Origin of the sequence: Microbacterium sp., from assembly GCF_031180975.1 — a bacterium.
Taxonomy (GTDB): domain Bacteria; phylum Actinomycetota; class Actinomycetes; order Actinomycetales; family Microbacteriaceae; genus Microbacterium.
The window spans coordinates 283781-339054 of record NZ_JAPSLI010000003.1; the positions used below are offsets into that span (position 1 = coordinate 283781).

58 protein-coding genes and 1 tRNA gene (2 of these 59 running past the window's edge) are annotated in these 55274 nt (G+C 69.8%); 36 read left to right on the plus strand and 23 right to left on the minus strand.

What is annotated here, in order from left to right; all coding sequences use genetic code 11:
- On the plus strand, positions 1-334 hold the 3' portion of the coding sequence (recO, locus tag RIF65_RS06145; protein WP_309066433.1) for a DNA repair protein RecO. The gene continues 395 nt to the left of window position 1, outside the view; only the last 334 of its 729 coding nucleotides appear in the window; its start codon lies beyond the left edge, outside the window; the stop codon is at positions 332-334.
- Positions 331-1128: an isoprenyl transferase gene (locus RIF65_RS06150; RefSeq protein ID WP_309066434.1), complete on the plus strand. Its 798-nt coding sequence runs from the start codon at positions 331-333 to the stop codon at positions 1126-1128. The genes recO and RIF65_RS06150 overlap by 4 nt, the downstream gene beginning before the upstream one ends.
- Here RIF65_RS06150 and RIF65_RS06155 read toward each other — a convergent pair.
- A complete protein-coding gene (locus tag RIF65_RS06155) occupies positions 1121-1684 on the minus strand; it encodes an AAA family ATPase (protein ID WP_309066435.1) in 564 nt (187 codons plus the stop codon). The two genes, RIF65_RS06150 and RIF65_RS06155, sit on opposite strands and share 8 nt — an antisense overlap.
- A gap of 53 nt (positions 1685-1737) precedes the next feature.
- Between RIF65_RS06155 and RIF65_RS06160 the strand changes: the two genes are divergently transcribed.
- Positions 1738-2421, plus strand: coding sequence for a DsbA family oxidoreductase (locus RIF65_RS06160; RefSeq protein ID WP_309066436.1), 684 nt, complete (start codon positions 1738-1740; stop codon positions 2419-2421).
- A 31-nt stretch (positions 2422-2452) separates the two neighbouring features.
- On the opposite strand, the gene RIF65_RS06165 is transcribed toward RIF65_RS06160, so the two are convergent.
- Positions 2453-2956, minus strand: coding sequence for a glutathione peroxidase (locus tag RIF65_RS06165; protein ID WP_309066437.1), 504 nt, complete (start codon positions 2954-2956; stop codon positions 2453-2455).
- A 59-nt stretch (positions 2957-3015) separates the two neighbouring features.
- On the opposite strand from RIF65_RS06165, the gene dusB reads away from it, so the two are divergent.
- The 8 genes from dusB (at position 3016) to RIF65_RS15135 (ending at position 10524) form a co-directional block, all read left to right on the plus strand.
- Positions 3016-4182, plus strand: a complete 1167-nt coding sequence (gene dusB, locus RIF65_RS06170) for a tRNA dihydrouridine synthase DusB (protein WP_309066438.1) — start codon at positions 3016-3018, stop codon at positions 4180-4182.
- Complete coding sequence (locus tag RIF65_RS06175) at positions 4172-5548, plus strand: deoxyguanosinetriphosphate triphosphohydrolase (protein ID WP_309066439.1); 1377 nt, start codon at positions 4172-4174, stop codon at positions 5546-5548. The genes dusB and RIF65_RS06175 overlap by 11 nt, the downstream gene beginning before the upstream one ends.
- Complete coding sequence (dnaG, locus tag RIF65_RS06180; RefSeq protein WP_309066440.1) at positions 5548-7413, plus strand: DNA primase; 1866 nt, start codon at positions 5548-5550, stop codon at positions 7411-7413. Before RIF65_RS06175 ends, dnaG begins: the two co-directional genes overlap by 1 nt.
- 34 nt (positions 7414-7447) lie before the next feature.
- Positions 7448-8215, plus strand: coding sequence for an ATP-binding cassette domain-containing protein (locus RIF65_RS06185; RefSeq protein WP_309066441.1), 768 nt, complete (start codon positions 7448-7450; stop codon positions 8213-8215).
- 86 nt (positions 8216-8301) lie between these two features.
- Positions 8302-8377, plus strand: a tRNA-Asn gene (locus RIF65_RS06190).
- A 334-nt stretch (positions 8378-8711) separates the two neighbouring features.
- Positions 8712-9278, plus strand: a complete 567-nt coding sequence (locus RIF65_RS06195) for a hypothetical protein (RefSeq protein WP_309066442.1) — start codon at positions 8712-8714, stop codon at positions 9276-9278.
- Positions 9279-9297: 19 nt separating this feature from the next.
- Complete coding sequence (locus tag RIF65_RS06200) at positions 9298-10065, plus strand: hypothetical protein (protein WP_309066443.1); 768 nt, start codon at positions 9298-9300, stop codon at positions 10063-10065.
- A gap of 225 nt (positions 10066-10290) precedes the next feature.
- On the plus strand, positions 10291-10524 hold the full coding sequence (locus RIF65_RS15135) for a M66 family metalloprotease (RefSeq protein WP_375142129.1): 234 nt from the start codon (positions 10291-10293) through the stop codon (positions 10522-10524).
- Positions 10525-10575: 51 nt separating this feature from the next.
- On the opposite strand, the gene def is transcribed toward RIF65_RS15135, so the two are convergent.
- Positions 10576-11142, minus strand: coding sequence for a peptide deformylase (gene def, locus RIF65_RS06205; RefSeq protein WP_309066444.1), 567 nt, complete (start codon positions 11140-11142; stop codon positions 10576-10578).
- 46 nt (positions 11143-11188) lie between these two features.
- Here def and RIF65_RS06210 point away from each other — a divergent pair, with 46 nt between their 5' ends.
- The gene (locus RIF65_RS06210; protein ID WP_375142133.1) at positions 11189-12193 is read left to right on the plus strand and encodes a DMT family transporter; all 1005 of its coding nucleotides are present in this window, start codon (positions 11189-11191) and stop codon (positions 12191-12193) included.
- Here RIF65_RS06210 and pgl read toward each other — a convergent pair.
- The 6 genes from pgl to tkt are packed head-to-tail and all read right to left on the minus strand — an operon-like array spanning position 12187 to position 20327.
- The gene (gene pgl, locus RIF65_RS06215) at positions 12187-12966 is read right to left on the minus strand and encodes a 6-phosphogluconolactonase (RefSeq protein ID WP_309066446.1); all 780 of its coding nucleotides are present in this window, start codon (positions 12964-12966) and stop codon (positions 12187-12189) included. The genes RIF65_RS06210 and pgl overlap by 7 nt on opposite strands.
- A gap of 4 nt (positions 12967-12970) precedes the next feature.
- On the minus strand, positions 12971-13906 hold the full coding sequence (locus tag RIF65_RS06220; RefSeq protein ID WP_309066447.1) for a glucose-6-phosphate dehydrogenase assembly protein OpcA: 936 nt from the start codon (positions 13904-13906) through the stop codon (positions 12971-12973).
- Positions 13903-15453, minus strand: a complete 1551-nt coding sequence (gene zwf / locus RIF65_RS06225) for a glucose-6-phosphate dehydrogenase (RefSeq protein WP_309066448.1) — start codon at positions 15451-15453, stop codon at positions 13903-13905. Before zwf ends, RIF65_RS06220 begins: the two co-directional genes overlap by 4 nt.
- 30 nt (positions 15454-15483) lie before the next feature.
- Positions 15484-17088 (minus strand): glucose-6-phosphate isomerase, encoded by a 1605-nt coding sequence (locus RIF65_RS06230; protein ID WP_309066449.1) that lies wholly within the window; start codon positions 17086-17088, stop codon positions 15484-15486.
- Positions 17085-18197 carry a transaldolase gene (gene tal / locus RIF65_RS06235; RefSeq protein WP_309066450.1) on the minus strand — a complete coding sequence of 371 codons (1113 nt, stop codon included), beginning with the start codon at positions 18195-18197 and terminating at the stop codon, positions 17085-17087. Before tal ends, RIF65_RS06230 begins: the two co-directional genes overlap by 4 nt.
- 21 nt (positions 18198-18218) lie before the next feature.
- Positions 18219-20327, minus strand: a complete 2109-nt coding sequence (tkt, locus tag RIF65_RS06240) for a transketolase (protein ID WP_375142130.1) — start codon at positions 20325-20327, stop codon at positions 18219-18221.
- 227 nt (positions 20328-20554) lie between these two features.
- On the opposite strand from tkt, the gene RIF65_RS06245 reads away from it, so the two are divergent.
- Entirely contained in the window at positions 20555-21469 is a 915-nt protein-coding gene (locus RIF65_RS06245; protein WP_375142134.1) for a heme o synthase, read from the plus strand.
- A 222-nt stretch (positions 21470-21691) separates the two neighbouring features.
- Here the strand turns inward: RIF65_RS06245 and RIF65_RS06250 are convergent, their stop codons facing one another.
- Positions 21692-22795, minus strand: a complete 1104-nt coding sequence (locus RIF65_RS06250) for a COX15/CtaA family protein (RefSeq protein ID WP_309066452.1) — start codon at positions 22793-22795, stop codon at positions 21692-21694.
- Positions 22796-23033: 238 nt separating this feature from the next.
- Here RIF65_RS06250 and sufB point away from each other — a divergent pair, with 238 nt between their 5' ends.
- The 7 genes from sufB to RIF65_RS06285 are packed head-to-tail and all read left to right on the plus strand — an operon-like array spanning position 23034 to position 29631.
- On the plus strand, positions 23034-24452 hold the full coding sequence (sufB, locus tag RIF65_RS06255; protein ID WP_309066453.1) for a Fe-S cluster assembly protein SufB: 1419 nt from the start codon (positions 23034-23036) through the stop codon (positions 24450-24452).
- Positions 24452-25654, plus strand: a complete 1203-nt coding sequence (gene sufD, locus RIF65_RS06260; protein WP_309066454.1) for a Fe-S cluster assembly protein SufD — start codon at positions 24452-24454, stop codon at positions 25652-25654. The genes sufB and sufD overlap by 1 nt, the downstream gene beginning before the upstream one ends.
- Positions 25651-25977, plus strand: a complete 327-nt coding sequence (locus RIF65_RS06265; protein ID WP_309066455.1) for a non-heme iron oxygenase ferredoxin subunit — start codon at positions 25651-25653, stop codon at positions 25975-25977. The genes sufD and RIF65_RS06265 overlap by 4 nt, the downstream gene beginning before the upstream one ends.
- Entirely contained in the window at positions 25978-26748 is a 771-nt protein-coding gene (sufC, locus tag RIF65_RS06270) for a Fe-S cluster assembly ATPase SufC (RefSeq protein ID WP_309066456.1), read from the plus strand.
- Positions 26749-26757: 9 nt separating this feature from the next.
- On the plus strand, positions 26758-27087 hold the full coding sequence (locus tag RIF65_RS06275; RefSeq protein WP_309066457.1) for a metal-sulfur cluster assembly factor: 330 nt from the start codon (positions 26758-26760) through the stop codon (positions 27085-27087).
- A 1-nt stretch (position 27088) separates the two neighbouring features.
- On the plus strand, positions 27089-28258 hold the full coding sequence (locus RIF65_RS06280) for a MalY/PatB family protein (RefSeq protein WP_309066458.1): 1170 nt from the start codon (positions 27089-27091) through the stop codon (positions 28256-28258).
- A complete protein-coding gene (locus RIF65_RS06285; protein ID WP_309066459.1) occupies positions 28255-29631 on the plus strand; it encodes an MFS transporter in 1377 nt (458 codons plus the stop codon). Before RIF65_RS06280 ends, RIF65_RS06285 begins: the two co-directional genes overlap by 4 nt.
- Here the strand turns inward: RIF65_RS06285 and RIF65_RS06290 are convergent.
- The gene (locus RIF65_RS06290) at positions 29606-30154 is read right to left on the minus strand and encodes a TetR family transcriptional regulator (RefSeq protein ID WP_309066460.1); all 549 of its coding nucleotides are present in this window, start codon (positions 30152-30154) and stop codon (positions 29606-29608) included. The genes RIF65_RS06285 and RIF65_RS06290 overlap by 26 nt on opposite strands.
- A 75-nt stretch (positions 30155-30229) precedes the next feature.
- Between RIF65_RS06290 and RIF65_RS06295 the strand changes: the two genes are divergently transcribed.
- The 3 genes from RIF65_RS06295 to RIF65_RS06305 are packed head-to-tail and all read left to right on the plus strand — an operon-like array spanning position 30230 to position 32116.
- Positions 30230-30805 (plus strand): biotin transporter BioY, encoded by a 576-nt coding sequence (locus RIF65_RS06295; RefSeq protein ID WP_309066461.1) that lies wholly within the window; start codon positions 30230-30232, stop codon positions 30803-30805.
- 25 nt (positions 30806-30830) lie between these two features.
- Positions 30831-31523, plus strand: a complete 693-nt coding sequence (locus tag RIF65_RS06300; RefSeq protein ID WP_309066462.1) for an energy-coupling factor ABC transporter ATP-binding protein — start codon at positions 30831-30833, stop codon at positions 31521-31523.
- The gene (locus RIF65_RS06305; RefSeq protein ID WP_309066463.1) at positions 31520-32116 is read left to right on the plus strand and encodes an energy-coupling factor transporter transmembrane component T; all 597 of its coding nucleotides are present in this window, start codon (positions 31520-31522) and stop codon (positions 32114-32116) included. The genes RIF65_RS06300 and RIF65_RS06305 overlap by 4 nt, the downstream gene beginning before the upstream one ends.
- Before the next feature lie 9 nt (positions 32117-32125).
- On the opposite strand, the gene RIF65_RS06310 is transcribed toward RIF65_RS06305, so the two are convergent.
- Together RIF65_RS06310 and RIF65_RS06315 are read right to left on the minus strand one after the other, a co-directional pair.
- Positions 32126-33523, minus strand: coding sequence for a DUF3100 domain-containing protein (locus RIF65_RS06310; RefSeq protein ID WP_309066464.1), 1398 nt, complete (start codon positions 33521-33523; stop codon positions 32126-32128).
- A gap of 31 nt (positions 33524-33554) precedes the next feature.
- The gene (locus tag RIF65_RS06315; protein ID WP_309066465.1) at positions 33555-34781 is read right to left on the minus strand and encodes an amidohydrolase; all 1227 of its coding nucleotides are present in this window, start codon (positions 34779-34781) and stop codon (positions 33555-33557) included.
- Positions 34782-34895: 114 nt separating this feature from the next.
- Here RIF65_RS06315 and RIF65_RS06320 point away from each other — a divergent pair, with 114 nt between their 5' ends.
- The 4 genes from RIF65_RS06320 (at position 34896) to RIF65_RS06335 (ending at position 39355) form a co-directional block, all read left to right on the plus strand.
- A complete protein-coding gene (locus RIF65_RS06320; RefSeq protein WP_309066466.1) occupies positions 34896-35918 on the plus strand; it encodes an Lrp/AsnC family transcriptional regulator in 1023 nt (340 codons plus the stop codon).
- A gap of 86 nt (positions 35919-36004) precedes the next feature.
- The gene (locus tag RIF65_RS06325) at positions 36005-37603 is read left to right on the plus strand and encodes an ABC-F family ATP-binding cassette domain-containing protein (protein ID WP_309066467.1); all 1599 of its coding nucleotides are present in this window, start codon (positions 36005-36007) and stop codon (positions 37601-37603) included.
- 144 nt (positions 37604-37747) lie between these two features.
- Entirely contained in the window at positions 37748-38284 is a 537-nt protein-coding gene (locus tag RIF65_RS06330) for a hypothetical protein (protein WP_309066468.1), read from the plus strand.
- 99 nt (positions 38285-38383) lie between these two features.
- Positions 38384-39355, plus strand: a complete 972-nt coding sequence (locus RIF65_RS06335) for a DUF222 domain-containing protein (protein WP_309066469.1) — start codon at positions 38384-38386, stop codon at positions 39353-39355.
- Positions 39356-39561: 206 nt separating this feature from the next.
- Here the strand turns inward: RIF65_RS06335 and RIF65_RS06340 are convergent, their stop codons facing one another.
- The 4 genes from RIF65_RS06340 to RIF65_RS06355 all read right to left on the minus strand — a co-directional run bounded on the left by RIF65_RS06340 (position 39562) and on the right by RIF65_RS06355 (position 41439).
- Positions 39562-40371, minus strand: a complete 810-nt coding sequence (locus RIF65_RS06340) for an SURF1 family cytochrome oxidase biogenesis protein (RefSeq protein ID WP_309066470.1) — start codon at positions 40369-40371, stop codon at positions 39562-39564.
- An 8-nt stretch (positions 40372-40379) separates the two neighbouring features.
- Positions 40380-40577 carry a hypothetical protein gene (locus RIF65_RS06345; protein WP_309066471.1) on the minus strand — a complete coding sequence of 66 codons (198 nt, stop codon included), beginning with the start codon at positions 40575-40577 and terminating at the stop codon, positions 40380-40382.
- Positions 40574-40921, minus strand: coding sequence for a DUF3099 domain-containing protein (locus RIF65_RS06350; protein WP_309066472.1), 348 nt, complete (start codon positions 40919-40921; stop codon positions 40574-40576). The genes RIF65_RS06345 and RIF65_RS06350 overlap by 4 nt, the downstream gene beginning before the upstream one ends.
- 62 nt (positions 40922-40983) lie before the next feature.
- Positions 40984-41439: a DUF4190 domain-containing protein gene (locus tag RIF65_RS06355; protein WP_309066473.1), complete on the minus strand. Its 456-nt coding sequence runs from the start codon at positions 41437-41439 to the stop codon at positions 40984-40986.
- A gap of 104 nt (positions 41440-41543) precedes the next feature.
- Here RIF65_RS06355 and fabG point away from each other — a divergent pair, with 104 nt between their 5' ends.
- Entirely contained in the window at positions 41544-42254 is a 711-nt protein-coding gene (fabG, locus tag RIF65_RS06360; protein ID WP_309066474.1) for a 3-oxoacyl-ACP reductase FabG, read from the plus strand.
- 3 nt (positions 42255-42257) lie between these two features.
- Here the strand turns inward: fabG and RIF65_RS06365 are convergent, their stop codons facing one another.
- From RIF65_RS06365 to glgC, 3 genes are read right to left on the minus strand one after another with little or no spacing between them, the layout of a single operon-like run.
- Positions 42258-42944, minus strand: coding sequence for an alpha/beta fold hydrolase (locus RIF65_RS06365; protein WP_309066475.1), 687 nt, complete (start codon positions 42942-42944; stop codon positions 42258-42260).
- 47 nt (positions 42945-42991) lie between these two features.
- Positions 42992-43627 carry a phosphoserine phosphatase SerB gene (gene serB, locus RIF65_RS06370; RefSeq protein WP_309066476.1) on the minus strand — a complete coding sequence of 212 codons (636 nt, stop codon included), beginning with the start codon at positions 43625-43627 and terminating at the stop codon, positions 42992-42994.
- A gap of 17 nt (positions 43628-43644) precedes the next feature.
- Positions 43645-44889, minus strand: a complete 1245-nt coding sequence (gene glgC / locus RIF65_RS06375) for a glucose-1-phosphate adenylyltransferase (RefSeq protein WP_309066477.1) — start codon at positions 44887-44889, stop codon at positions 43645-43647.
- Positions 44890-44935: 46 nt separating this feature from the next.
- On the opposite strand from glgC, the gene glgA reads away from it, so the two are divergent.
- The 4 genes from glgA to RIF65_RS06395 all read left to right on the plus strand — a co-directional run bounded on the left by glgA (position 44936) and on the right by RIF65_RS06395 (position 48758).
- Entirely contained in the window at positions 44936-46120 is a 1185-nt protein-coding gene (glgA, locus tag RIF65_RS06380) for a glycogen synthase (protein ID WP_309066478.1), read from the plus strand.
- A gap of 17 nt (positions 46121-46137) precedes the next feature.
- A complete protein-coding gene (locus tag RIF65_RS06385) occupies positions 46138-46923 on the plus strand; it encodes an ABC transporter ATP-binding protein (RefSeq protein WP_309066479.1) in 786 nt (261 codons plus the stop codon).
- Between the two features lie 102 nt (positions 46924-47025).
- Complete coding sequence (locus tag RIF65_RS06390; protein ID WP_309066480.1) at positions 47026-47277, plus strand: type B 50S ribosomal protein L31; 252 nt, start codon at positions 47026-47028, stop codon at positions 47275-47277.
- Positions 47278-47576: 299 nt separating this feature from the next.
- Positions 47577-48758 carry a hypothetical protein gene (locus RIF65_RS06395; RefSeq protein ID WP_309066481.1) on the plus strand — a complete coding sequence of 394 codons (1182 nt, stop codon included), beginning with the start codon at positions 47577-47579 and terminating at the stop codon, positions 48756-48758.
- Between the two features lie 14 nt (positions 48759-48772).
- Here RIF65_RS06395 and RIF65_RS06400 read toward each other — a convergent pair whose 3' ends face one another.
- On the minus strand, positions 48773-49480 hold the full coding sequence (locus tag RIF65_RS06400; RefSeq protein WP_309066482.1) for a 3'-5' exonuclease: 708 nt from the start codon (positions 49478-49480) through the stop codon (positions 48773-48775).
- A 71-nt stretch (positions 49481-49551) separates the two neighbouring features.
- Here RIF65_RS06400 and RIF65_RS06405 point away from each other — a divergent pair, with 71 nt between their 5' ends.
- A complete protein-coding gene (locus tag RIF65_RS06405) occupies positions 49552-50457 on the plus strand; it encodes an alpha/beta fold hydrolase (RefSeq protein WP_309066483.1) in 906 nt (301 codons plus the stop codon).
- Here the strand turns inward: RIF65_RS06405 and RIF65_RS06410 are convergent.
- On the minus strand, positions 50429-50902 hold the full coding sequence (locus RIF65_RS06410; protein ID WP_309066484.1) for an Lrp/AsnC family transcriptional regulator: 474 nt from the start codon (positions 50900-50902) through the stop codon (positions 50429-50431). The two genes, RIF65_RS06405 and RIF65_RS06410, sit on opposite strands and share 29 nt — an antisense overlap.
- A 165-nt stretch (positions 50903-51067) precedes the next feature.
- On the opposite strand from RIF65_RS06410, the gene pdhA reads away from it, so the two are divergent.
- Genes pdhA through RIF65_RS06425 form a run of 3 tightly spaced genes read left to right on the plus strand, consistent with a single transcriptional unit; the run spans position 51068 to position 54643 of the window.
- On the plus strand, positions 51068-52180 hold the full coding sequence (gene pdhA, locus RIF65_RS06415; RefSeq protein ID WP_309066485.1) for a pyruvate dehydrogenase (acetyl-transferring) E1 component subunit alpha: 1113 nt from the start codon (positions 51068-51070) through the stop codon (positions 52178-52180).
- 1 nt (position 52181) lies between these two features.
- Entirely contained in the window at positions 52182-53216 is a 1035-nt protein-coding gene (locus tag RIF65_RS06420; protein ID WP_309066486.1) for an alpha-ketoacid dehydrogenase subunit beta, read from the plus strand.
- On the plus strand, positions 53213-54643 hold the full coding sequence (locus RIF65_RS06425; protein WP_309066487.1) for a dihydrolipoamide acetyltransferase family protein: 1431 nt from the start codon (positions 53213-53215) through the stop codon (positions 54641-54643). Before RIF65_RS06420 ends, RIF65_RS06425 begins: the two co-directional genes overlap by 4 nt.
- 54 nt (positions 54644-54697) lie before the next feature.
- Here the strand turns inward: RIF65_RS06425 and RIF65_RS06430 are convergent, their stop codons facing one another.
- Positions 54698-55274 carry the 3' portion of a TetR/AcrR family transcriptional regulator gene (locus RIF65_RS06430; protein WP_309066488.1) on the minus strand. Its footprint extends 20 nt past the window's final position, so only the last 577 of its 597 coding nucleotides appear in the window; the start codon falls outside the window, past its right edge; it ends in the stop codon at positions 54698-54700.

Consider the following 55274-nt stretch of genomic DNA (forward strand, 5'->3'; position numbering starts at 1 on the left):
CATCCTGGACTCCTATCTGCTGCGCGTCATGGCGCTCTCCGGATGGGCGCCGGCGCTCGAGGCGTGCGCGCGCTGCGGCGCACCAGGACCGCACGCGTCGTTCGTCGCACAGATGGGCGGTCTGGTGTGCGCGCGGTGCGCGCCGGCCGGGAGCCCCCGCATCTCGGCATCCGCTCTGGCGCTGCTGCGCGCGCTGATGGGCGGCGACTGGGCGACGGTCGACGGAGCGCCGCATACCGACACGGCCGCCGCGTCAGGAACGATCGCGGCGTACGCGCAGTGGCATCTCGAGCGCGGCATCCGCTCGCTCGCCCACGTGGAAGGAACTCGGTGAGCCCGAAACCGTACACGCACAAGGACGCTGTGCCGTACCGCCCCCTGGACTGGACCGGCGTGCATCCGCCGGCGTTCCGGGCGGTGCCCAACCACGTCGCGATCGTCATGGACGGCAACGGCCGATGGGCCAATCGCCGCGGACTGAACAGGATCGAGGGCCACAAGGCCGGCGAGGAGGTGCTGCTCGACGTCGTCGCGGGTGCGATCCAGGCCGGGATCAGGCACCTCTCGGTGTACGCGTTCTCCACCGAGAACTGGGCGCGCTCTCCCGAGGAGGTGCGCTTCCTGATGGGCTACAACCGCGACGTCCTGCACCGCCGGCGTGATCAGCTCAACGAGTGGGGCGTGCGGGTGCGCTGGGCCGGACGCAAGCCGCGACTGTGGGGCTCGGTCATCAAGGAGCTGCAGTACGCGGAGCAGCTCACCCGCGGCAACGACGTGCTGACGCTGACGATGTGCGTGAACTACGGCGGACGGGTCGAGCTGGTCGACGCGATGCGCGCGATCGCCGCGGATGTCGTTGCCGGGCGCGTCAAGCCGAACGCGATCAGCGAGAAGATGATCCGGCGGCACCTGTACGTGCCGGACATGCCGGACGTCGACCTGTTCCTGCGCAGCTCGGGGGAGCAGCGCACCTCCAACTTCCTGCTCTGGCAGTCGGCGTACGCGGAGATGGTGTTCCTCGACACGCTGTGGCCGGACTTCTCCCGCGAGGAGCTCTGGCGCGCGATCGAGATCTACCTGTCGCGCGACCGCCGCTTCGGCGGGGCGGTGGACGCGCCCGTCAGGTGAGCGCGCGCAGCCACCGCTCGGTCTCGCGCGGCTGGCGCAGGCGGACCACGACGAGATGGGGGAACGTCTGCTGCGCAATGGGCATCCGCTCGGCCCAGTGATGACGGGTGCGGGTCTGCCACGCGAGGATGTTCTCGTGCGGATCGCGCGTCGTCAGCAGCCGCCAGAGCGGCTTCTCGACGTTGCCGTTGTACATCTCAGTGCGCAGGATGCTGCGTCCGAGGGTCCGCCGCAGCAGACGCGCCCGCACCACCGGCCAGGGGTAGTCCAGCCAGACGGCGAGCTGTGCGCGCGGGGCGAGGATGTCGTCTGTGCCCTTGCTGGTGTACTGCCATTCGGTCACCCAGCGTTCGGTGACGGCGAAGGCGCGCACGTCGTCGAGGAACTCCGGCCGCGGCGTCCAGTCCGGTCCGTGGTGCAGGGCGTCCATCTCGTGGCATTCGAGACCCCAGATCCCTGCCAGCCGGCGCGCCAGCGTGGTCTTGCCCGACCCGGTGACCCCGGCGATCAGCACCCGCTGGGGCCGGAACGGCAGGGGATCGTCGGCGGACAGCATCCGAAGATGCTACCAACGGAATACTTCCGGTCCGCGCGGGGTTGAGCCCAAGCGTGACTGAACCCATCTCGATCGACATCTGGTCCGACATCGCCTGCCCGTGGTGCTACATCGACAAGCGCAACCTCGAGAAGGGGCTCGCCGCGACGGCGGGTGACGAGGATGCGCCGCAGGTGACCATCACCTTCCACTCGTTCGAGCTCTCACCAGACACCCCCGCCGACTTCGACGGCGACGAGGTGGACTTCCTCGCCGGGCACAAGGGCATGCCCCGCGAACAGGTGAAGGGGATGCTGGAGCACGTGACGAACGTCGCGGCGGATGCCGGTCTGCACTACCGCTTCGACCTGCTCCAGCACACCAACACCGTCAAGGCGCACGAGCTGCTGCATTTCGCCAAGGCCAAGGGGCGCCAGCACGAGATGGAGGAACGCCTGATGTCGGCGTACTTCACCGAGGGACGGCACGTGGGTCGTGTGGACGACCTGGTCGCTCTCGCCGAGGAGGTCGGGCTGGACGCAACCGAGGCCCGCGAGGCACTGGAGTCGAATCGGTACCTGGCCGACGTGCGCGCCGACCAGGCGCAGGCACGCGCCTACGGCATCAACGGTGTGCCGTTCTTCGTCATCGACGGACAGTACGGCATCTCGGGCGCCCAGCCACCGGCGGCGTTCGAGAACGTGCTGCGCGATCTGTGGGCCAAGCGCGCAGCCGTGGTCGCCGAACCAGCTCGCTGACCGCGACCTGGCCGGCCCGACGCAGGACGGCTCAGCGAGCGCCGACGCCCAGCGCGCTCTCGACGGCGGCGACGATCTCGGGGTCGTCCGGCTTCTGCTTCGGACGGAACCGGCGCACGGAGCCGTCCGCGCCGACGAGGAACTTCTCGAAGTTCCATTCCACCCGCCCGGCCTTGCCGGCGGCATCCGGTGTCTGCGTGAGCGCCTTGTACAGCGCGTGGGCGTTGCGCCCGTTCACCTTCACCTTGTCGGCGATGGGGAAGCTGACGCCGTACGTGGTCGAGCAGAACTCGAGGATCTCGTCCATCGAACCCGGCTCCTGACCAAAGAACTGGTTGCACGGGAAGCCGACCACCGTGAAGCCGCGATCGCCGTAGGTGCGCTGCAGCTCCTCGAGCTGCGCATACTGCGGGGTGAGTCCGCACTTCGAGGCGACGTTGACGACGAGCACGACCTCGGCGCCCAGATCGTCGAGCGTCTTCTCGTGTCCTTCGGCGTCGGCGAACGGGATGGAGCGCACTGCGAGATCGGTCATATCCACAGCTTAAGTCGGTGCCACCGGGTGGGCGCCCGGTCTGGGACAATGGAGAGGACATGACCATCGCCACCGCCCCCGCCCCCGCTCTGCGCATCGGCCCGATCGATCTCGACGTGCCCGTCGTCCTGGCCCCGATGGCGGGGATCACGAACACCGCGTTCCGCCGGCTGTGCCGCGAGTACGGCGCCGGGCTGTACGTCAGCGAAATGATCACGTCGCGGGCCCTGGTGGAGCGCAACGCGATCACGATGCGTCTGATCCAGCATCATGAGAGCGAGACGCCGCGCTCGATCCAGCTTTACGGCGTCGATCCGGCGACCATCGCCGAGGCGGTGCGCATCATCGTCGCCGAGGACCGCGCCGACCACATCGATCTGAACTTCGGCTGCCCGGTTCCCAAGGTCACCCGCAAGGGCGGCGGCGCGGCGCTGCCCTGGAAGACGACGCTGTTCGCCGACATCGTCACCCGCGCCGTCAAGGCCGCCGGTGACGTCCCGCTCACTGTCAAGATGCGCAAGGGCATCGACCGCAACCACCTCACCTTCCTCGACGCCGGCCGGGCGGCGGAGGATGCCGGGGCCGCGGCCGTCGCCCTGCACGCCCGCACCGCGTCGGAGTACTACTCCGGTCACGCCGACTGGAGCGCCATCGGCGAGCTGAAGGAAGCTGTCACCAGCATCCCGGTGCTCGGCAACGGCGACATCTGGTCGGCCGACGACGCGGTACGGATGATGACGGAGACCGGCTGCGACGGCGTCGTCGTCGGCCGAGGATGCCTCGGTCGACCGTGGCTGTTCGGTGAACTCGCGGCGGCTCTCGGCCCCGAGGAGGTGGCCGCCGCCCAGCCCCAGGTGGACGCCACCCTGCGCTTCGTCGCCGCGGCGTTCCGTCGCCACGCGCAGCTGCTCGTGGAGTTCTTCGAGGACGAGGACCGCGGATGCAAGGACATCCGCAAGCACGTCGCCTGGTACTTCAAGGGATACCCGGTCGGCGGCGAACTGCGCGCCGCTCTCGCTCGGGTCTCGACCCTGCAGGAAATCGACGACCTGCTCGGCGACCTGGAGGACGCGCCGTACCCCGGCGCGGGCGCGGAGGGACAGCGCGGACGCGCCGGCTCACCCAAGCGCACCGCGTTGCCGGAAGGCTGGCTCGACTCGCGGGAGATCGGCGAAGACACCGGCAGCATGATGCGCGGGGCGGAGATCGAGAACAGTGGCGGCTGATCGTTCGTCGGCACCCGGCTACGACGCCCACGACGCGGAGCGCTTCTACGGCGAGACCCATCGCTCCGAGCGCGACGATTTCGCCCGCGACCGCGCACGGGTGCTGCACTCGGCGGCGCTGCGCCGATTGGCGGCGAAGACCCAGGTCCTGAGCCCCGCCAGCACCGCCGACTTCGCCCGCAACCGGCTCACCCACTCCCTCGAAGTGGCGCAGGTTGGCCGCGAACTCGCCACGGCGCTGGGAGTCTCGGCCGACGTGGTCGACACCGCATGTCTGAGCCACGACCTCGGGCATCCGCCGTTCGGGCACAACGGCGAGCGGGCCCTCAACGAGTGGGCGGAGCACATCGGCGGCTTCGAGGGCAACGCGCAGTCGCTGCGCATCCTCACCCGACTCGAGGCCAAAGTGCTCGACGACGCCGGCGACTCGGTCGGCCTGAACCTCACGCGAGCCAGTCTTGACGCGACCTGCAAGTATCCGTGGACGGTGGACAGCCCACTGCCCGACCCCGGTGGGCGGCTGAAGTTCGGCGTGTACCCCGAGGACGAGGCGGTGTTCCGCTGGATGCGCGCGGAGGCCCCGGGCCGGCTGCGCTGCATCGAGGCCGAGATCATGGACCTGTCCGACGACATCGGCTACTCCGTGCATGATTTCGAGGACGCCATCGTCAACGGCTACCTGCACGTCGAGCAGCTGTCGGACCCCGCCGAGCACGACGCCCTGGTCGGCCGCATCCAGCAGTGGGTGGGCTACGACTTCACCCGCGACGAGCTGGCCGACGCGCTGTACCGCCTCACCTGCCAGCCGATGTGGCTCAAGTCGTTCGACCGCTCCCGCCGCGACCTGGCCAGGCTGAAGAACCTCACCAGCGACCTGATCGGGCGTTTTGCACGCGCCGCGGTGTCGGCGACGCGTGCCGCTTACCCTGGGCCGTCGCTCGCGCGCTACAGCGGCCACGTCGTGGTGCCACGGGTGGTGGAGGCGGAGATCGCCGTGCTGAAGGGGATCATGGGCCAGGCGATCGTCACGATCGACGCGCGCAAGGGCGTCTACAAGGAGCAGCGCCGGGTGCTCAAGCGGCTCGCCGATGCGCTGTGGTCGACCGACGCGCTGTGGTCGGCGGGGGCCGACGTGCTGGAGCCCGCGTTCGCCGCCGACTTCGTCGCCTCGACGACGGATGCCGAACGCGCGCGCGTCGTCGTGGATCAGGTGGCCAGTCTCACCGACCAGACCGCGGTGGACTGGCACAACCGCCTCGTCGGCGAGATCGACCCCGCCGAGGTCGGCATCTGGAGCCCGCGGCACGCGCGCCCGGTGGTACGGAGGCGAGCCGAGAGGCAGACGGTCGCCGAAGGGGCGCTCTGATGCCCCGCATCCGCCAGGCCGACGTCGAAGAGGTCAAGACCCGCACCAACATCGCCGACATCGTCGGCGAGCGGGTGGCGCTGAAGTCCGCCGGAGTCGGGTCGCTGAAGGGCCTCTGCCCGTTCCATGACGAGAAGAGCCCGAGCTTCCACGTGCGCCCGCAGGTCGGGTACTACCACTGCTTCGGGTGCGGCGCCTCGGGCGACGTGTACTCGTTCCTGCGGGAGATCGACCACGTCAGCTTCACCGAGGCCGTTGAACGTCTCGCCGGCCGGATCGGCTACGCGCTGCACTACGAGGACGGCGGCGCCGCCCCGGAGACGAGCGGGCGCAGCCGGCTGTACGCCGCGAACAGCGCCGCGGGGGACTTCTTCCGCGCGCAACTGCTCAGCCCCGAGGCCGAAAGTGCGCGCCGCTTCCTGGGCGAGCGCGGATTCGACGCGGGGGCCGCCGCGCACTTCGGCGTCGGCTACGCGCCGCGCGGCTGGGACGGGATGCTGAAGGCGCTGACCGCGCAAGGGTTCAGCCGCGACGAGCTGAGCGCGGCAGGGCTGGTCTCCACCGGGCAGCGCGGCGTGTACGACCGGTTCCGCGGCCGGGTGGTGTGGCCGATCCGTGACGTGACGGGGCAGACCATCGGGTTCGGCGCGCGGCGGCTCTACGACGACGACCAGGGACCGAAGTACCTGAATACGCCGGAGACTCCGATCTACAAGAAGGCGCAGGTGCTGTACGGTCTCGACCTCGCCAAGCGCGACATCGCCAGGGGCGACCCCCGCCGCGTGGTGGTGGTCGAGGGGTACACCGACGTCATGGCCTGCCACCTCGCCGGTGTGACCACCGCGATCGCGACCTGCGGCACCGCGTTCGGCGCCGAGCACATCAAGGTGCTGCGTCGCGTGATGGGAGACGACTCCGCCGCCGGAGAGGTGGTCTTCACGTTCGACGGCGACGAAGCGGGGCAGAAGGCGGCGCTGCGCGCCTTCAGCGAGGACTCCCGGTTCACCGCTCAGACCTTCGTCGCGGTCGCACCGGAGGGGCTCGACCCCTGCGACCTGCGGCTGCAGCGTGGGGATGCCGCGGTGCGCGGCCTCATGGACGCCAAGGTGCCCATGTTCGAGTTCGCCATCGACCGCAAACTCGCCGGGTACGACCTGTCGACCGTGGAGGGTCAGGTCGGCGCGCTGCGCGCCGCCGCCCCGATCGTGGCGGAGATCCGCGATGAGCTGCTGCGCCCCGGGTACGAGCGCGTGCTCGCGCGGCGCCTCGGCATGGACCCGACCGCCGTGCATCAGCAGGTGCAGCGCGCTCCACGCGGGGGCGCCCCGCAGCCGCACCGGGCGCATGCGACTCCCGCGCCGTCCGCACCGGGAGCGGGTGAGCCGGAGGCTCCCACCCGGGTCCGGCTCGCCGACCTGCCGAGGACCGCCGAGGTCGCTCTCGAGCGCGATGCGCTGATGGGGATGCTGCAGTACGGCCATCGCGTGGACGCAGCGCTGCTGTCGCGGGCGTTGGCGGAGCCGTTCCGGCATCCTGCGCTCGAAGCGGTTCGCGAGTCGGTGGCATCCGTCGCCGACCGCACTCGCGTCGGGTGGGCGACCGACGCAGCGGATGCCGTCCGCGAGCCGTTCCGGTCTCTGGCGGGGGAGCTGCTCATGATGCCGTTCCCCGCGCGCGATGAGGAGGGCGCCGTGGCCTCGGCGGCCGATCTCTGCCGGCGCCTGATCCTGCGCAGCATCGAACGCGAGAAGAACGAGCTGCTCGGCGCCGTGCAGCGGGTGCCCGCCGAATCGGACGGAGGGCGGGCGCTGCGGATGCGATTGCGGGATCTCGACATCGAGCGCCTTCGATTCGTCGAGTCGTGAGACGCCGGGGTCGCTGGGCGGGCAGGATGGACTCATGCCCGTGCCCAGTGTGAACGCGATCGAATGCTCGGATCTGGTCATCGACCGGATCGGGCACGGCGGAACCACCCGCGCCGTCGACGGCGTCACGTTCAGCATCCCGCCGGGGCAGCTGCTGTGCGTCGCCGGCCCGACCGGGTCCGGCAAGTCCACGCTGGTGACCGCGCTCGCGGGCATGGGCGACGCGTCGGTGAGGATCGCCGGGGGCGGAGCCGTGGTGTGCGGGGTGAACGTGCGCAAGCCGGGCCGCAAGCGGCGCCTGCTGACCGCCCTCACCGGATACGTGGCTCAGGGAGCCGGCGCGGCGCTGCCACCGCGGCTGACCGTCGGCGAGGTGATCTCGGAACCGGTCACCATGCGCGAGAGAAAGGTCAACGCCAAGGCGCTCGCCATCCGCGTCGCGTCGTTGCTCGACGAGCTGCATCTGCCGCTCGGCGCCGCGTCGAAGTTCCCGTACGAGCTCAGCGCCGGCATGCGGCAGCGGGTCGCCATCGCGCGCGCGTTCATGCTGGAGCCCCGCGTGCTCATCGCCGACGAGCCGCTCGCGAACCTCGACCTGGAGGTGCGCCCGGTCGTCTTCGACGCCATCACGCGCCGGCGGACGGAGCAGGGGATGGCTGCGCTGCTGGTGACCAACGACGCCGCCTTCATCCGCGAGTTGGATGCCGAGGCGCTGATGCTCCGGTCCGGGCACGTCGTCGCCCGTGGCGTCGGGAAGAACCTCATCTGGGCGCCCAACGCCGAGGCGGATTCCCGCCGCTGAGACGCCACGCCCGGGTGGCTGCGTCGGTTTCTGGGAGGGCCGCGGAGTTTGCTAAGCTTGACGAGTTGCCCGCCCAGCGGGTGCATTCCCCTGTAGCTCAATTGGCAGAGCAATCGGCTGTTAACCGATAGGTTGTTGGTTCGAGTCCAACCGGGGGAGCCAGACGAAGCGCGATAGTTCGATCGGACTCCAGCAAGTCCTCTTCGAGGCTCCCTAGAACTCGTCGTCGTCCAGAAGCCGCGCTCGCGCCGTCGTTGTGGCGGTCACATCTAGTGGCGGTCACCTCTATATGAGCGCGGTGCCGACAGAGGGGAGCCGTCGTGCCGAGCCCCTGATCAATCCGTTCGGAACGAACTGAAGGCTGGCATGGTGAGGGGCTTGCCTTCTTCGCTACTCAGGTCCATACTTGCGGCAATCACTCAGTGTCGAGGATCCGGGGTGCCTGGACGTGAAACGTGCGATATCCCGCGATGGCCACGTGGCTACCCTAGTAGCAGTGTTCATCGGCGCTGCACTCGCAGGAGCCCTCCTGGGAGGAGCGTCGGCCGAGGCCACGAACTGGTCGGGCGCGACATCTTACGTCGGATGTCATCAGCTCAACAAGGCTGACAGCGCTGCGCATGGCTACTACTACTCCTCGCTCAACTCAGCGAATACGGCGGCAATGAACTGGGCCCGCGTGAACGTAATCGACCCAACCGATGTGAACACTTACAACGACGCACACAACGCGCAGACCGACGTGGTGGTCTTCGATGGCAACTTCGCGACTTACTGCGGGCTGAGCTGGTACTCGTCGACCAACACGTCGGGCATAGTCGGTCTGGCGACGTGTGTGAGTTTATCCGGGGCATCATGTGAGCAGCACCAGATATATCTGCACGAGCCTTGGACCTCGAGCAAGCCAGCCGACTTTCTACAAGCTCTCGCCTCCCATGAGTCGGGACACACGCTCGGGCTTGCTCATCGTTCATCAGGTTCGACATCCATGCAGGTTGGTTACCCGAAACCGTCTCGGTACTACGACGGCCATGACTGGTCTCACTTGAATGCTGCGTACTGAGAGTCGAGAGGGAAGTGCGATGCGAAAGACACGCGTGATCCTGGCCTCGGCCATAGCCGTCGCTGGTCTGCTCGTTGGGGCCGCGGTCGTGGATGCTGTGCGTACGAGCGATGTGCTCACGGCCCCAGCTATGGCGTCGGCGGAAGACGTCCAGCGTCTTCAGGATGCTCTGTCCGCCCAGGGCGGTGTTGGCGACGCTCAGTGGGTGGATCACACTCTCCGGGAGACGCTTCCCAACTTCAAGGTCTCCTGGGACGGCAAGCCCGGCGTGCGGATCTTCGCGGCGACGGTGGAAGGGAGAGTCCACGATGTGCGGCCTGGCTCGAGCTATCACGACAGCGTCAGCGGTGATGACACCATCAAGCGCGAAGAACTCGCTTTTGATGATCCAGACGCGAACTGGCGCGTTGTTGTTCTCACCGTTGAGGTACTGAACGACTTCGACCCTGAGGGGGAGTTGCCGTCGGAGATCGAAGTGGCACTATGGCTGGACGGAACGACGGATCCCGAGGTGATTCGCAAGGGCTTCCAGGGACAGCGCATCTTCGCGGTCCTTGAGGAGCCCGGGCGCCTCGAACCTCCGCACGCTTACCCTGTCGCCCGCAACGGCGCCCTAATCGGAGTGGTTCGTGAAGACGGATCGCTTTCGCTCCCGGGACTTGACGTTGAAGAGGAAGAGTACCTGGGTGGTCTCACGACGATCTCGGCGATCGTGGCAGCCGCCAAGGAGCCGGAGACCGTGCTGCACATCTCCACGGAGAATGGCTCATGGGTGCGGACCGACTAGGGACATGTGCGGGTTGCTCTGCGGCTTACTGCGTCAATCTGAGTCTACTGCTCACGACCGCAAAGCCTGTGGGGCACATCATCTTCCGGGTCGAGGAGTTACCGACGGGTGTCTTCAGAGAAGTCGACGTGCCAGGTTCGTGCACCGTAGTCCACGGTGCAAAGGTGGCCATGCCTACCACTGTGGACGTCTACATCGATGTGCGTTCGGATTGGTTCTCGCAGGATGACACGCGCCGCGCATATTTGGGAGAACTGCCCGGGTAGCACCTACTCGGGCAGTTGCACGTGCACCAAGAAGTATGACGTGGCATCAACCATGGTTCACGAACGGGGGCACGCGGTGGGTTTGGCACACTCGCGCCAGACGCACTCTACGGGGCATGGCGCGGCAGCGTCGACAAACGCCATGCGGTTGGCAACCTTGCTCCAGCGTTCTGCTGTGTATCCCCTCATGTGAGTGGCGGCATATTTCGCCGCCGGAGGAACCAGACCCGCAGAGGCTTTTAAATCACCCCTCGAGCTCGTCGACTCCCGGCATCCAGCTCGCGCCGGGCTTGCCCCAGCCGCGCTTGCGGGCGATCTTCTGCGCCGTCTTCCAGTCGCTGTCGGAGAGCCGGTCGACGTAGAGGATGCCGTCGAGGTGGTCGAACTCGTGCTGCATGATCCGCGCCCGCCATCCGTCGACCTCGATGCGCACCGGGTTGCCGTCGAGGTCGCTGCCGGTCACCATCACGCGCTCGGCGCGTCGCAGCGGGAACCGCTCGCCGGGGAACGACAAGCAGCCTTCCGACTCGAGATCGGGATCCGGCGAGCCGGGTTCAAGCGGGGTCATCCAGAGGACCGGGTTGAGGATCTCGCCTCGCCAGGGGCGCTCGTCGTCGTCGACGTACGAGTACACGTAGATCCGCAGCGGGGCGCCGACCTGCGGAGCGGCGAGTCCCACTCCAGGTGCCTTGTCCATAGTCTCGAACATGTCGGCGACGAGGGTTCTGATCTCGTCGGTCACCTCGCCGACCTCGTTCGCGGGGGAGTGCAGCACGGGATCGCCCATGATGCGAATCGGAAGAACAGCCACGCCACAACCCTACTCGGCGCGCCACCGGCGGTAGGGTCGTACTGTGATTCACGCGGCCGGCCTGGTGACAGACGTCAATGAGCAACTGGTCGGAGTCTTCCAGAACCCGGCACTGCTCCTCGGCATCCCGCTGGCACTCGCGGGAGCGGGCTTCATGTCGCTCGGCGCCCAGTATCAGCACCGCGGGGTGGAGAAGGTCGAGCAGCTCACCGGTTCCGAGGGCACGACCGGGCTGAGCGGGGCTCAGCTGAAGGGGCTGCTCCGCCGGCCGTCTTGGATCGTCGGCACGCTCATGCTCGCCTTCGCGATCATCTGCCAGCTCAGCGCCTTGGCCATCGCGCCGCTCATCGTGGTGCAGCCGTTGGGTGCCGTGGCGCTGGTCGTCACCACCCTGCTGAACGCCCGTATCTCGGGGCATGCGCCGACCCGACAGTCGCTCGTCGCGATCGGATTCTGCATCGGCGGCATCTTCCTGTTCGTCTTCCTCGCGGCCCTGTACGCGACGGAGCGTCCCATCGACGATATCGACCTCTTCGTGATCCTCACGGTGCTGCTGGTGGTGATCATCGTGCTCGGCGCGTGCTGGCTGCTGCTGCGGCGACGGATGCGCGCGCTGTTCTACGTCACGGCCGCCGGCATCCTGTACGGATTCGTCGCGACCCTCGCCAAGGCGGCCATCAAGCGCATCCAGGACGGCCAGTTCGACTGGCTCACCCTCGTGTGCGTCATCGCACTGATCGCGGCCGCGGCGGCAGGCGCCTACTTCGTGCAGACCGCGTACAGCTCGGGCCCGCCGGACCTGGCCATCGCTGGCCTCACTGTCATCGACCCGATAGTCGCGGTGCTCATCGGCGCCTTGGTGCTGGGCGAGGCGGCCGCGGCGCCGCTGTGGGTCGTGGTGCTGTTCGTCGTCGCCGGGGCCATGGCGGTGTGGGGCGTGATCAGCCTCGCCAAGTTCCACCCGCAGATCCTCAGTGAGAGTCAGGAGCTGGGATTCAAACGGGGCAGCGACGGCCCTTCGACAGACTCAGGGGCCGCGCCCGGTCAGTAGTCGCGGTCGATCAGATCCGGCGAGACCTCGGACGCCGCAGCCTCGTCCACGAAGAACACCGTGCGCCGCCGCCCCTTCGCTCCGGCGGCGGGCACGCTGGCGTAGCTCGCTCCGGCCAGCGCCAGGCCGAGGGCCGACGCCTTGTCGGCTCCCGTGAGCACCAGCCACACCCGCTTCGACGCGTTCAGGACCGGCCGGGTGAGGGTGACGCGCTCGGGCGGGGGCTTGGGGGAGTTGCGGACGGGCAGCACCGCGGCATCCGTCACCGTCACCTCGGGACGGTCGGGGAAGAGCGAGGCGATGTGCCCGTCGGGCCCGACGCCGAGAAAGCAGACCGCGAACGACGGCCACGGCTCGTCGCCCTTGCCGAACCGCGCCAGCTCGGCGGCGTAGCGCTCGGCGGCCTCGTCGAGGGTGACGCCGTCGGACGGTGCGGCCACCTCGTGGATGTTCTCGGCCGGCACGTCGATGCGGTCCAGCAGCGCCTGCCGTGACAGCCGCGAGTTTCGGTCGGGGTCGTCCAGTTCGACGAAGCGCTCGTCGCCCCACCAGAAGTGCACGAGAGACCAGTCGATCTCACCGGCCCGGGGGTGCTCGGCCGCGGCCGCCAGCACCGCCCCGCCCATGGACCCGCCCGTCAGGCAGACATGCGCGATGCGGCCGTTGCGCGTGCGGGCGCGCAGGCGCGACAGGAACCTATCGCCCACGCGTGCCGCCAGCGCTTCCGGCGTCGGCTCCACGACCACGGTCTTCGTCGACCCCTGGACCTTCATGCGATCAAGCTCCCTTTTCCGGCGGCCCCAGACGTTCCCAGCCTTCGGTGATGACGCGACCATACAGCACATCCGCGTCCAGGCGACGGAGCTCCTCGGCCAGGCACTCCCGCAGCGTCCGCCGCGGCAGGTGCAGCTCGTGGTCGGGCTGCCCCGGTTGCGTGAGCACGGCCACGCCCGGCGCGGGACGCTCGAGCAGGATGTCGCCGCTCGCGCGGGTGAGCCGCACCGACTTGATGCCCTCCTGCCAATGCGCCGGGTCCTCGTACGACCAGGTGACGGGCACGTCGAGAGCCATCTGCAGCCAGGCGGCGAGCAGCGCGGTCGACGGCGACGCGGCCGCGCCGCGCACCTCGACCGATGTCACCGGCTCGTACGGCGGCTGGTCGAGCACGGCCGCGAGCTGCTCCCGCCAGTGCGTCAGGCGCGTCCACGCGAGGTCGGTGTCGCCCGGCGCGTGCGTGCGCCCGAGCAGGGCCAGGCGGTCGCGCACGTCGGGGGAGGTGGCGGCGTCGGTGATGCGGCGCTGCGCGATGCGACCCAGCGGCGATGCCGCGGCATCCGTCGGTGCCATGTCGGGCCACCAGGCGACCACGGGCGCGTCGGGCAGCAGCAGGCCGGTGACCAGGCTCTCGGCGTTGCTCGCCGCAGCGCCGTACGCGCGCAGCACGACGACCTCACTGGCGCCGGCGTCGCCGCCGACGCGGATCTGCGCGTCGAGGTGCGCCTCGCCCTCTCCGGTGGTGAGCACGATGACCCGCATCGGGTGCTCGCGGGAGGCGTCGTTCGCCGCGTCGATGGCGGGCTCGGCGACGCCGTTGCGCGCGGCGATGATCAGCGTGAGCACGCGTCCGAGGGCGACGGCGCCGCCCTCCTCGCGCACCTTCACGAGCTGCTTGGCGACCTGACTGACCGTGGTGTCGGGAAGGTCGATGATCACGGGCGTCTCCAGACTCGTCCGTCGCGGGCAAGGAGGGCGTCGGCGGAGGCCGGGCCCCAGGAACCGGGAGCGTACTGCTCGAGCGGGCCGTGCAGGCTCGCCCAGTACTCCTCGACCGGGTCGAGGATCTTCCAGGACAACTCGACCTCCTCGTGGCGCGGGAACAACGGCGGGTCGCCGAGCAGGACGTCGAGGATGAGGCGCTCGTACGCCTCCGGGCTGGCCTCGGTGAACGCGTGGCCGTAGCCGAAGTCCATCGTCACGTCGCGGACATTCGCCCCGCTGCCCGGGACCTTCGAGCCGAAGCGGATCGTGACGCCCTCGTCGGGCTGCACGCGGATGACCAGCGCGTTCTGCCCGAGCTCGGACGTCTGCGCGCGACCGAACAGGTGCTCTGGGGCACACTTGAAGACGACCGCGATCTCGGTCACGCGGCGGCCCAGGCGCTTGCCGGTGCGCAGGTAGAACGGCACGCCGGCCCAGCGGCGCGTGTCGATCTCGAGCTTCACCGCCGCGTACGTCTCCGTGGCGGACTGCGGGTCCATGCCCTCCTCTTCGAGGAAGCCGTTGACCTTCTCACCGCCCTGCCAGCCGCCGGCGTACTGGCCGCGGGCGGTGGCGAGGGAGAGGTCGTCCGGCAGGCGCACCGCCTCCAGCACCTTCTCCTTCTCCGCGCGCAGGTGCTCGGCCGACATGCTGATCGGCTCCTCCATCGCGGTGAGCGCCAGCAGCTGCAGCAGGTGGTTCTGGATGACGTCGCGCGCCGCCCCGATGCCGTCGTAGTACCCGGCACGACCGCCCACGCCGATGTCCTCGGCCATGGTGATCTGCACGTGGTCGACGTAGTTGCGGTTCCACAGCGGCTCGTACAGCTCGTTGGCGAAGCGCAGCGCCAGGATGTTCTGCACCGTCTCCTTGCCGAGGTAGTGGTCGATGCGGAAGATCGAGTCGGCGGGGAACGCCACCTCGAGCGCCTGGTTGAGCGCGCGCGCCGACTCCAGGTCGTGCCCGAACGGCTTCTCGATCACGACGCGCCGCCAGTGCATGTCGTCGATGGTGTCTTCGCCGACCAGCCCCGAATCCCTGAGCTGCTTGGCGACGAGCGGGAAGTCCTTCGGCGGGATCGACAGGTAGTAGGCGTGGTTGCCCATCGTGCCGCGCTCCACGTCGAGGTGCTCGACGGTCTCGCGCAGCCGGCGGAACGACGCGGGATCGTCGAACGTGCCCTGCACGAACCGGATGCCCTGCAACAGCTGCTTCCAGGTCTCCTCACGGAACTCGGTGCGGGCGTGCTGCTTGACCGCCTCGTACACGACCTGCGCGAAGTCCTGGTCCTCCCAGTCGCGGCGGGCGAAGCCCACCAGGGCGAACCCGGGGGGCAGCAGACCGCGGTTGGCCAGGTCGTAGACGGCGGGCATGAGCTTCTTACGCGACAGGTCGCCGGTGACACCGAAGATCACCAGGGCGCTCGGCCCCGCGATCCGGTTCAGCCGACGGTCGTCGGGATCGCGGAGCGGGTTGTGTCCGCGTGAGATGGGAGCAGTCATCGGTGGGGGATATCTCCAGGGTCGGACAGGTTACTGGGCCGCTTCGAAGAGCGAGAGGACATCGTCGGCGGCATCCGTGATCGTCAGGGTGACCACGGGGCGGCCGAGGCCGGCGAGCACGGCGGCGTCACCGGCGGCCTGCGCCTCGATGAGCTGGCCGAAGGTGAAGGGACGCCCGGGGATCTCGAGGTCGACCTCGGTGCGCTCGAGGATCTGCAGGAAGACTCCCTGCGCGGGACCGCCCTTGTGGTACTGGCCGGTGGAGTGCAGGAAGCGCGGCCCCCAGCCGAACGTGGTCGGGCGCCCCGAGTCGGCGGCCACCATCTCGCGCAGGCCGGCGAGCTGCGGCATGTCCAGCCGGTTCACGTAGGCGTGGATCGCGACGTAGCCGTCGTCGCCGAGACGGGACCACAGCTCGTCGAGTACGCCGGCGAGCGTTCCCGACGCGGCCAGCGCCGGCTCGGACACGCGTACCTCGATGCCGTCCTGCGTGAAGACCGCCGGGACGGGCTGCGGGCGCTGCTCAAGCAGTCCGCGAGCGGCGGACTTCGCCGCCTCGACGTCGGGCTGGTCGAACGGGTTGATCCCGAGCAGGTGGCCCGCGATCGCGGTGGCGTACTCCCACAGCAGGAACTGCGCCCCGAGGGTGCCGCTGACGAGGATCTCGCCCGGGTGCCGCTCGCGCAGGTGGAACTCGTCCGCATCGTCGACGAGGCGCACGATCTGCAGGTCGGCGGGGCGGCTCTCCAGCTCGGGGGAGACGGGCAGAAGCGGGACGGGCAGGATGCCGGTGCCGGCCTTGCCGGTGGATTCGGCGATCAGCTGCTCGATCCAGTCCGGCAGACCCTCGATGTGGGTTCCGTCGCTGACGAGGCCGAGCTTGTCGCGCCGCGGCGGCACGCCCGCGATCGCGGCGGCGAGGCGTAGCGCAGGATTCTCGGCCGAATCGACCGCGAGCTGCAGGGACGACGCCTCGGCCTCGTCCAGCAGCTCATCGATGTCGATGCCGGCGAGGCCGGCGGGGACGAGCCCGAATGCGGTCAGCGCGGAGTACCGGCCGCCGACGTTCGGGTCGGCGTTGAAGACGCGATATCCGGCATCCCTCGCCGCGGAATCGAGCGGAGAGCCGGGGTCGGTGACGACGACGATGCGCTCGGCGGGGTCGATGCCGATGTCGCGGAAGGCCGCCTCGAACGCGCGCCGCTGCGAATCGGTCTCGACGGTCGAACCGGACTTGGACGATACCACCAGCGCGGTGCGCTGCAGGCCGTCGTCGATCGCCGCGAGCACCTGTGCCGGAGCCGTCGAGTCGAGAACGGTCAGGGGAGCCCCCGACGTGCGCGCGATGACCTCGGGAGCGAGCGAGGATCCGCCCATCCCCGCCAGAACGATCCGGTCCACGCCGCGCGCGCGGAGGTCGGACCGCAGAGCGGCGACCTCCGCGACGAGCGGACGGGACACGGAGACGGCTTCCACCCAGCCGAGTCGTACGGACGCCTCCTCCTCGGCATCCGGACCCCACAGGCTCGGGTCGCCGGCGGTGACACGTGAGGCGACGAGGCCTGCGACGAGAGCGGGGACCAACTCGTCGACGGCGGCCTTCGCCGCGCCGGACACGTGCACCGAGACGGTCATCGCGCTGCTTCCAGGCCCTCGGTGACCTGGGTGAGCAGACCGTGCCAGGAGTCGATGAACTTGGACACACCCTCCTCCTCGAGCACCTCTGTCACATCGTCGAAGTCGATGCCCACCTCGGCGAGCCCCGCGAACACCTCGCGGGCCTCGTCGTAGCCGCCGGTGACGGTGTCGCCGGTGATCACGCCGTGGTCGAAGGTGGCCTCGAGGGTCTTCTCGGGCATGGTGTTCACCACACCGGGGGCGACCAGCTCGGTCACGTACAGGGTGTCGGGCAGGTTCGGGTCCTTCACACCGGTCGATGCCCACAGCGGACGCTGCAGGTTCGCGCCGGCCTGAATGAGCGTCTGCGCCCGCTCGGTGGCGAACGTCTTCTCGAACAGTTCGTAGGCGAGGCGCGCGTTGGCAAGACCCGCCTTGCCGCGCAGCGCCGCCGCCTGCTCGCTGCCGATGGCGTCGAGACGCTTGTCGGTCTCGGTGTCGACGCGGGACACGAAGAACGAAGCCACGGAGTGGATCGTGGACAGATCGATGCCGGCGGCCTTGGCCGTCTCCAGACCGGTCAGGTACGCGTCGATGACGTCGGCGTAGCGCTGCAGGCTGAAGATCAGTGTCACGTTGACGCTCACACCGGCGCCGATCGCCTCGGCGATGGCGGGGAGCCCCGCCTTCGTGGCGGGGATCTTCACCAGCAGGTTCGGCCGGTCGATCTCCGCCCACAGGTGCTTGGCCTGCGCGACCGTGCCCGCGGTGTCGTGCGCGAGGTCGGGGGAGACCTCGATCGAGACGCGGCCGTCGACGTGATCGGTGGCCTCCCACACCGGACGGAACACGTCCAGCGCGGCGGTGACGTCCTGGGTGGTGGCGGCGAACACGGCCTCCTCCGCGGACGCTCCGGACACGGCCAGCTCGTGCACCTGGGCGTCGTACGAGGTGTCGTCGGGGTTGGTGATCGCGTTCGCGAAGATCGTCGGGTTCGTGGTGACACCGGTGACGTTGCGCGTCTCGATCAGCTGCTGCAGGTTGCCGGTGTTGATCCGCGTGCGGGACAGGTCGTCGAGCCAGATGCTGACGCCCGCCGCGGCGAGCTGCTCGGTGGGGGTGCTCATGCGTTACTCCTTCTGCCGTGCTCAGTTGGCCGCGTTGGCGGCGATGGTCTCGCGGGCCGCCTGCACGACGGCCTCCGCGGTGATGCCGAACTTCTCGAACAGCGTCTTGTAGTCGGCGGACGCGCCGAAGTGGTCGATCGCGACCGAGCGGCCGCGGTCGCCGACGATGCCGCGCCAGGTGAGCGGCGAGCCCGCCTCGACGGACACGCGTGCGGTGACGGATGCCGGCAGCACCGACTCGCGGTAGGCCTCGTCCTGCTCGGCGAACCATTCCAGAGACGGCGCCGACACGACTCGGGCGTTGACGCCCTCGGCTGCCAGCGTCTCGCGAGCGGCGACGGCCAGTTGCACCTCGGAGCCGGTCGCGATCAGGATGACGTCGGGAGTGCCGTTGGGCGCCTCGGCGAGCACGTATGCACCCTTGGAGACGTTGGCGGCGGAGGCGAAGGTGTCACCGGACGCGTCGCCGTCGCCGCGCTCGAACACCGGGATGTTCTGACGGGTCAGGGCGATGCCGGCCGGACCCTCGTGGCGGCGCAGCAGCTCCAGCCAGGCCGCGGAGGTCTCGTTGGCGTCCGCGGGGCGGACGACGGTGAAGTTCGGGATCGCACGCAGCGTCGCCAGCTGCTCGATCGGCTGGTGGGTGGGGCCGTCCTCGCCGAGCGCGACCGAGTCGTGTGTCCACACGAAGATGCTCGGCACGTTCATCAGCGCGGCCAGGCGCACGGCAGGGCGCATGTAGTCGCTGAAGATGAGGAACGTGCCGCCGAACGCGCGCGTCGGTCCGTGCAGCACGATGCCGTTCACGATGGCGGCCATGGCGTGCTCGCGGATGCCGAAGTGCAGCACCCGTCCGTACGGGTTGCCGGACCACTCGTGCGTGGACCACTCCGAGGGGATGAAGGACGGGGCGTCCTTGATGGTCGTCAGGTTCGACTCCGCCAGGTCGGCGGAGCCGCCCCACAGCTCTGGCAGGTCGGCGGCGAGGGCGTTGATGACCTGGCCGGACGCGGCGCGGGTCGAGACCTCCTTGCCGGCCTCGAACACCGGCAGCGCGTCCTCGATCCCGTCGGGCAGCTCCTGGGCCTCGAGACGGTCCAGCAGCGCCTTGCGCTCGGGGTTCGCCTCCGCCCACGCGTCGAACGACTTCTGCCACTCGGCTCGCTGCGCCGCGGCACGCTCGGCGAGCGAGCGGGTGTGCGCGAGGATGTCGTCGGCCACCACGAAGGTCTGCTCCGGGTCGAAGCCGAGCACCTTCTTCGTCGCGGCGAGCTCGTCGGCGCCCAGCGCCGAACCGTGGATCTTGCCGGTGTTCTGCTTGCCGGGAGACGGCCAGCCGATGATGGTCTTCAGGATGATCAGCGACGGCTTCGAGGTCTCGGCCTTCGCCGCCTCGATGGCGTCGTGCAGGGCCTGGATGTCCTCGACGTACTCGCCCGTCTTCTTCCAGTCGACGGTCTGCACCTGCCAGCCGTACGCCTCGTAGCGGGCGGCGACGTCCTCGGTGAATGCGACGTTGGTGTCGTCCTCGATGGAGATCTGGTTGGAGTCGTAGATCGCGATCAGGTTGCCCAGCTGCTGGTGACCGGCCAGGGAGCCGGCCTCGCTGGTGACGCCTTCCTGCAGGTCGCCGTCGCCTGCGATCACGTAGACGAAGTGGTCGAACGGGCTGGTGCCCTCCGCGGCATCCGGGTCGAACAGGCCGCGCTCGTAGCGGGCGGCGTACGCGAACCCGACGGCGGAGGCGAGACCCTGGCCGAGCGGGCCGGTGGTGATCTCCACACCCTTGGTGTGGCCGTACTCAGGGTGGCCGGGGGTCTTCGAACCCCAGGTGCGCAGCGACTTCAGGTCGTCGAGCTCGAGGCCGAAACCGCCCAGGTAGAGCTGCACGTACTGCGTGAGCGAGGAGTGGCCGGCGGAGAGAATGAAGCGGTCTCGGCCGAGCCAGTCGGTGTCGGCCGGGTCATGGCGCAGCACCCGCTGGTAGAGCAGGTACGCGACGGGCGCCAGACTCATCGCGGTTCCGGGGTGGCCGTTCCCGACCTTCTCGACGGCGTCCGCCGCGAGGACCCGCGCGGTGTCCACCGCGCGCCGGTCGATCTCGTTCCACTGAAGTTCCGTCACGGCCATGCTCCTTCTGACAGTTGCGATGGCGCCCGTATTCCTGCGCGGCTCCGCGTCGTCACGGAAGGGGGTGCACAGCGCCAGGCGCGCGAGTCGTTTCAGCATAGCGGTGCGGGATCGCGCTGCGGACGCAGATTGCGAACGTTCCGGGCACGTGCGGCGCCGTCGTCCGACACGCCCGGTGGCCTAGACTGGAGCGAGTGTCCACACGTGCGCAGGAGGAGGCGATCGCGATCTCGACGACGTCGCAGACCATCGAGGTGAAGCACCCGGTCGGTCAGAAGATCCGCGGGTATGTCGCGCTCACCAAGCCGCGAGTGCTGGAGCTGCTGCTCGTCTCCACGGTACCCGTCATGTTCCTCGCCGAAGGCGGGATGCCCGATCTGTGGCTGGTGTTGGCGACCGTGATCGGCGGGGCGATGAGCGCCGCGTCGGCGGCGTCGTTCAACATGTACCTCGACCGCGACATCGACGTGCACATGAAGCGCACCGAGAATCGTCCCCTGGTCACCGGGGAGGTGTCGCCGCGGGGTGCGCTGGTGTTCTCGTGGGTGCTCGCCATCGTCTCGACGGTGTGGCTGTGGTTCACCACCAACTGGCTCGCCGCGACCCTGTCGGCGGGGGCGATCTTCTTCTACGTCGTGATCTACACGATGATCCTCAAGCGCCGCACCGAGCAGAACATCATCTGGGGCGGGATCGCTGGCTGCTTCCCCGTGCTGATCGGCTGGACCGCGGTCACCGGGTCGCTGGACTGGCCGCCGTTCGTGCTGTTCACCCTGGTCTTCCTGTGGACCCCGCCGCACTACTGGCCGCTGTCTATGAAGTACAAGGACGACTACGACGACGTCGACGTGCCGATGCTCGGCGTCACGCGGTCCGCGTCGCAGGTCGGCCTGCAGGTCATCCTGTACGCGTGGGCCACTGTCGCCTGCTCGCTGCTGCTCGTGCCCGTGGCCGGCATGGGCCTGGTCTACACGGTCTCCGCGCTGGTGTTCGGCGGATGGTTCATCTACGAGTCGCACCGGCTCTACAACCGGGCCGTGCACGGCACCGAGCCGCGCCCGATGCGCGTGTTCCACGCCTCGATCACGTACCTGACCCTCATCTTCCTCGCCGTCGCGGTCGACCCGCTTCTGCCGTTCTGACCCGGGCGGGCCGCTCGACGGCATCCGCGGCCGGCGTCGACTCACTCGCGTCGCAGAATCAGTCGGTTCGGCGCGGGGTGAGACGCTCAGGTCGCGATGAATGCCGCTTCGCTCGCGGGAAAGCGGCGTTCTCCGCGACCCGAGTGACGCGTGCCGGGCCTGGCAACGGCCGGGCGTGGCGGCCGGGAGCTCCCGGTGCCCGGGCGGCAGGCGGCCGGCGTGTCAGCCGGCGGACACCGAGCGCTTCAGCCGGAGGACGACCACCGTGTACGCGGCGGCGCTGAGCGCGGCGAGGACCATGTGGATGCCGACCAGCAGCGGCGGGAGCCCCTCGCGGGCCTGCCACACGCCCACGCCGACCTGCACGACGATGGCCGCCAGCAGGACCGTGAGCCAGACGCGCGGCCGAAGCCTCCGGGCCCAGGCGATAACCGTCAGAGCAACGACGAGCCCGGCGAGGACGTAGCCGGGCCAGGAGTGCACGTGCGCGAGGAACGTCGCGTCGAAGCCCTTGCGGATCACCTCGGCGTCGCCGGAGTGCGGCCCGTTGCCGGTGGTGAGCACGCCGAAGAAGATCGTCGCCGCCAGCGCCAGCCCGGTGACGTGCGACAGCGCGGCGAACCACGACGGCACGGCGCGCTCCGACAGCGCCCCGCCGTCGCGCATCCGCACCAGGTACGCGGCGGTGACGCACACCAGCAGCAGCGAGGCGACGTAGTGGAACCCGACGATGAACGGGTTCAGTCCGGTGAGCACGGTGATGCCGCCGACGAACGCCTGCGACACGACGCCGATCAGGGTGATCCAGGCGAGCACCGCGAGGTCGCGCCGGTGCGCCACCGTGCGGATCGAGTGGATCGCCGCGGCGATCGTGACCGCCAGCAGCACCGCGGATGCCAGCGGGAAGGCCGCCCAGTGCAGCGCCGCGCCGATCCCGTACGCGACGCCGGCGGCGGCGATTCCGCCCGCCGCGAACCACAGCGCCGCGGTGACGCCGCGGCTCCCGCTCACCACCCGCAGCGTGAGCAGCAGCACGGCGATCGCCAGCAGCCCCACCACGCCGGTCATCGTGCGGTTGCCGAACTCGATCACCCCGTGGATGCCCTGCTCGGGCGTGGGCACGAGCGACTCCGGCGTGCACAGCGGCCACTCCGAGCAGCCCAGCCCCGACCCGGTCAGCCGGACCGCGCCGCCGGTGCCGATGATGATCACCTCGGTGAGGAACGACAACCACGCCAGGACGCGCAGGACGCTCCCGATCCGCGTTCCGGGCGCGGCGCCGCCGTGCCCCTTGGCGACGGGTGCGGGCGCGACGGTGTCAGTCATGGGACCTCCGGTCCGCGTCGCCGTGCCCGTCATGTCCGGCCCGGCACTCAGGCGGAACCTGTAGAATCGGATTGTTGTGAAGGGCGCGCAGAGCGTGACGTCCCTCACCAACAGTTTAGGCGCGACGACCGCGCCGAAGATGTGGGCCCACCAGCGGCATCCGATCCCCGCAGACTCGACGGAGGTCAGGCGTGCCGGGGCGGATGACACCGTTGAGGCCCCGTGAGGAGAGTGTGTGATGTCGGATGTGCTGATCGACCGCCCGGAGCTCGAAGGGCTGGGGGTGTACGAGTTCGGCTGGCACGATACGGATGCCGCCGGCGCGATCGCGAAACGCGGACTCTCCGAGGACGTGGTGCGCGGCATCTCCGCGCTGAAGAACGAGCCGGAGTGGATGCTGAAGACCCGTCTGAAGGGTCTGTCCCTCTTCGAGCGCAAACCGATGCCGACCTGGGGTGCCGACCTCAGCGAGATCGACTTCGACAACATCAAGTACTTCGTCCGCTCCACGGAGAAGCAGGCGCAGTCGTGGGAGGACCTCCCCGAGGAGATCCGCGAGACGTATGAGCGTCTCGGCATCCCCGAGGCCGAGCGTCAGCGCCTCGTCGCCGGTGTGGCGGCCCAGTACGAATCCGAGGTCGTCTACCACCAGATCCGCGAGGACCTGGAGGCGCAGGGCGTCATCTTCATGGACACCGACACCGCGCTGCGCGAGCACCCGGAGTTCTTCGAGGAGTACTTCGGCACCGTCATCCCCGCCGGTGACAACAAGTTCGCCGCGCTGAACACCGCCGTGTGGTCGGGCGGCTCGTTCGTGTACGTGCCGAAGGGCGTGCACGTCGAGATCCCGCTGCAGGCCTACTTCCGGATCAACACCGAGAACATGGGCCAGTTCGAGCGGACCCTGATCATCGCCGACGAAGGCAGCTACGTCCACTACATCGAGGGCTGCACCGCGCCGATCTACAAGTCGGACTCGCTGCACTCCGCGGTCGTCGAGATCATCGTGAAGAAGAACGCCCGCGTGCGCTACACGACGATTCAGAACTGGTCGAACAACGTCTACAACCTGGTCACCAAGCGTGCCGTCGCGCACGAGGGCGCCACCATGGAGTGGGTCGACGGCAACATCGGTTCCAAGGTGACGATGAAGTACCCGTCCATCTACCTGATGGGTGAGCACGCCAAGGGCGAGACCCTGTCCGTCGCGTTCGCCGGCCCCGGCCAGCACCAGGACGCCGGCGCGAAGATGATCCACATGGCGCCGTACACGCAGTCGTCGATCGTCTCGAAGTCGATCGCCCGTGGCGGCGGACGTGCCGGATACCGCGGCGAGGTGCGGGTGGACGCGAACGCGCACCACTCCGCCAACACGGTGCGCTGCGACGCCCTGCTCGTGGACACCAAGTCCCGCTCCGACACGTACCCGGCCATCGACATCCGCGTCGACGACGTGCAGCTCGGCCACGAGGCGACGGTGTCGAAGGTCAGCGAGGAGCAGCTCTTCTACCTGCAGTCGCGCGGCATGCCCGAGGACGAGGCCATGGCGATGATCGTGCGCGGCTTCATCGAGCCGATCGCACGGGAACTGCCGATGGAGTACGCGATGGAACTGAACAAGCTCATCGAGATGGGCATGGAAGGATCGGTCGGCTAGTGGCGGCCTCTACGACAGCGCCTGAGCAGGCGCAGGACACGAACGCGCACATCGACCCGGCTTCGCAGGTGGCCAACGCCGCCTTCGTGCCGGTGCAGACCCGCTCCGAGCGGCCGCACTCCTTCGACCCGGCGGACTTCGGTGCCCCCACGGGCCGCGAGGTCAACTGGAAGCACACGCCGGTCGCGCAGCTGAAGCCGCTGTTCCAGCCGGCCGGCGACACCGGCGGTGTCACCTATGCGGTCACGCCCGAGCGGTTCGTCCGCCCCGGGCTCGGCTTCGGCGACACGCCCCGCGGCGAGTTCTTCCGCCCGGAGGACGTCGCGTCGGCGGTCGCCTGGCAGGGCTCCTCGGAGGCGCTGCACATCGGCATCCCGCGGGACGAGGAGATCGACGAGCCGATCGTCGTCCACATCGTCGGGCAGGGCGCCGAGCAGCGCGCCGACGGCCACCTCGTCATCGAGGCGGGCGCCAACAGCCGCGCGACGGTGCTGCTGCGCCACGACGGCGCGGCCCAGTACGCCCAGAACGTGGAGATCCTCGTCCGCGACGGTGCCAAGCTCACCGTCGTGTCCGTGCAGCAGTGGGAGGATGACGCGGTCCACGCCTCCGCCCACCAGGCGCGCGTCGACCGCGACGCCCAGCTGACCCACATCGTGGTGAGCTTCGGCGGCGCACTCGTGCGCGTCAACCCGAACGTCGAGCTCGCCGGCGCCGGCTCCGAGGGGCGCCTGTATGGGCTCTCGTACGCCGACGCGGGGCAGCACCTGGAGAGCCAGGTGTACCTGCACCACAAGGGCCCGCACACCGTCGGCGACGTGCTCTACAAGGGCGCGCTGCAGGGCGAGAGCGCCCACAGCGTGTGGATCGGCGACGTGCTGATCGGAGCGGATGCCGTCGGCACCGACTCCTACGAGGCCAACCGCAACCTGGTGCTCACCGAGGGCGCGCGCGCCGACTCGATCCCGAACCTCGAGATCGAGACCGGCGACATCCTGGGTGCCGGCCACGCCAGCGCCACCGGTCGTTTCGACGACGAGCAGCTGTTCTACCTGCAGGCTCGCGGCATCCCCGAGGACGAGGCGCGCCGTCTCGTCGTGCTCGGCTTCCTCACCGACATCGTGCAGCGCATCGGCATCCCGTCGCTGCAGGACGAGCTTCTCGTCGCGATCGAGGCGGAGCTCGCCGAGGTGAACGCGTGAGCGCGCAGCGCGCCTGCGCGTTGAGCGACCTGGAGCAGGACACCCCGCTGCGCGTCGAACTCGACGGCGTCCCGATCGCGATCGTGCTCGACTCCGAGGGTGAGGTGCACGCCATCGGCGACACCTGCACCCACGGCGACATCTCGCTCTCCGAAGGCTTCGTCGAAGGCCAGACCCTGGAGTGCTGGGCGCACGGCTCGGCCTTCTCGCTCTGCACCGGCAAGCCGCTGAACCTCCCCGCTTACGAGCCCGTGCCCGTCTACGTCGTGCAGATCGACGGCGACGACGTGCTCATCGACCCCACTGTGACGAAGGAAGTCTGAATGTCTGTTCTCGAGATCCGCGACCTGCATGTGACGGTCGAGACGGATGCCGGAACCACCCCGATCCTCAACGGCATCGACCTCACCATCCGCACCGGTGAGACCCACGCCATCATGGGCCCGAACGGCTCCGGCAAGTCCACCCTGGCGTACACCATCGCTGGGCACCCGAAGTACACGGTCACGCAGGGCTCCATCACCTTCGACGGTGAGGACGTCCTGGAGATGAGCGTGGACGAGCGCGCTCGCGCCGGCCTGTTCCTGGCCATGCAGTACCCGGTGGAGATCCCCGGCGTCACCGTGACGAACTTCCTGCGCACCGCGAAGACCGCGCTGGACGGCGAGGCGCCCTCGATCCGCACCTGGACCAAGGACGTCAAGCAGGCCATGACCAACCTGCGCATGGACCCCAAGTTCGCGCAGCGCAACGTCAACGAGGGCTTCTCCGGCGGTGAGAAGAAGCGTCACGAGATCCTCCAGCTCGAGGTGCTCAAGCCGAAGCTCGCCGTGCTCGACGAGACCGACTCGGGTCTGGACGTCGACGCGCTGAAGATCGTCTCGGAGGGCGTGAACCGCGCCAAGGAGCAGACCAACCTCGGCGTGCTGCTCATCACGCACTACACCCGCATCCTGCGCTACATCCGCCCCGACTACGTGCACGTCGTCGTCGCGGGGAAGATCGTCGAAGAGGGCGGCCCCGAGCTCGCCGACCGGCTCGAGGACGAGGGCTACGACCGCTTCCTCGACCCCAGCGCACCGATCGAAGCGTAGGCTGGAAGCATGACGGCGACGCTCACCGAGGAGAAGTACGAAGAGGTCACCGAGGCTCTGAAGGACGTCATGGACCCGGAGCTCGGGATCAACGTCGTGGACCTCGGACTGATCTACGACCTCGCGTGGGACGACGAGAACGACGCCCTGGTGATCCACATGACGCTCACCAGCGCCGGTTGCCCGCTCACCGACGTGCTCGAGGAGCAGACCGCGCAGGCGCTGGACAACGTGGTGGAGCGGTTCCGCATCAACTGGGTGTGGATGCCGCCGTGGGGTCCGGAGCGGATCACCGACGACGGGCGCGACATGATGCGCGCCCTCGGCTTCGCCATCTGAGATGAAGGTCACCGCCCTCCCGCTCGAGCAGCTGCGCCTGCGCACCAGCGAGAAGTGGCGGGAGTATCCCGACGACGTTCTGCCGCTGTTCGTCGCAGAGACCGACTTCCCGCTGGCGCCGGCGATCACGCGTGCTCTCGAGCAGGCGCTGCGCGCCGGCGACACGGGCTACGTCGCCTCCCGCAACCCGCTGGCGGCGGCGTACGCCGGGTTCGCCCAGCGCAGGTTCGGCTGGACTCCCGATCCCGCACGAATGCGCTCCACCGCCGACGTGAGCATGGGGATCGTGGAGATCCTGCGCCGCGTGATCCGGCCGGGGGAGCGGGTGATCGTCAACCCGCCGATCTACCCGCCGTTCTTCGACCTGGTGGACGAGGCCGGAGGCACGGTCGAGCGCGTGCCGCTGCGTGACACGGGTGACGCCTGGGAGCTGGATCTGGACGCGATCGCCGCAGCGCTGGTCGACGGCGCGCGTGCCGTGCTGCTGTGCAACCCGCACAACCCGACCGGGACGGTCCACTCCGCGGAGTCGCTCGACGCGCTGGCGCGCCTCGCCGAGGAGCACGGCGCGGTGGTGATCTCCGACGAGATCCACGCGCCGCTCGCGCAGTCGGATGCCGGATTCACCCCGTTCCTCGCCTCCGGCGAGGCCGCCGGACGCATCGGGTACGCCGTCACGAGCGCGAGCAAGGCGTTCAACCTCGCCGGGCTGAAGTGCGCCGTGATGATCGCCGGCGCCGAAGACACCACAGCGGTTCTCAGAAACCTCCCCGTCGAGGTCGAGTGGCGTACCGGGCAGTTCGGCCTGATCGCCGCCGTGGCCGCGTTCTCGCCCGAAAGCGACGAATGGCTCGACGGTCTCCTCGCGACACTCGACGAGAACCGCCGGCTGCTGGCATCCCTCCTCGCCGAGCACCTGCCGGAGGCGCGCTACCGCATCCCGGATGCCGGCTACCTGGGCTGGGTCGACCTCGGCGGCCTGGCGTGGGGGCCGAACCCAGCCAGGCGCATCTTGCGCGAGGCGAAGGTCGCTCTGAGTGCCGGTCCCACGTTCGGCGCCCAGGGCGCAGAACATGTCCGGATCAACTTCGGCACCAGCCCGGAGATCCTCACCGAGGCCGTCGCGCGCATCGGCCGGATGCGCACCGATCCGCTCGCGGGTCAGGAGTGAGCGGCCCGGCGTCCGCCACGACGATCTGGGATCGCACCCGGCTCGGCATCACGATCGGGTCGGTGGTCCTGATCTTCCTCGCCGCCACCGAGGCGCTCGCGGTGACCACGGTGATGCCCGTCGTGAGCGCGGATCTGAACGGCCAGGCACTGTTCGCGGTCGCGTTCTCGGGGACCCTGGCGACGGGGGTGATCGGGATGGTGGCCGCCGGCGCATGGAGCGACCGCTCCGGGCCACGGGCGCCGCTGTACGCGGCCATCGGCCTGTTCGTGGTCGGGCTGATCGTCGCGGGTGCCGCGGGGAACATGCTCACCTTCATAGTCGGCCGTCTGATCCAGGGGCTGGGCGCGGGCGGCCAGACGGTCGCGCTCTACGTCGTCGTGGCGCGGGTGTATCCGCCGGACCTGCACGGGCGGATCTTCGCGGCGTTCGCCGCGGCCTGGGTCGTGCCGTCGATGATCGGGCCGTTCCTCGCGGGCGCCGTCGCCGAGTTCCTGCACTGGCGCTGGGCGTTCCTCGGCGTGGCGGTGCTCACGGTCCTCGCCTTCGTCCTCGTCGCGAGCCGGCTGCGCCGTGTGTCGCTGGACGCACCCGACACGCAGGGCACGACGGACGGACCGGGCGGACCTCCGATCGGAAGGCGCATGCTTCTCGCCCTGGTCGTCGCGGCAGCGGCGGTGTCCGTGGGTTTCGCCGCCGACGCCCCGCCGGTCATCGGCTGGCCGCTCGCGGTCGCGGCGATGGCCGTCCTCCTCGTCGCGATCGTGCCGTTGCTGCCGCGCGGCACGCTCCGGGCCCGGCCCGGCCTGCCCAGCGTCATCCTGATGCGGGGGCTCGCGGCGGGTGCGTTCTTCGCCGCCGAGGCGTACGTGCCGAAGCTGCTCATCGAGGACTTCGCCTTCAGCCCCACGGTGTCGGGGCTCGCGCTCACCTTCTCCGCGCTGGCCTGGTCATCGGCATCCGCCGTGCAGGGCCGGTACGGAGATCGGATGGGCAGCCGCCGCATCGCTCTGATCGGCATCGCGCTCGTCGTCGTCGCCGTGCTCGGCGTGCTCGTCGTCGCGCTCACCGTCAGCGCTCCCTGGACGGTGCTGTTCGCGTGGGCGTTCGCCGGCGCCGGGATGGGGCTGCTCTACCCGAGACTGACCGTGCTCACCCTGGCGTACTCGACGCCGGCCAACGAGGGATTCAACTCGTCGGCGCTGTCGATCTCCGACTCCACCGGCTCGGCCGTGGCGATCGCGGTGGCAGGGCTCGGGTTCGTCACGCTGCCGCTGGCGGGGTCCGGCTTCGTCACCGTGTACGTGATCACCGGGGCGCTGCTCGTGCTGTCGCTGCTGCCGGGGCTCAGGCTGGGGGACGGTCCGCGCTGACCGCCGCGAAGGCGCGGATGCCTGCGTGGAACACCCGGTCGAGATCGGCGGTCGGGTCTGCCTCGGCGTCCGCGACCGCACCCACGCTCTGGGCGTGCATGCGCTGCTGCAGCAGCGTGCTGTGACCGAGGACGAACTCGAAGACGGCATCGGCCAGGGCCGGATCGGCGTCGCCGAGCACGGCCTGCAGGGTGTCCTGTGCGCGCCGGGCGCCGAGCCGCATGGCGTAGGTGCTCATCACGACCTCTGCGCCGTCGCGGTAGGCCAGCAGCGCGTCGCGGATCGCGGACGCGACGGCGGTGAGATCCGCCCCGGCCGTCGGCTCGGGCACCGAGGCCAGGATGCGGTCGGCCACCGCGGCGAGCAGCACCTGCTTGCTCGGGAAGTGCCAATACAGCGCGCTGGGCTGCACCTCCAGCTCTGTCGCCAACCGCCGCATCGACAGGTCGGGCAGGCCGACACGGTCGAGGAGGCGGAGCGCCGTCGCCGTCACACTGTCGCGGTCGTGCCGTTGCGCGGTCATCCTCCGAGTATAGTGAACGACGTTCAGGTGAACACTGTTCAGGTATCTCACCTCCGCCCGTTCCAAGGAGCCCCCATGACCGAACCCACTCGCCCCCTCGGAGCCGACCTCGCCCGCATGGCCGTGTTCGCCGCCCTGATCGTGGTGCTCGGCATGGTGGTCGTGCCGCTGCCCGGAGGAGTGCCGATCACCGCCCAGACGCTCGGCGTGATGCTCGCCGGCCTGGTGCTCGGAGCGCGCAGGGCGCCGCTTGCCGTGCTGATCGTGCTCGCGCTGGCGGCGATCGGCCTGCCCGTGCTCGCGGGCGGCCGGGGCGGCCTCGGCGTCTTCGCCGGACCAACGGCCGGATACATGCTCGGCTGGGTCGTGGGGGTCGTCGTGATCGGGTTGATCGCCGGACGCGGCCGCCTGACCTGGTGGCGCGCCGGCCTCGCCACGCTCGTCGGCGGGATCGGCGTGGTGTATCTGTTCGGCGTGCCCGCCCAGGCGCTGGTCACCGGAGTGCCGCTGGGTCCCACCGCGCTGTCGGCACTCGTGTTCCTCCCCGGAGATCTGCTCAAGGCGGCCGTGGCCACGGTGCTGGCCGTCGCCCTGCAGCGCGCCTACCCGCGCGCCTTCGATCGCCCCGGCGTGGTCGCCCGTGCCGCGTGATTCCCGCTCGGCGACGGCGAGCGCGGTGACCGGTTCGCGCAGCACTCAAGCGCCCGTCGTCTCCGCCGAGGAGGTCTCGGTGGATGTCGACGGCCGATCGATCCTCCGCGACGTCACGCTCACCCTGTGCGCGCCGCGCTGCGCCGTGATCGGCGCCAACGGATCCGGGAAGTCGACGTTCGCGCGACTGCTGAACGGGCTGCGCACGCCCAGCGGAGGTCGCCTGCGTGTGCTCGGCCGCGACCCGCAAGGCGGCGCAAGCGGCCCGCGTGTCGGGTTCGTGTTCACGAATCCCGAGGCGCAGATCCTCATGCCCACACCGCTCGAGGACGTCGAGCTGTCGCTGCGGCACCTGCCCCGCGGGGAGCGCCGTGAGCGCGCTCGGGAGGTGCTGGCCGCGCACGGCCTGGCAGGTCTCGAGGACGTGCCCGCGTCGACGCTGTCCGGCGGACAGCGTCAGCTGCTCGCCATCGCATCCGTGCTCGCCACCGCGCCCGACCTGGTCGTCGCCGACGAGCCGACGACGCTGCTCGACCTGCGCAACGCGCGGCGGGTCGGGGACCTCCTGCTCGGGCTCGACGTCCCGCTGATACTGCTCACCCATGATCTCGAACTGGCCGCACGATGCGACGAGGCGGTGCTGTTCGAGGACGGCACGGTGCGAGCCGTCGGCGGGGCCGCGACTGTGATCGACGAGTACCGCCGGAGCTGTGCGTGATCTCGCTGTACCGGCCGGGCACCGGCATCCTGCATCGGATGCCGGCAGGAGCGAAGCTGCTCCTGCTCGCCCTCTCGGCGCTGGGGCTGTCGCTGCTGCCGCTGGACGTCAACGGGACGATCGGCGCGCTCGTCGTCGTCTCGGCGCTGTACCCGGTCGCCGGGCTGTCGTGGCGTGCCCTCGGCGAGGCGTGGTGGCGGTTGCGCTGGCTGATGCTCGTGCTCGGGGGCGCGCTGTGGCTGCTCGTCTCGCCCACCGAGGCCGTGGTGAACACTGGCCGGGTGGTGGCGCTGCTGCTGCTCGCCGAGCTCGTGACCCGCACCACGCGCACCGGCGAGCTGCTCGAGGTGCTGCGCCGGATCCTGGCGCCGTTGCGCCGGGTAGGCGTCGACCCGGACTCCATCGCGCTCGCGCTGTCGTTGACGATCACGATGATCCCGGTGATCTCCGGCTTCGCCGCCCAGGTGCGCGATGCGCAGCGTGCGCGAGGCGTGCGACTCGGGCCACGCGCGGCGCTGCCGCTGATGGTGCTGACCATGCGGCACGCCGACGACGTGGGCGACGCACTGGTGGCGCGCGGGATCGGCCGCTGAGAGGGCTGGTCAGCCCACCGCCGACAGCACGAGCTCCGCGACCAGCACGGACAGCAGGAACGACGACGCGATGGCGACCGTGCCGACCGGGATGATCTTCCAGCCGATGCTGCGGAGCATGGGCAGATCCTTGCCGAGGCTGAGGCCCGCGAACGTGAGCACGAACGTGGTGACAGACAGGAAGTCGACCGCATGCGCCATCTCGAGCACCCACCCGCCGAACGGGACGAACGGAGCGGTGGAGAGGATGCCCACGGTCATCACTGTCACGATCGCCGGGATACGTCCTCGCGAGAGCTTGGACAGCCCGATCGCCAGCAGGACGATCGCCGCAATCAGGCCGTAGCCCACCAGCACCTCGGGCCTGAGCGACTTCGTCGCGACCGAGCTCACGATCACGCCGATCCCGACGACGACGCCGAGCGACGTCCACAGCGGCATCGTGACGGGGGACGCGCCGAGCAGCTTCGCGACCTTGATCTGCGTCGTGGTGGGCTGCACATCTGCGGTGCCCACGTCGGCCCCGTCCGCCTCCGCGTCCGCGGCCAGGGCCGGCGGAATACGCCGCGCGACGGCGCCGTCCCTGTCGCGGGTGAGGGCCCGATAGAACCGCTCTGCGAGTGGGAGGGCGATCCACACCCCGACGTACAGACCCAGCACGCTGGTGATGAGGTTGGAAGTGGCGGCCAGGGCCAGGACCTCCTGATCGAGTTCGGGATGGTTTGCGACGACCGCGGCGGCGGCCGCGGCCATCATCGAACCGGAGCCGACACCGGCGCCCATGGCCAGAGAGCGCGGGTCGAAGATGCCCAGCGACGCGGTCACGGATGCGATCAGGCTCACCAGCAGGGCGCCGAACACCGTGCCGAACACGTACATCGACAGGACGCCGCGGTACTGAGGTGAATCGGCACCGTAGCGCTCGCTGACCATCGCGAAGGACGTCTCCCGATCGATGGAGAACGTCGCGCCGATGGTGGCGGGTCCCATCTTCAGGAGCACGGCGAGAGGCAGTGCCAGCGCGATGGTGCCCAGCAGGTGACCGGCCTCCTGGAGCAGCAGTGCGGGTCCCGCCTGGAGCACGAGGGGGAGTTGCGGTCCGATCTCGAACGACAGCCGGGTGGCGAGCACCAGCACACCCACCCCCATGAGGCCCGTGGCCGCGTGCTGGAGGTCCACGGGAAAGGGCTTGAGCCGCTGGCCGGAGACGATCGCTCCGGCCACGAGGCCCCAGATCATGGGCAGCAGAGTCACCGAGGCGATGCCGATCGGGATGACCAGCGGCCCGAGCAGTTGGGCAGCGGCAGCGAGTGTGACCGCGAAGGCGATGAGGATCCACAGTTGCGGCGAGGCGATCGTCAGGCGCAGCTGCGTCGCTGCGCCGGACGTGCGGACGGTTTCGGACATGAGGGGTTCTCCGGGGGTTCGGGTGGACGGATCAGAGCGTGATGGTGGCGCGCGTGCCGCCGACGGGACGCTCCGCGCGGCGACGGATCAGGTCGGCGCGCAGCGTCGGATCGAGCGCTGCGTCCAACGCCGTCCAGGCCAGCAGCAGTCCGCCGTCGATGGCGGCGTCGTCGGCCGCCGGTGTGGCCGCCGCAGCGGTGAAGTCGGGGTTGTGGGGAACGGCCTCCTGCCCGAGGAACGCGATCATCGGGTGGATGCCCGGAACGACCTGCGTCACGTTGCCCATGTCGGTCGAGCCGCCCCCGAGGCACCGCTCCGACGAAGGAGTGCGTCCGCGTGCGGGCATGTTGGCATCCCACAGCCGGGCGAGGTCGGGGTCGCTCACGACCGGTGCGTAGGGATGTTCGGTGGAACGCCACGACCACTTGCATCCGGTGGCGATGGCAGCCCCCTCGAAACAGGAGAGCACCCTGGCCTTGGTGCGACGCCACACGTCGAGGTCCTGCGCCCTGACCTCGGCCTGCACGACGGTACGATCCGGGATGATGTTGGTCGCCTCGCCACCGTGCGACACGAACGCGTTGATGTTGACGTCCGGTCCCATGTGTTGGCGGAACAGGGCGATGGCGGTCAGGGCGAGGGTGGCGGCCGCTCCGGCGTTGATGCCGCGCTCGGGGGCGGCTGCCGCGTGCGCGGTGAGCCCGCTGAACTCGACCTCGAACCGGTCGACCGCGGTGGACCGGAACGCATCGGCCGCGAAGTCGACGCCGGTGAACCCGTGCACCATCATCGAGAAGTGGCTGTCTTCCCATGCGCCCGCCTCGAGGAGGGAGACCTTCCCGCCACCGTGCTCCTCGGCCGGGGTGCCCAGCAGCTTGACGCGGAGCCCGGCGGCGTCCGCCACCGGTGCGAGGGCGAGTGCGGCGCCGACGCCGGCGGCCGCGATCACGTTGTGCCCGCACGCGTGGCCGACCCCGGGCAGCGCGTCGTACTCGGCGCACAGCGTGACGGTGAGCTCGCCCGTGCCGTAAACAGCCTCGAACGCGGTGGGGATGCCGTAGGCGCCGACCTCCACCGCGAACCCGGCGTCGGCGAGCACGTCGGCGATCCGCGCCACCGCGCGATGCTCGTCCCACGACAGCTCCGGGTCCGCGTGGATGGCGTGGCTGAGCTCGATCAGCTGAGCGCGACGCGTTTCGATCTCGGCTTCGGCCCTCGCCTTGAGCTGTGCGGTGTCGGCCGGTGTCTGGTCTGTCATGGGATTCCTTCACTGCACTGAGCCTTCGCCCCTGTGCGTCGGCTGCATCCAGTGTGAGGAAAGCAACCGTTCAGTGGGTGGTCTTGCACGGAAAATGCGAGATCATCAGACGTGATGCATGATTCAGTCCTGGACCCGGTGGACCGCAGGCTCCTGCATGCGCTGCAGGTGGAACCGCGTGCGAGCTGGAGCGCGCTCGCACCGATAGTGGGAGCCGACGCGGCGACCCTCTCGCGCCGGTGGCGACGCCTGGAGGAGGAGGGGATCGCCTGGATCACCGGCCGCCTCGGAGGGGTGATGCCGGACGGGGCCGCGCTGATCGAGGTGGAATGCGACCCGCAGCGCATCGCGGAGACCGCGGCCACACTAGCGGAGGACCGCGAGGTCTACGTGCTGGACCAGACCGCGGGATCGCGAGACCTGCTCGTCACGGTGGCGTGCGGGGGACAGGACGCGCTGGGCAGCTACGTGACAGGGCGCCTGGCGGCGCTCCCAGGTGTCCGTTCAGTGCGCACTCACGTCTGGATCGATCTGTTCTTCGAAGGGGGCGACTGGCGCCTGCGCACGCTGTCTCCCGCCGAGATGGCCGCTCTCCCTGCCGTGCCGCCCCCTCGGCCGCGCGCGGCGGCGACGGTGCCGGAGCGACTCAGACAGATCCTCGCGTACGAGCTCTCGATCGACGGGCGGGCGACGGCCGCCTCGATCAGCAAGCGCTGGGGCGTCAGCGCGCAGCGCGTCACAGACGCGATCGCGGTGCTTCGCCGATCGGGAGAGCTGCGGCTGCGCACGGACATCGCGCGACGATGGTCGGAGTGGCCCGTCTACGCCTGGTATTTCATCGAGGCGCCCGCGAGCATCATGCACGACCTGCGTGAAGGACTGAAGAAGGTGCAGCAGATCCGGCTCGCCGCGTTGACCGCCAGCCGCTACAACCTGGTGCTGGCGGTATGGGTGCGCGATCTTCCCGGCATCCACGCCTTCGAGGTGGCTTTCGAGCGTGCGGCTCCCGCCGCCCGTATCCAGGACAGATCGCTCGTTCTGAGGATCGCCAAGCACATGGGACGCATCCTCGACGACAGTGGTCAGGCCACCGGAGCGATCGTCCCGCTCGCCCCGCGGCCGGACCCGGCAGTCTGAGCGGTCGGGGGGCGTTCAGCGGGGCCGATCTATACTGAGAGGCTGGCCCCTCGGCCGGATCACCCCCTGACGAACGGATAACCGCTGTGCTCGCCGTGCATGAACTGGAGATACGCGTCGGCGCACGCGTACTCATGTCGGACGTGTCGTTCCGCGTCGCTGACGGCGACAAGATCGGCCTCGTCGGCCGCAACGGCGCGGGCAAGACCACGCTCACGAAGGTGCTGGCCGGAGACGTGCTGCCCTCGGAGGGCAAGGTGACCCGGTCGGGCGAGCTGGGCTACCTGCCGCAGGATCCGCGGTCGGGCGACCCCGAGATGCTCGCGCGCACGCGTATCCTCGACGCCCGCGGTCTCGGGTCGATCACGCTCGGCATCCGCGAGGCGTCGGAGCAGATGGGTTCCAGCGACCCGGTCGTCGCGGAGAAGGCGATGAAGCGGTTCGGCAACCTCACCGAGCGCTTCGAGGCGCTCGGCGGCTACGCGGCCGAGGCGGAGGCGGCGTCCATCGCGCACAACCTCTCGCTTCCCGACCGCATCCTCGATCAGCCGCTGAAGACGCTCTCCGGCGGTCAGCGTCGACGCATCGAGCTCGCCCGCATCCTGTTCTCGGATGCCGGGACGATGATCCTCGACGAGCCCACGAACCACCTCGACGCGGACAGCGTCGTCTGGCTGCGCGAGTTCCTCAAGGGGTACAAGGGCGGGCTGATCGTGATCAGCCACGATGTGGAACTGGTCGGCGAGACGGTGAACCGGGTGTTCTACCTGGACGCCAACCGCCAGGTCATCGACATCTACAACATGAACTGGAAGAACTACCTGCGCCAGCGGGTGGCGGACGAGGAGCGCCGCAAGAAGGAGCGCGCGAACGCCGAGAAGAAGGCGACGCAGCTGCAGCAGCAGGCCGCGCGGTTCGGTGCGAAGGCGTCCAAGGCAGCCGCGGCGCACCAGATGGTCGCGCGTGCGGAGAAGCTCCTTGCCGGGCTGGAGGATGTGCGCCAGGAGGACCGCGTCGCCAAGCTGCGGTTCCCGAAGCCCGCGCCGTGCGGGAAGACCCCGCTGATGGCATCCGGCCTTTCGAAGTCGTACGGGTCGTTGGAGATCTTCACCGATGTCGATCTCGCGATCGATCGCGGGTCGAAGGTCGTGGTGCTGGGGCTGAACGGCGCCGGCAAGACGACCCTGTTGCGCATCCTCGCCGGCGTCGACCAGCCCGACACCGGGCAGCTCGAGCCGGGGCACGGCCTGAAGATCGGCTACTACGCGCAGGAGCACGAGAACCTCGACATCTCGCGGTCGGTGCTGGAGAACATGATCTCCGCGGCGCCCGACCTGAACGAGACCGAGGCCCGCAAGGTGCTCGGTTCGTTCCTGTTCAGCGGCGACGACGTGCACAAGCCGGCCGGCGTGCTCTCCGGCGGCGAGAAGACCCGTCTGTCGCTGGCGACGCTGGTCGTGTCGTCCGCGAACATGCTGCTGCTCGACGAGCCGACCAACAACCTCGACCCCGCGTCGCGCGAGGAGATCCTCGGCGCGCTCGCGCACTACGAGGGCGCCGTCGTGCTCGTCTCGCACGATCCCGGCGCGGTGGAGTCGCTGAACCCGGAGCGCGTGCTCATCCTGCCCGACGGGGTCGAGGACATCTGGAGCAAGGAGTATCAGGAGCTCATCGAGCTCGCCTGAGCCGGCGGCGGTCTGCTCGCTGGGAAACAGTCCCGGACCGGGATGCGGCGCGGACCGGTGTAACCGTTACGCATCTGTTACCCGGTGGGGTTCTGAGGGGTCGGATAGGTCTCTGAATGTCGGTGGTCAGCGTGATCATGAACTATGGCAGTTTTCACCGACGTCGCGTCGCTGATTCCCGCGCTGGGGGAGCGGCTCGGCGAGGGCGCGTCGCTGGTGGAAGCGGCGGCTGTGATGGTGGGGATGTCGGATGCGGATGTCGTCGCGGTGCTGCGTCAGGCGTCCCAGGTGTCGCGTCTCGCGGACCAGATCCGGGTGGTGGCGGCGGGTGTCGTCGCCGATCGCTCGACCCGGCAGACGGGGCATTCCGGGCTCGCGCAGTCGCAGGGGCATCGCTCGCCGGCGAGTTTCGTGCAGGAGGTGACCGGATCGACCAAGGGCGAGGCGTCGCGCGATGTGCGGGTGGGCCAGGCGCTGCTGGACGGGCAGCGCGATGCGGGTGACGCGGGCGCTGGGGCGGGAGCGGAATCCGGTGCGGGATCCGGGCCGGAAGCAGATGCCGGGCCTGTTCCGCATGCCGGGGCGGGTGCCGATGAGGGGCGGATGCCGGAATCGGCGCGAGCGGCGCGAGCGGCGCGAATGGTCGGCCGGAGGTGCCGGTGGTTTGGCATGCGCCGTTGAATGCCGCGCTCGCGGCGGGGACGTTGACGACGGCGCAGTACGACGCGATCCGTCGCGGGCTCGGTGACCGCCCGCTGCGCGCGGCCTGCCCGATGACATTTGTCTGGAGGAGCGTGCCGCGATCGATCGGGCGAGGCGTGGTCGCAGGCGGCTGTGCAGTTGATCGCCGAGGCGGCGGAGCGCACGGTCGAGGAGCTCGCGTCGGCGGCGCGAACGATCCGCGACCTGCTCGACCCGGAGGGGGCGCAGGAGCGGTTCCTGGCGCGGCTCGAGAAGCGGGTGTTCCGCACCTGGCGGGACGCCGACGGTGCGCGTCACGCGAAGATCGTGTTCGACGACGAGGGCGACGCGTTCTTCGCGGCGGTGTTCGATGCGGCGCTGCGACCGCGGCGGGGCGGTCCCCGGTTCGTCGACTCGGAGGAGAAGGCGCGCGCGGACGCGCTGATCGACGACCCGCGCACGAACGACCAGCTCGCCTACGACCTGTTCCTCGACATCCTCCGCGCGGGCGTGCTGGCCGACGCGGAGAGCGTGTTCGGCACACGGCAGGCGGGGGTGCGCCTGGTGCAGGTGGTCGGCGCCGACGGCACCCCGGCGCCGGTCGCCCACACCGAGGACGGCCTCGTCGCGGTTCCGGCCGGTTTCGTCGCGCAACGCATGTGCGAAACCGGTGCCGTGTCGGTCACCGTCGACTCGTTCGGGAATCCGCTGGACGTGGGGCGGGAGCATCGCCTGTTCACACCCAAACAGCGCATCGCGCTCGCACTGCGAGACGGCGGATGCATGTGGCGCGGCTGCGATCGCCCCGCCTCGTACTGCGAAGCGCACCATATCGACGAGTGGAGCGCCGACGGCGGCCGCACCGACATCGATCGCGGGATCCTGCTCTGCCGATTCCACCACATGAGCCTGCATCACAACGGGTGGCGCATCACCCGCGACGGCAAAGACGACTTCGTCCTGCACCATCCCAGCGGCGACCACTACGTCCTGCGACGGCGCGCCGTGCTCGGGTACGCGTGGACCGGAATCCACCCACCACCGCAACGATTCCATCCGATGGTCGCCTGAGCACTGTTCAGGAGAGGCGAACCGCTGGACGCCGCCCTCAAGCCGGCTGCACTGGCGCACCGTATCCGTCCACCGCCTGCGCTGGCGCACCGAACACCTCCGCTGCCCGCGCCAACGCCCGCCGAGCGCCTCCGGCCGCACGTCGCAGTCGCTTCCCGGATCCGTTGCGAGACAGTGCAGAACTGTGAAGGTGGGTCCGGCCGCGGTCAGCCCAGGGCGTCGAGCAGGGCGTCCTCGTCGGCGGCATCCCGGTCCCGGCGGCGAGCGGCGGGGCGGGCGGGCGAGCCGGCGGCCTCTTCACGATCCTCGCGCGCCTTCACGACCTCGGTGCGGATCACGTAGCCGATGAAACCGAAACCCATCACCGCGAACAGGATCCACTGGATCGCGTACGAGAGGTGCGGGCCGGGGTCGTCGGTCGGCGAGGCGAACGCCCCGAGTGCGTGCGCGGGCTCCGGCTCCTCCGAGACCAGCTGTCCGTACGCGCCCGTGACCAGCTCACCGTTCACCGCTTCCGCGATGGTCGGCAGATGGATGGTCGGCACCTGCCCTTCCGGGGCCCCTCGACCGGATGCCGGAAGGGCTTCGCCAGGTCGCAACCGGACGACGACCGTGGCGTCGCCCGACGGGGGAGCGGGCACGGCCTCCGGCGCGTCGCCGTCACCGGGCGGCACCCATCCGCGGTCGACCAGGAGCACCTGGCCTCCGGCGTCGCGGAACGGCACCAGCACCTCGAAAGCACTGGTGCCACCATGCGGCCGGTTGCGCACCAGCACCTGCTGCCCGTCGAGGTACTCACCCCGCAGCAGCACCGGACGCCACTGATCGTCCGGATCGAGCCGCCCGTCCGCGCCGATGAGCGCGTCGAGTGGAACCGGCTCGGCGTCGTAGTTGCGCTCCACCAGGGCGATCTGCGTGGCCCGCTCCTCGTTGCGCTCGAACTGCCAGTGCGACAGGAACGCGCACGCCACGGCGAACCCGGCGGCGACCAGCAGGTACGCTCCCCAGCGCAGCATCCGCCGGCTCACCGGGGGAGTCCGTCCTCGACGGCGACCGGAAAGTCGCGCGCCCGCAGGTAGTCGCCGAGGAAGTCGACGTGCTCATCGCACGCCAGCCACACCTTGCGCCGGTCCGCGGAGTGGATGCGCGGGTTGCGCCACAGAATGGTGTGCGTCGCCTCGTTGCGGCACTCCGCACGCGAGCACTGCAGGTCGCCGCTCACGCCGTGTCGTCCTTGCTCTCGTGGATCGTGATCACGTCGGGTGAGGTCTTCGGAGCAGCGGGCCGCGACGCCGCGGGAGGCAGCTGCACGACCGGGGACTCCACCGGGCGTTCCGTGCTGTCGCGTCCCGCGTTCGCGAACACCACCGCGATGTACGGCAGCACCGCCGCGCCGATCGCGAACACCCAGGTGTACCACCCGTACGGCTGGACGAACGCCATCAGCAGAAAGCACACCATCCGGATGCCCATCGTGAGCGCGTACCGGCGCACGCGGTGGCTCGCCTCGTCATGCGGCGCCTGCGGCAGAGAGGTGACGGCGGGGGTATCGCGGGGGTGCTTCACGGTGCTTCCAGCCTACGCCGCGCCCGGCCGCCCGAGGTCGCGTCGCGGTGCGGGGAGAGGCGTCAGTTCGTGAAGAGGAACGGCAGGATCGCGACGCCCGTCGTCGCCAGCAGCAGCGCCGCCCCGAGGATGCCGATCACGGCCAAGCCGACGGCGACGTAGCCGAGGATGAGGCCGGTCACCGCCATGCCCTTGCCCGCGAGATCCGGGCGGCGCTTCATCTGTCCGAGCGCCATGTGGCCAGTGACGATCGCAGCGACGGAAGCCAGGAACGGCACAATCAGCCAGGCCAGGACGAGGCCCGCGATTCCGCAGACCAGCGACGTGATCGCCAGGCCGCTGGTCGGCCGCGCGGCGTACCCGGGGGCGTGCGGGGCGGCCGGGTACGGGGGAGGGCTGTACATTCCCGGCTGCTGCGTTCCGGCGGGCTGCGCCGCTCCCGGGTACGGCCCGGCCTGGTGCTGCCCTGCCTGCGGTATCGGAGCCGGTGGCTGGTAGTACGGCTGGTCGTTCGTCACGGTTCCCCCTTCGTCGGTGTCAGGCTGGCAGGCTCGCTCACCGTGTGTCAAACCCGTGCGCCGATAGGATTGCCTGCGTCCGTCCCGACAGGCAGGAGAGCCCCATGAGCGCTGAGCGCGTCGTCCTCGTCACCGGTGGCAACCGCGGCATCGGCCGTGCGATCGCCGAGCGTTTCGTGCGCGAAGGATACCGCGTCGCGGTCACCGCCCGCAGCGGGGAGGGCCCCGAGGGCACGCTGACGGTGCGCGCCGACGTGACCGACGCCGCCGCCGTCGACGCCGCGTTCACCGAGGTCGAGCAGAAGCTCGGTCCGGTGGAGATCGTCGTCGCGAACGCCGGCATCACCAAGGACACCCTGATGATGCGGATGAGCGAGGACGACTTCGACAGCGTCGTGGCCACGAACCTGGGCGGCTCGTTCCGTGTGGTCAAGCGCGCCTCCAAGGGGATGCTGCGCGCTCGGTTCGGTCGGGTCATCCTCATCTCGAGCGTCGTCGGGCTGTACGGCTCCGCCGGACAGGTCAACTACGCCGCGTCCAAGAGCGGCCTGGTCGGATTCGCCCGCTCGCTGACTCGCGAGCTCGGCGGCCGCGGGATCACGGCGAACGTGGTCGCGCCCGGTTTCATCGAAACCGACATGACCGCCGAGCTGCCGGAGGATACGCAGAAGCAGTACAAGGCGAACATCCCCGCCGGCCGGTTCGCCACCGCCGACGAGGTCGCCGGGGTCGTCACCTGGCTGGCGTCGGACGACGCCGCCTACATCTCCGGTGCCGTCATCCCCGTCGACGGCGGCCTCGGCATGGGGCACTGAGCCTCAGCGCTCGACCGCCGCGCGGATCTGCTCGGCGAGTCGCACCGGCATCGAGAACTGCGGCCAATGGCCCGAGCCGAGCTTGACCACCTCGACGTCGTCGATGGCACGGAACTCCGCCTCGAACGGCCCCCATTCCGCGAGCCGTTCCTCGAGCGCGGGGCGATCCAGTTCGCCCATCAGCATGGTGACCGGGATCGAGAACCGCCTCGCGTCCGACAGCTCGATCGCATCGGTCGGGACGCGGGCGGGCACGCTCTTCGTGAGAGGCGCCGTCCGCGCTCGCGTCTCGGCGTCGAGGTCGTGCACGTCCGGCTCGTCGAACGAGTCCCAGCCCGGGAACGGGACCACGCCGTCGACGACCTCGAACTCGCTGATCCCGAACCCGGTGGGCGGGGGCGTGGTGTCGACGAACACGACGCGTGCGACGCGGTCCGGCCGGGCGTCGGCGGCACCCCAGGCGACGTTGCCGCCGCCCGAGTGCCCGACGAGGACCACCGGGGCCTGCCGCGCGTCGATCCGCTCGACGACCGCGGCGACCCAGTCGGCGATGCCGACGTCCGACCCGGGCTCGCCCAGTCCAGGCATCGTGAGTGGTTCGACCCGATGCCCCGCCTTCTCGAGGTGCGGGGTCACCTCCGACCAGGAGGACGCGTCGAGCCAGAGACCGGGGATGAGAAGGATGTCCATGCCGCGACGTTACGACGCACCGCCGACATCCGCCAGCGCAGCGACGCTCAGGGCAGCAGCGGGATGACCTCCCGCAGATCGACGGGACCCACGACCAGACCCGCCGCCTGACGCACAGCGGGTTTGGCGTTGAACGCCAGGCCGAGCCCGGCATCCGCCATCATCATCAGGTCGTTGGCGCCGTCGCCGATCGCGATCGTCGCGTGTCGAGCCACGCCGAGCTCGGCGGCCCATTCACGCAACGAGGAGGCCTTGACCGCGGCATCCACGATCTCGCCGTCGACCGTCCCGGCGAGCGCGCCGTCGGTGACGGTCAGCCGGTTGGCGCGCCAGCGGTCCACGCCGAGTCCCGGCGCGATGTGGTCGAGGATCTCGTGGAAGCCGCCCGAGACGACTCCCACCACGCCGCCGCGCTCCCGCACTGCGGCGGTGAGCTCGCGCACCCCGGGAGTCGGTTCGATCCGGGCGCGCACCCGGGCGAACGCCGCCACGGGCACTCCCTCCAGCGCGGCGACGCGCGAGCGCAGACTCGCGGCGAAGTCGACCTCGCCGCGCATGGCCGCATCGGTTGCGGCCTGCACCTCGGCGCGGCGACCGGCCTCGTCGGCGAGCAGCTCGATCACTTCGTTGCGGATGAGGGTCGAATCGGCATCCAGGACGACGAGGAAACGCGCAGCGGTCACCCGATCGAGCGTAGCGGTCAGCGGGGGATGCGAATGCCCTTGCCCACCACCGTGATGCCCGACTCGGTCACCGTGAAGCCGCGTTCCAGATCCCGTGCGCGGTCGACGCCCACCGTCGCGCCGTCCTCAAGGACGACGTTCTTGTCGAGCACCGCGCGATGCACGCGCGCGCCCTGCCCGACGTGGACCTGATCCAGCAGCACCGAGTCGGTGATCGTCGAGCCGCCGGCCGCGAGGGTGCGCGGGCCCACGACGCTGCGCTCCAGATGCGTGCCGGAGAGCACCGAGCCGAGCGACACGATCGAATCGATCGCGTTTCCGATGCGGCCCACGGCGTCCCGGACGAACTTCGCCGGCGGCGCGTTCACACTCTGTGTGCGGATCGGCCAGTCGGTGTTGTACAGGTTGAAGACCGGCAGCGTGGAGATGAGATCCATGTGCGCGTCGAAGTACGAGTCGATCGTTCCCACGTCCCGCCAGTAGGACCGGTCGCGCGGCGACGATCCGGGTACGTCGTTCTGCTTCATGTCGTAATACGCGGCTTCGCCGCGCTCGACGAAGTAGGGGATGATGTCGCCGCCCATGTCGTGCCCGGAGGTGGCGACCTCGCCGTCCGCCTCCACCGCGGCGACCAGCGCGTCGGTGTCGAAGACGTAGTTGCCCATCGAGACGAGCACCTCGTTGGGGGAGTCCGGCAGCCCGGCCGGGTTGGCCGGCTTCTCGAGGAAGTCCCGGATCATGCCGGAGCCGTCCGGGTCGGCGTCGATGACGCCGAACTGCGAGGCCAGCGCGAGCGGCTGACGGATGCCGGCGACCGTCGCCTTCGCGCCGCTGGCGATGTGCGCATCGACCATCTGTTGGAAGTCCATCCGGTACACGTGGTCGGCGCCGATCACCACCACGATGTCCGGCTTCTCGTCGACGATCAGGTTGAGGCTCTGGAGGATGGCGTCGGCCGATCCCGAGAACCAGCGCTTGCCCAGTCGCTGCTGGGCGGGCACGGATGCCACGTACGAGTCGAGCAGCGACGACATCCGCCAGGTCTGTGAGATGTGCCGGTCCAGGCTGTGCGACTTGTACTGCGTGAGCACCACGATCTGTCGCAGGCCGGAGTTGATGAGGTTGGAGATGGCGAAATCGATCAGTCGGTACTGGCCGCCGAACGGGACGGCCGGTTTGGCACGATCCGCCGTCAACGGCATGAGTCGCTTGCCCTCGCCGCCAGCGAGGATGATCCCGAAAACCTTCTTAGGTGCCGACATGGGTCCACCATAGAGGGCGAAAGCCGACGTGTACTAGCGTTCATTCATGCGAGTCGACATCATCACCAAGGAGTACCCGCCGGAGATCTACGGCGGTGCCGGAGTGCACGTCGCGGAGCTGGTGTCGGCCCTGCGCCGCAGCATCGACGTGCAGGTCCGGGCGTTCGGCGCGGAGCGCGGCGAGCCGGGCACGCACGCCTATCGCACCCCCGCCGAACTCGTCGACGCGAACCCGGCGGTGCAGACCCTGGGCACCGATCTCCGGATGGTCGGCGACGTCGCCGGTGCGGACCTGGTGCACAGCCACACCTGGTACGCGAACTTCGCCGGCCACCTCGCCTCGCAGCTGCACGGCATCCCGCACGTCCTCACCGCCCACAGCCTCGAGCCGCTGCGGCCCTGGAAGGCCGAGCAGCTCGGAGGCGGCTACGCCGTGTCGAGTGGGATCGAGAAACTCGCCTATGAGAACGCGGCGGCGATCGTCGCGGTCAGCGAGGGGATGCGGCAGGACATCCTGCGCAGCTACCCCCAGGTCGACCCGGCCAGGGTGCGCGTGATCCACAACGGCATCGACGTGGAGCGGTGGCGCCCCGTCGAGAATCCCGAGTTCCTGCGGTCGATCGGCATGGACCCCGCGCGTCCCTCCGTCGTCTTCGTCGGACGCATCACCCGACAGAAGGGTTTGCCGTATCTGCTGCGCGCGGCGCAACAGCTCCCCGCCGAGGTGCAGCTCGTGCTGTGCGCCGGCGCGCCCGACACGCCCGAGATCATGGCCGAGGTGCAGGAACTGGTGCGGCTGCTGCAGCAGACCAGGGACGGCGTGATCTGGATCGAGCGGATGCTGCCGCGCGACGAGCTGTCGGCGATTTTGACCGCAGCTACCACCTTCGTCTGCCCCTCGGTATACGAGCCGTTGGGAATCGTGAACCTGGAGGCGATGGCTTGCGGGGCGGCCGTCGTCGGCACCGCCACCGGCGGCATCCCTGAGGTGGTGGACGACGGCGTGACCGGGCGGCTGGTGCCCATCGAGCAGGTGCAGGACGGCACTGGAACTCCGGTCGACCCCGACCGATACGTGTCCGACCTGGCGGCGGTGCTCACCGAGGTCAGCTCCGACCCGGAGCGCGCCGCGGAGTACGGCGCCGCCGGGCGCGAGCGCGCCCGCAGCGAGTTCAGCTGGGGTGCGATCGCCGACACCACCCGCGCGCTCTACGAGGAGCTGACCGCCTGAGCCGATAGGCTGGCCGCATGCCGAGCGCTCTGGAATTCGCCGATGTCGTGGTGCGCCGTGAAGGGCGCAATATCGTCGATCACGTGACCTGGGAGGTCGCCGACGATCAGCGTTGGGTCGTCCTCGGGCCGAACGGCGCGGGGAAGACGACGCTGCTGCAGCTCGCTGACACCCTGCTGCACCCCACCTCCGGAACGGTGACCGTCCTGGGTGAGACGCTCGGCCGCACCGACGTCTTCGAGGTGCGCCCGCGCATCGGCTTCGCCTCATCGGCGATGGCCCGCCGTGTGCCGCGCGACGAGACGGTGCTGAACGCCGTGATGACCGCGGCCTACTCGGTGCTCGGCCGCTGGCACGAGAGCTACGAGGGCATCGACGAGCGCCGCGCCCAGCGGGTGCTCATCGAATGGAAGCTCGACCACCTCGCGGACCGGCTGTTCGGCACGCTCAGCGACGGCGAGCAGAAGCGCGTCCAGATCGCCCGCGCTGTCATGACCGACCCGGAGCTGCTGCTGCTCGACGAGCCCACCGCCAGCCTCGACCTCGGCTCGCGCGAGGAGTTGCTCGCCCTGCTCGGCGGCTACGCGGCGTCGCCGACGTCCCCGGCGATGATCATGGTCACCCACCACGTCGAGGAGATCCCGGTCGGCTTCACGCACGTGATGCTGCTCCGGGAGGGGCGCGCCGTCGCCGCCGGTCCCATCGCCGAGACCCTCACCGCCGAGACCCTCACCGAGGCGTTCGGGATGCCGATCACGCTGCGCGCGGAGGACGGCCGCTTCGCGGCGCGCGCCTCCTCCTGAGCCGGTTCCTGACCTTGCCGGAGAACTGGTAAGATCGATCCTTGGTGCCTCTGCATCCACAGGCTTTTCCGTAGTACACCCTCCGCGATCCAAGGATTCCGCATGAAGACTGACATTCACCCCGACTACCAGGCCGTCGTGTTCCGTGACCTCGGCTCGGGCGAGACCTTCCTCACCCGTTCGACCGTCACCAGCGACAAGACGATCGAGCTGGACGGCGTGGAGTACCCCGTCGTCGACGTGGAGATCTCCTCGGCTTCGCACCCGTTCTACACGGGCAAGCAGCGCATCATGGACTCGGCCGGTCGCGTCGAGAAGTTCAACCAGCGCTTCAAGAACTTCGGCGGCAAGTAAGCCGTTCAGGAAGGCCCCCGCTCCTCCGCAGGGAGGGCCGGGGGCCTTTCGTGTGCCCTGGGAACGTGCGGGAGGCCGCGGGAGCGATAGTGTGACAGGCGTCGACCGTCTCTCCCCAGGAGCGGGAGACGCGATGCCGCTCACCCCAGGGGCGGCGTCTTTCCATCACGCGGACGGGTGACGCGTCGCGTCGAGGGGCGTTTGGGGAAGCCGTGTGACGGAAGGGGTCGCTCGGCTTCCGGGATCCGGCGACCCTCGCGGACGAGCGAGCCCGCCCGCGATGTCCCCTGAAGGAAATCATGCGACGCATCGCGAAACCTGCCTTGGCGACCCTCGCCGCGGCTCTGCTCCTCCCTCTCTTCGCCGCTCCCGCGTTCGCGGCCACTTCCACGCCCGCCCGCCTGGGCGTGAACAGCTCCGCCGCCGCGAAGGCCCAGCCGCTCACCGATCTGGCGGTGTCCGCCGGTCAGGTGTACTCCAGTTACGGCGACTTCGATCGCAACATCGGGCCGGTGGATCTCAGCTCGGTCGATGTCAGCACCGGTGCTGAGACCAAGCACCTCACCGTGGAGGGAGAAGAGCTGAAGGCGCTCCGGGTGTTCGATCGGGCCGTGTACACCGCCGACATCGACCCGCGCACCGCCTGGACCGCGAACACCGGGTTCGCCTCGAACGGCAGCGGCAGCTGGGCCTACAACGCCGTCACTCCGTTCATCCATGTCTTCGACGTCGCCAAGAGCGGTGGCGAGCTGTTTCTGGCGGGCAGCGTGGTCAACCCCGACAAGAAGAAGTACGGTCCTGCTCCGTACCTCGCGGCCGTGAAGAAGAGTTCGGACGGAGGGCGCACCTGGACGATCGAACGGGCCAGGGCCTCGGCTTCAGGGTCGAATGACGCGGACCGGTACTACTGGCTCGCCGCAGCCTCTTCCGGGCGGGTGGCGGCGATCGCCGAGGTGCGGGATGCCAAAGGCGCGCCGAATCGCATCCTCGACGTCTACAGCGCCGGACGATGGTCATCGATCGATCTCGGCAGCAGCGCCGGCTATGCGATGGTGCACGATCCCGCCGACGTCGAAGTGCTCGGCAGCCGGATCCTGATCGCCCGCTACAACTCGCTCGTCTACATCGACTTGGACGCGAAGGGCAAGACAGGCGGTGTGAAGTTCGCGCGCTGGCCGGGTGATGTCGGCATCGCCGACATCACGGTGAGCAACGGCATCGCCTACGCCGTGGGCAAGCGCATGGCCGGCACGGGCATCGACCACGGCACCAACCTCGTGTACGCGTCTCGGGACGGGGTGACCTGGTCCCAGGTCGCGGCCCCAGCAGTGCTGCCGCCCACGACGTACTGGGATCACGGCGACGGCACCATGATCCCCGGCTACGGTGCCTACACGTCGATCGCCGTCGCGGGCGGGCGCATGTACCTCGGCGGCACGGACGCCGGCGTTTACGAGGCCGCGGCCCCGTTGGTCCCCTGAATCGGCCGCACCCGTCATTCCCGCACCGGCCAACGGCCGTCCAGCGCGTCGTCCGGGTCGAGGCGTCCGATCCGCACGAAGTACTCGGTGAGGCTCGCCGCCTGATCCCTGGCCCAGCCGATCTGTCGGGTGTGCAGCTCCGCCGCGGACTCGGGCAGCGTGAACTCCCTTGCGATCGCCAGCGCCAGCCGGCCGGCGGCCACGGCGTCGGCGGAAGCCTGGTGGGCGGCGTCCAGCGGCACCGCGTAGTGCTCGGCCACAACGGCCAGCGTGCGCTTGCCCCGCCGGTACCGGTCGAGAGCCTTGTCGAGCACCAGCGGATCGATCACCGGCGTCGGGTCGGTCAGCACGGGGTGTCCGTGCCGCATCGCCTCATGCGCGAGCAGCGAGAAGTCGTAGGACGCGTTGTACGCGACGATCGGCAGGCCTTGCGACAGCAGCACGGTGAGCGCGCCGGTGATCTCGCCGACCACCTCGTGCGCCGGACGGCCGTGGGCGCGGGCGTACTCGGTCGTCACCCCGTGCACCGCCGCGGCTCCCTCGGGGATCGGGATGCCGGGGTCGGCCAGCCAGTCGCGGGCGGCGAGCTCCCTGCCGTGCACGTCGAGCACGCCGATGTGTGCGGTGACGATCCGATCGGTGCGCACGTCGACTCCGGTGGTCTCCAGGTCGAACACGCCCACCCGGGTGAGCCAGGACGGGAAGCCGTTGCGAGTCGTCATGCCCGGCACGGTACGCGGCGGCTCGGACATCGCTCCGACGGGGCGACGGGGACGCGCCGTAGACTCGGAGCATGCCCGCAGCATCCCCGTACTCCGCCCGCCTGGCCGGTATCCCGGTCGAACGGCACGACGTGGAGGTGGCGGGCGGGACGACGGCGTACTGGGTGTACGGCCCGCCCGCGGGGGAGGCCGAGGCGACGATCGTCGCCGTGCACGGCTTCCGGGGGGAGCACCACGGCCTCGAACCGGTGGTCGCCTACCTGCCTGGCATCCGCGTCATCTCACCCGACCTGCCGGGGTTCGGCGAGACGCCGCCGCTCCCGGGGCGACAGCACGACCTGAGCGCGTACGCGGGCTGGCTCGCCGAGTTCGCGCGGGCAGTGGCGCCCGGTGCCGTGGTGCTCGGCCACTCGTTCGGGTCGATCGTCGCCGCGGCGGCCGTGGCAGGCGGGCTCAGCACGCCGCGTCTCATCCTGATCAACCCGATCGGCGCGCCCGCCCTCGAGGGGCCCAAGGGCATCCTCACCCGCCTCGCGGTGCTGTACTACCGGCTCGGCGCACTGCTGCCGGAGCGGCTCGGCACGGCGCTGCTGCGCAACCCGCTGATCGTGCGCGTCATGAGCATCGCGATGGCAAAGACCCGCGATCCGAAGTTGCGTCGCTTCATCCACGACCAGCACGACACGTACTTCTCCCGCTTCGCCGACCGCGAGGTGCTGCGCGAGGCGTTCGTGACCAGCGTCTCACACGACGTGCGCGCCTTCGCCGGGGTGATCGACGTGGAGACGCTCCTCATCGCCGCGCAGAAGGACGACATCACCCCGATCGAGGCTGAGCGGCGCCTGGCCCGCATGTTCCCGAACGCGGAACTCGTCGAGATCGCGGATGTCGGACACCTCATCCACTACGAGACTCCTGCCGAGGCGGCGGGGGCGATCCGCCGCTTCCTCAGGCTTCGCGTCGCGCCAGACCGATGAGCCCCGCGACGCGGAACGGGATGACCTCGCCCATCGCGAGCGACGTCTCGGTGCGCTCCACCCCGTCGATCGACAGGATGCGCGCATCGGTGTCGAACAGGTGCCGAGCGTCGCGGCACGCCACTCGGGCGAGCAGGTCGACCGAGCCGCTCAGGCCGTGCGCCTGCACGACCTCGGGTACACGCGCGAGCTCGGCGATGATGCGCGGCAGCTCGGTCTGGCGCACGCCGATGCTGATGAACGCCTGCAGAGGGAAGCCGAGCACCTCGGTGGAGTACGCCCGCTCGTAGGACTGGAACACCCCGGTCTGCTCGAGCCTGGCCATGCGCGCCTGGATCGTGTTCCGCGACAGTCGCAGTCGCTCGGCGAGCGCCACGACGGTGGTCCGCGGGTCCTCAGACAGAGCGGTGAGCAGTTCGAGATCGATCCGATCAAGAGTGGGCATAGTGCCACACGATATCAGCACGCCGTGCCCGACACTGGGCAACATGCTCACCGCTCGCACAGATGCTTGAGCGTGGTGTCAGGCGGACGTACCCTTCAGATAGGGCCGACGAAGACGTCGGTCGCCGTGGACGCCCCACAAGGGCAGCACGTCAGGAGGACGCCGATGTCACCGCACACCACCCCGATCGTCGACACCCACAACGATCTCGAACTCACCGAGCGCATCCTCGCGCCGGACGGCACCCGACTGCCGAATCCGCAGCTGGACCGCCATCTCGCCGACATCGACGCCGACGTGCTGCGCGCACTGCACCGCGACATGGTCGTGCTGCGCCGGATCGACGCCGAGGGCGTCGCACTGCAACGGCAGGGCCAGCTCGGGCTGTGGGCACCCTGTCAGGGGCAGGAGGCCGCCCAGATCGGCACCGCCAGGGCGCTTGCGCCGCAGGACTTCGTCTTCCCCAGCTATCGCGAGACCGGCGTGATGCTCGTCCGCGGCGCGCAGCCGGGCGACTACGTGCGGATGTGGCGCGGCGAGGAGGGCGCCGCCTACGACCCGGCCGTCATGCGGATGGCGCCGCTGCAGATCATCATCGGAGCACAGACCCTGCATGCGGTGGGCTACGGCGTCGGCATCCGGCACGACGGCACCGACGAGGTCGCGGTGGCGTACTTCGGCGACGGTGCGACCAGCCAGGGCGACGTCAACGAAGCGATGGTGTTCGCCTCGTCCTACCGCGCGCCCGTCGTGTTCGTCTGCCAGAACAACCACTGGGCCATCTCGGAGCCGGTCGGTCTGCAGTCGCAGTACCCGCTCGCGGGCCGCGCGCCGGGGTTCGGCATCCCGAGCATGCGCGTCGACGGCAACGACGTGCTCGCCTGCCTCGCCGCGATGCGCTGGGCGCTCGAGCACGCCCGTGCCGGCCGTGGCCCGGCCTACATCGAAGCCGTCACGTACCGGATGGGCCCGCACACCACGGCCGACGACCCGAAGCGGTACCGCGACGACACGCAGCTCGAGCACTGGCGCCGTCTCGACCCCATCGCGCGTCTCGAAGCGCACCTGCGCGCGGCCGGCGAGCTCACCGACGAGCACGTCGCCGACGTGCAGGAACAGGCCGACACCGCGGCGCGAGAGATGCGCGCGGCGTGCCTGGGGATGACCACGCGGCCCCCGCTCGCCGTCTTCGACGGCGTGTACGCCGAGCCGCACTCCGGCCTGCAGCGCCAGCGCGACGAGTACGCGGCGTATCTCGCCGCCTACGGGGAGGTGTGACATGGCCGAGATGACCCTGGGCAAGGCGTTGAACGCCGGCCTCCGTCAGGCCCTGCGGGACGACGACAAGGTGGTGCTGCTCGGCGAGGACATCGGGACGCTCGGCGGGGTCTTCCGCATCACCGACGGACTCCTCGACGAGTTCGGCGCGAAGCGCATCATCGACACGCCACTGGCGGAGTCCGGCATCGTGGGCACCGCCGTCGGGCTGGCGTTCCGCGGCTACCGACCCGTGGTCGAGATCCAGTTCGACGGCTTCGTCTATCCCGCCTTCGACCAGATCGTCTCCCAGGTGGCGAAGCTGCACTACCGCACGCAGGGCCGGGTGAAGATGCCGATCACGATCCGCATCCCCTGGGCCGGCGGCATCGGCGCTGCGGAGCACCACTCGGAGTCGCCGGAGGCGTACTTCGTGCACACCGCCGGCCTGCGCGTGGTCGCCGTGTCCAACCCGCAGGACGCTTACACCTGCCTCCGTCAGGCGATCGCGAGCGACGACCCCGTCATCTTCTTCGAGCCCAAACGGCTGTACCACCACAAGGGCGAAGTCGATCTCGCCGCGTCGCTGGCGGATGCGCCGCCGATGGGACTCGCCCGCGTGGCCCGCAGCGGCACCGATGCAACCGTCATCACCTACGGGGCGATGGTCGGGACGGCCCTCGATGCGGCCGCTGCCGCGGAGGACGACGGGCTGTCCCTCGAGGTCATCGACCTGCGTTCGCTGTCGCCGGTCGACTACGGCACCGTCGCCGCGTCCGTGCGGCGCACCGGCCGGGTGGTCGTCGCGCACGAGGCCTCCCGCGAAGCCGGTATGGCGGCGGAAGTCATCGCCAGCATCACCGAGTTGTGCTTCGAGTACCTGGAATCACCGCCGCTGCGCGTCACCGGCCATGACATCCCGTACCCGCCCGCGAAGCTGGAGAAGCACCACCTACCCGACCTGGATCGGATCCTCGACGCCGTCGACCGGCTGATGGACCGACCGAACAGCCTGAGCGGCGCGACCGATGCCGGCGCGAACGGCGGTCAGCGATGATCGCGGAGTTCCGCCTGCCGGATCTCGGAGAGGGACTCACCGAGGCGGAGGTCGTACAGTGGCTCGTGCAGCCCGGTGACCCCGTGACGCTGAACCAGACCCTCGCCGAAGTCGAGACCGCGAAGGCGGTCGTCGAACTGCCCTCCCCGTACGAGGGCACCGTCGCCACCCTGCACGCCGAGGCCGGCGACACCGTCGCGGTCGGATCGCCGCTGATCGCGTTCGAGGTCGGCGGCGAGAGCGGGTCGGATGCCGGAGGCGAGGCCACGTCGACTGCCGCTGCGGACGATCCAGCGGCGGACGGGACCACGACGGAGAAGGACACCTCCGCGGGCGAGACCACGCAGCCGAACCTCGTCGGATACGGCGCGGCACCGGCCTCCGGGGCACGTCCCGCGCGGCGTGCCCGTCGAGGTGCCCCCGCGACCTCACGGGCCGTCGACGCGGCCGTCATCGAAGCAGCCCCGCACGACGCACTCCCCGCCACGGCCGCGGAGCCGCGTGTCGGCGAGCGTCCCCGGTCGACGCCGCCGGTCCGTGCGCACGCGAAGCGGCTCGGCGTCGACCTGACGCTGGTCGCCGCCGAGGTCGGCGACCGGGTGATCACGCGGGCTGACGTCGACGCCTATGCCGAGCGTGTCGGGGCGACGGCACCGGCAGCCATCCCGGCGACCGAGGAACGGATCGAGACGCCGACGCTCGCGCCGCCGTCCGGGGAACGCGGCGAGACCCGCATCCCGGTCCGCGGTGTGCGCAAGCACACCGCCCAGGCGATGGTGCAGAGCGCGTTCACCGCACCGCACGTCACGACGTTCCACACCGTCGACGTCACCGCGAGCATGGAACTGATCGAGAAGCTCCGGAGCGACCGTGCCCTCACCGGGCATCGCATCGGGCCGCTGGTGCTGGTCGCGAAGGCGGTGTGCCTCGCGCTCGGCAGCAACCCCAGCCTGAACGCCCACTGGGATGAGCAGGCCGGGGAGATCGTCCAGTACCACTACGTGGACCTGGGGATCGCCGCCGCCACTGACCGCGGGCTCATCGTGCCGAACATCCGGGACGCCGACCGGCTCTCGCTCATCGGACTGGCGGACGCCCTGCAGACGCTCACCGAGACGGCGCGGTCGGGCCGGACGAGCCCAGCGGAGCTGGCGGGCGGCACGTTCTCGATCACGAACATCGGCGTGTTCGGCATCGACGCGGGCACCCCGATCCTCCCGCCGGGGCAGTCCGGCATCCTGGCGGTGGGAGCCGTCCGTCGTCAGCCATGGGAGTACCGCGGCGAGATCGCGCTGCGCCAGGTGATGACGCTGAGCCTGTCGTTCGACCATCGTCTCGTCGACGGTGCGGAGGGCGCACGCTTCCTCAAGGATGTCGCCGACATTCTCGAGGAGCCGGGCCGCGCCATGCTGCACGGCGGTCGCTGACGCCCGAGACCCGCCGCGGGCCGGCCGGCCGATCAGGTCGGCCGGCCGATCGGGTCAGCCGGCCCGGGCGATGAGAGCCGCGTACGCCATCGACGCCAGCACCGCGGCCGTGGTCCCCTTCGAGCGCATCGCCTGCCTCGTGCTGTGCGGGGTGGAGTTGATCAGCCCGAAGCACGCCTGAACGCGCAGTCGCAACTCGTCCTGCGCGACCGGCTGTACGGGGGCGAGCGCTGCGATCCAGATGTCGATGTACTCGCGCTGGAGCCGCCGCACCTGGGCGCCGTCCTCCTCGGAGAGGTGGGGGAGGTCGCGGTCCTGCACGCGGATGACGTCGGGGTTGCCGAGCGCGAATCCGACGTGGAAGCGGATGAGCTCCCGCATCCGCTCCTCGTCGTCGGCGACGGATGCCGCCACGGCCCGCCCACCCTCGACCAGGTCCAGGCTCACCTTGATCAGCACGGCACCGAGCAGGGCCTGCTTGCCGGAGAAGTGCCGGTACACCGCAGGCCCCGACACGCCGACGGCCGTCCCGATCTCCTCCAGGCTGACACCCGAATAGCCGCGCAGCGCGAACAGCTGCGCGGCGGCGCGCAGGATCGCGTCGGTGCGCTCCGCCTTCGCGCGGTCACGG

What these genes read in the sequence shown, in the direction of transcription:
- RIF65_RS06155 (WP_309066435.1), bottom strand. Translation starts at nt 1,684, where the DNA reads ATGCTGTCCGCCGACGATCCCCTGCCGTTCCGGCCCCAGCGGGTGCTG.
- RIF65_RS06165 (WP_309066437.1), bottom strand. Translation starts at nt 2,956, where the DNA reads ATGACCGATCTCGCAGTGCGCTCCATCCCGTTCGCCGACGCCGAAGGA.
- dusB (WP_309066438.1), top strand. Translation starts at nt 3,016, where the DNA reads ATGACCATCGCCACCGCCCCCGCCCCCGCTCTGCGCATCGGCCCGATC.
- dnaG (WP_309066440.1), top strand. Translation starts at nt 5,548, where the DNA reads ATGCCCCGCATCCGCCAGGCCGACGTCGAAGAGGTCAAGACCCGCACC.
- RIF65_RS06185 (WP_309066441.1), top strand. Translation starts at nt 7,448, where the DNA reads ATGCCCGTGCCCAGTGTGAACGCGATCGAATGCTCGGATCTGGTCATC.
- RIF65_RS06200 (WP_309066443.1), top strand. Translation starts at nt 9,298, where the DNA reads ATGCGAAAGACACGCGTGATCCTGGCCTCGGCCATAGCCGTCGCTGGT.
- RIF65_RS15135 (WP_375142129.1), top strand. Translation starts at nt 10,291, where the DNA reads ATGACACGCGCCGCGCATATTTGGGAGAACTGCCCGGGTAGCACCTAC.
- pgl (WP_309066446.1), bottom strand. Translation starts at nt 12,966, where the DNA reads ATGAAGGTCCAGGGGTCGACGAAGACCGTGGTCGTGGAGCCGACGCCG.
- zwf (WP_309066448.1), bottom strand. Translation starts at nt 15,453, where the DNA reads ATGACTGCTCCCATCTCACGCGGACACAACCCGCTCCGCGATCCCGAC.
- RIF65_RS06230 (WP_309066449.1), bottom strand. Translation starts at nt 17,088, where the DNA reads ATGACCGTCTCGGTGCACGTGTCCGGCGCGGCGAAGGCCGCCGTCGAC.
- tal (WP_309066450.1), bottom strand. Translation starts at nt 18,197, where the DNA reads ATGAGCACCCCCACCGAGCAGCTCGCCGCGGCGGGCGTCAGCATCTGG.
- tkt (WP_375142130.1), bottom strand. Translation starts at nt 20,327, where the DNA reads ATGGCCGTGACGGAACTTCAGTGGAACGAGATCGACCGGCGCGCGGTG.
- RIF65_RS06250 (WP_309066452.1), bottom strand. Translation starts at nt 22,795, where the DNA reads ATGACTGACACCGTCGCGCCCGCACCCGTCGCCAAGGGGCACGGCGGC.
- sufB (WP_309066453.1), top strand. Translation starts at nt 23,034, where the DNA reads ATGTCGGATGTGCTGATCGACCGCCCGGAGCTCGAAGGGCTGGGGGTG.
- sufC (WP_309066456.1), top strand. Translation starts at nt 25,978, where the DNA reads ATGTCTGTTCTCGAGATCCGCGACCTGCATGTGACGGTCGAGACGGAT.
- RIF65_RS06275 (WP_309066457.1), top strand. Translation starts at nt 26,758, where the DNA reads ATGACGGCGACGCTCACCGAGGAGAAGTACGAAGAGGTCACCGAGGCT.
- RIF65_RS06280 (WP_309066458.1), top strand. Translation starts at nt 27,089, where the DNA reads ATGAAGGTCACCGCCCTCCCGCTCGAGCAGCTGCGCCTGCGCACCAGC.
- RIF65_RS06290 (WP_309066460.1), bottom strand. Translation starts at nt 30,154, where the DNA reads ATGACCGCGCAACGGCACGACCGCGACAGTGTGACGGCGACGGCGCTC.
- RIF65_RS06295 (WP_309066461.1), top strand. Translation starts at nt 30,230, where the DNA reads ATGACCGAACCCACTCGCCCCCTCGGAGCCGACCTCGCCCGCATGGCC.
- RIF65_RS06310 (WP_309066464.1), bottom strand. Translation starts at nt 33,523, where the DNA reads ATGTCCGAAACCGTCCGCACGTCCGGCGCAGCGACGCAGCTGCGCCTG.
- RIF65_RS06315 (WP_309066465.1), bottom strand. Translation starts at nt 34,781, where the DNA reads ATGACAGACCAGACACCGGCCGACACCGCACAGCTCAAGGCGAGGGCC.
- RIF65_RS06320 (WP_309066466.1), top strand. Translation starts at nt 34,896, where the DNA reads ATGCATGATTCAGTCCTGGACCCGGTGGACCGCAGGCTCCTGCATGCG.
- RIF65_RS06330 (WP_309066468.1), top strand. Translation starts at nt 37,748, where the DNA reads ATGGCAGTTTTCACCGACGTCGCGTCGCTGATTCCCGCGCTGGGGGAG.
- RIF65_RS06340 (WP_309066470.1), bottom strand. Translation starts at nt 40,371, where the DNA reads ATGCTGCGCTGGGGAGCGTACCTGCTGGTCGCCGCCGGGTTCGCCGTG.
- fabG (WP_309066474.1), top strand. Translation starts at nt 41,544, where the DNA reads ATGAGCGCTGAGCGCGTCGTCCTCGTCACCGGTGGCAACCGCGGCATC.
- RIF65_RS06365 (WP_309066475.1), bottom strand. Translation starts at nt 42,944, where the DNA reads ATGGACATCCTTCTCATCCCCGGTCTCTGGCTCGACGCGTCCTCCTGG.
- glgC (WP_309066477.1), bottom strand. Translation starts at nt 44,889, where the DNA reads ATGTCGGCACCTAAGAAGGTTTTCGGGATCATCCTCGCTGGCGGCGAG.
- glgA (WP_309066478.1), top strand. Translation starts at nt 44,936, where the DNA reads ATGCGAGTCGACATCATCACCAAGGAGTACCCGCCGGAGATCTACGGC.
- RIF65_RS06385 (WP_309066479.1), top strand. Translation starts at nt 46,138, where the DNA reads ATGCCGAGCGCTCTGGAATTCGCCGATGTCGTGGTGCGCCGTGAAGGG.
- RIF65_RS06390 (WP_309066480.1), top strand. Translation starts at nt 47,026, where the DNA reads ATGAAGACTGACATTCACCCCGACTACCAGGCCGTCGTGTTCCGTGAC.
- RIF65_RS06395 (WP_309066481.1), top strand. Translation starts at nt 47,577, where the DNA reads ATGCGACGCATCGCGAAACCTGCCTTGGCGACCCTCGCCGCGGCTCTG.
- RIF65_RS06400 (WP_309066482.1), bottom strand. Translation starts at nt 49,480, where the DNA reads ATGACGACTCGCAACGGCTTCCCGTCCTGGCTCACCCGGGTGGGCGTG.
- RIF65_RS06405 (WP_309066483.1), top strand. Translation starts at nt 49,552, where the DNA reads ATGCCCGCAGCATCCCCGTACTCCGCCCGCCTGGCCGGTATCCCGGTC.
- RIF65_RS06410 (WP_309066484.1), bottom strand. Translation starts at nt 50,902, where the DNA reads ATGCCCACTCTTGATCGGATCGATCTCGAACTGCTCACCGCTCTGTCT.
- pdhA (WP_309066485.1), top strand. Translation starts at nt 51,068, where the DNA reads ATGTCACCGCACACCACCCCGATCGTCGACACCCACAACGATCTCGAA.
- RIF65_RS06420 (WP_309066486.1), top strand. Translation starts at nt 52,182, where the DNA reads ATGGCCGAGATGACCCTGGGCAAGGCGTTGAACGCCGGCCTCCGTCAG.
- RIF65_RS06425 (WP_309066487.1), top strand. Translation starts at nt 53,213, where the DNA reads ATGATCGCGGAGTTCCGCCTGCCGGATCTCGGAGAGGGACTCACCGAG.